Source organism: Azohydromonas sp. (assembly GCF_035325925.1).
In the GTDB taxonomy this organism is placed as follows: Bacteria; Pseudomonadota; Gammaproteobacteria; order Burkholderiales; family Burkholderiaceae_C; genus Calidifontimicrobium.
The window spans coordinates 55,954-101,502 of sequence record NZ_DAOKZA010000011.1 but is presented as its reverse complement, the minus strand read 5'-3'; the positions used below and the strand labels follow the sequence as shown (position 1 = coordinate 101,502).

Below are 45,549 nucleotides of genomic sequence, written 5' to 3'. Positions count from 1 at the left end.
TATCAAAGAAGTCCACGTTCGGCGAAGTATGGGGAGCACAACATAGTTCGCGGAGAGGGGGCTTCTATGACGACCCGACTTGACGATCACGCCGCGCGGATGCAGCGACTGCGCATCGCCCGCCTGGCCGGCCTTGTGGGTGACGCCTATGCTGCTGGCTATGAGCGGGGCCTGCGCCGCCTCGCGCATGGTGATCGGTTCGGCACTGAGGCTGAGCATGCGCTTTGGCTGAAGCTGGCCGACGACGCCGACGAGATGCGAGCCGAGCGAGGCCGCGGCTACCGCGATGCGATCGGGGGTCGAGAGGTGCCCGCCGGCGCGGAGGGAACAAGATGAACGGCGACCTCAATGGGCCGATCGACGACCCGGCGAGCTGGGCAGACCCGACACCGAGGCGGTGCGCGAGCTGGTGCGGGCGGCGGTGCGCACCCTGCAGACACCCGAATACGGCCGGCGCTTCGTGAACCCCGAAGAGATCGGCACGTACCTCGACCTCGCACGAACCGAGGCGGACCTTCGCCGCGCACTCGCGGCGCTTGGGCATCCAGCGGCGACGACGCCGATGCGTTCGCCAGTTGCGGGAGTCGGCCAGCCGAAGGGCTGAAGGAGATTCGCCGCGCCTAGCCCGAGGCTGATCCCCGAGGGTGAAGACCCGGACCCTTCCCGGGCTGGCGCGGCGACCCCAACGAAGGGCGCATCGGAAGGGGTGCGAGCGTGAACAACGATGAAGCCGAGGCGGCGGCGAAACTCTCGCGCATCCTCGGGCCCGAGTGCGCCGCCGAAGTCCTGGAACTCGTTCGCAGCGTTGAAGGCGATCGCGACATGCTGCAGCGACTCGACCTCACGCCGAGACACTTCGCACGCAATAAGCTGCAGCGCCTCGGCAATCTGGCGCGCGATCTTGGCGACGACCTACACCGGTGGCTTGATGACGGCGCCACCGGGTCACAATTCGCCTATCGTTTCGCGAAGTTCCGGAATGCGCACGCGCGCCCGGATGAACGGATCGCCCTTCGCGAACAGTGGCGCCTGTTGACCGACGCGGCGACGACGCTCGACTGGCTCGCGCAGTGGGCCGCGCGTGAGGTTGAGCGGCTTCCACCCGCGAAGCGCGGTCGCAAGCGAAACCCCGGCGCCGTGTTGATCCGGCAGCTCGCCGTGATCCTGGGCATGCACGGGCACCCACTGGCGTCGGGCTCCGGCGCGCGGCTTGTCCGTGTGGCGCGGCAGTGTTGGCGGCAACTCCGTTTGACTGGTGATCCGCACGACGTGTTGCGCACTGCCATTGAGCGCGGTGAGATCGACCTCGATCTGCTGCGGCAGCAGCTCGCGAACCTCGGTGCATTGAAGCGAGGATTGTCATCAACGACGCGCGGGCCGGGTCTTCCCGGGGGGGGGAATCGGAGCGACGAAGGCGAATTGACCTCCCTAGGCGGCGGCAGCAGCGCTCGGCAGCATCTGCGTACTGAGCCGCTATCAGCATCGCGAATACGGCGACTCAAATAACGGGGCCGCCGGCGATCGCGACGCGGGCGGCTCCATGTTCAGGAGCCGTCATGCAATCCACCCCCACCCCCAGCCCCGCGCACGCCGTCGACCGCGCGGGCTGGCACAGCCGCGCCTTCGTGTTGCCTCGCGAGACGCTGCAACGCGAGCCGGCCGAAGGCGAGCCCGAACCCGAGGCGATCGTGTTCCAGAGCGGCGGGGCCGTTGAATCGCCGTTCAAGGTGCGCGGCACCCTCGACGCCTGGCGATCGACGGTCGCGGCGAAGAGCGCCGGGAACTCGCGCCTGACCTTCGCCGTGAGCTGCGCCTTTGCCGGCCCGCTGCTGGCGGGGGCCACCGAGGCGAACCACGGTCACGCCGGCCGCGAGTGGCTGCGCTGGTGTGTCGATCACGCCGACGAACTGCGCGACGACGTGCGCGGCGGTATCGAGCGCCTGGCCGCGCAATGGGTCGCCGATGGCGCCTCGGGGCAGGTGCATCGCGTCGGCCGGCGCTTCGCCCTGGCGGCGGTGGCCGGCGAACTGGCGACCGACGCCGGGCTGACCGGGTGGCCGCAGGGCGAGGCGACCGCCGCAGCGCGGGCTTGCTTCGAGGCCTGGCTCGCGGCGCGGCCGGAGGGCGTGCAATGAGTGGCGATCACAAGACCGGCGAGGGCGCCGCGCCTGATCGCCTGTTGCGCTTGCCCGCGGTCATGGATGCGGTCGGCGCCGGCCGTACCTTCGTTCTCGACCGCGTGCGCAATGGCACCTTCCCCCGTCCGATCAAGATCGGCAGGGCGACCATGTGGAGTGAGCGAGCGGTTCAGCGCTGGATCGCCGAACAGATCGCAAGCCGCAGCGCTGCAGCCGATCGCGAGGCGGCACGATGAAGGCCGCGAAGGACAAGCGAACCACCGGCGCAGCGGGCGACGTTCACGCGGAGATCGCCGAGACGGCCGCCTACCTGCACACCGGCACGCCTGGCGAGGCGAGCGACGCGAGCGAATTCCCCGGGACTCAGGCGCTGTTGTTCGCCATCGCTGACAAGGTGGCCGAGGCGGTGCCGCGTTCCGTTGCCCTCAGCGGCCGGCGCTACTGGCTGCGCGTCGGCCTGGCGCTGGAAGTCGAGGTGTTCGCGACACCCGGCGAAGCGCTGCCGCTGCTTTCGGGTGTCACCTTCTCGACAGCTGAGGGCGACGACGCGCCCGGCGCTGCGATCGACGCGACGGCCGCACGCCTGCGTGGCGGCGCACCCGGCCACGCGATCGCCCCGGACAGAGCCGCGCTGATGAAGGCGCTGCGGGCAGACGTGAGCGCAGGCGTGCCGCGCTACGTCGAGTTCCACGGTCGCATGTACTGGCCGCGCGTGCACGTTCACATGCGAGTCGAGGTGTTCGCCGCGCCGGGCGGCACGCTGCCGTTGCTGTCCGGCCTGATGCTGTCGACGACGAACCACGGGCACGCGCCCGGGCATTGACAATGAGGCGAAGCCCGGTTCACGTCGCGCGCCACGCCGGCGGGCCGTACCGCAGCGCGGCGCTGCAGCGCTCTTGTGTCCTCGCCCGCTTGATGTGCGGCCCTGCCAGTAAGGCCGAGCTTGAACAGGGTTGCAGGGTGCCGAGCGTGACGAAGCGAATCAGCGAGCTGCGTGCGGGCGGCTTCCCGATCGTCGGCGGGTGGGCCATCGTCACGGGGCCGGACGGCACCGCGACCGCAACGATGGTCTATGCGCTGGCAGCGTGCGACCAGTCGCAAGGCGACCTGTTCGGCGCGAGTGGCGCAGCATGACGACGAAGCGCACACCCGCCCCGCTGTCTGCGGGCGACCTTCGATCGGCCCTGCTCGCGATCCCGGCCGACCTCGACCGCGAGACCTGGCTTCGCCTGGGCATGGCGCTTCACTCCGAGCTGCCGGGCGACGAAGGGCTCGCGATCTTCGATGAATGGTCGCGCGGCGGGCAGACCTACAACGCCCGCGACGTGCGCGACGTGTGGCGATCGTTCAAGCCCGGCCGGATCACGATCGCGACGCTGATCGCCGAGGCGAAGCGCCACGGCTGGCGACTTTCCAAACCCGCCACGCCCGAAGACCTGGCCGAACGCGAGCGCCGCAGGGCCGAAGCGGCAAAGCGCCGCGACGCCGACGAAGCCCGCTTCCGCGCCCGCGCCGACGACACGGCACGCATGGCTGCGGCCCTGTGGGCGAAGGCGAGCGAGACGGGGACGAGCGTCTACCTCGACCGCAAGGGCATCAAGGCGCACGGCGTGCGCTTCCTCGGGGATGGTTCGATCGCGGTCCCGATGGTCAACGCTTCGGGCCTGGTGAACTTGCAGACCATCGCCGCCGATGGATCGAAGCGGTTTCTTCGATGGGGGCGCAAGGCGGGCACCTGGCACATGATCCGCGGCGACGCCGAGGGCGCCGACGTGATCGTAATCGCCGAGGGCTTCGCGACCGCGGCGAGCATCTTCGAGGCGACGGGCCGGCCGGTGGCCGTGGGCTTCGATGCCGGCAACCTGCGCCACGTCGCGCAGGCCCTAGCCGAGCTGCATCCCTCGGCGCGGCTGCTGATCGCGGGCGACGACGATCGGGCGACGACCGGCAACCCGGGCCGCAAGGCGGCGACCGCCGCGGCCCGCGCGGTGGGTGGGCTCGCCGTGTTCCCCGAGCCGTTGCCCGAAGGCGGTTCGGACTTCAACGATGTGCACCAGTCGGCCGGGCTCGCCGCAGTGCGCGACGTGATCGAGCGGGCGTGCGCCGAGCTGCTGACGATGCCCGCGAAATCGACGCAGGAAGCGCCGAGCGGGGCCGAGGATGCCGAGGCATCGCCCGACGCCGTAAACGCCGCCAGCGGGCCGCCAGACGCCGCGACGGGGCTGCCCTTCGGCTTCGAGCTGCGCGACGGGTGGCTGTACTACCGCGACAGCGGCGAGGGCGGCGGTTCGCCGCGCATGGTCGCCGTGTGTTCCCGCCTAGCGGTGATCGCCCGCACGCACGATGCGGACGGCGACGGCTGGGGCTTCCTCTTGGAGTTCGACGACCCGCGGGGCAACGTGCGCACCTGGCCCATGCCGGCGCGGATGCTGGCCGGCGACGGCAACGAATACCGCGCCGCCTTGCTCGGCATGGGGCTTCGCATCGCCCCGGGCACGAAGGCGAAGGACCGGCTCGGGCTGTTCCTGCAACAGAGCACGCCGGCCGACTTCGTGCGTTGCGTCGATCGCGTGGGCTGGCACGGCCGCGCCTTCGTGTTGCCTCGCGACACGCTGCAACGCGAGCCGGCCGCAGGCGAGCCGGCGCCCGAGGCGATCGTGTTCCAGACGGGCGGCGCGGTCGAATCGCCGTTCAGGCTGCGCGGCACTCTCGACGCCTGGCGATCGACGGTCGCGGCGAAGTGCGTTGGGAACTCGCGGCTCGCCTTCGCCGTGAGCTGCGCCTTTGCCGGTCCACTGCTGCGCCCGAGCGGGATCGACTCGGGCGGGTTCCACCTGCGCGGGTCTTCGAGCTGCGGCAAGACGACTGCGCTGCGCGTGGCCGGCAGCGTCTACGGCGGGCCGAACTACCTGCAACGCTGGCGGGCCACCGACAACGCCCTAGAGACGGTGGCCGCGCAGCATTGCGACGCCCTGCTTATCCTCGACGAGCTGGCGCAGGTGGACCCGAAGACCGCGGGCGAGTGCGCCTACATGCTGGCAAACGAAACGAGCAAGGCCCGCAGTCAACGCACGGGCGAGCCGCGCCCGCGGCTGACCTGGCGCCTTCTCTTCCTGAGCGCGGGCGAGGTGGGGCTCGCGGCGCACATGGCCGAAGGCGGCAAGCGAGCCCGCGCGGGTCAAGAGCTGCGCATGTGCGACACCGCCGCCGAGGTGGCGCCGGGCACGATCTTCGAGACGACGCACGATCACGAGGGCGGCGCCGCCTTCGCGCAGTACCTGGCGGGGGCCACCGAGGCGAACCACGGTCACGCCGGCCGCGAGTGGCTGCGCTGGTGTGTCGATCACGCCGACGAACTGCGCGACGACGTGCGCGGCGGTATCGAGCGCCTGGCCGCGCAATGGGTCGCCGATGGCGCCTCGGGGCAGGTGCATCGCGTCGGCCGGCGCTTCGCCCTGGCGGCGGTGGCCGGCGAACTGGCGACCGACGCCGGGCTGACCGGGTGGCCGCAGGGCGAGGCGACTACCGCAGCGCGGGCTTGCTTCGAGGCCTGGCTCGCGGCGCGGGCCGGAGGGCAGGGCGACGCCGAGACGGCGCAGATGCTGGCGCAGGTGCGGCGCTGGCTGCAGCTCAACGGCGCCGGGCGCTTCACGTGGTGGCACCGCGCCCTTGACGACCGGGCACCCGACAAGGGGCTGCGGGCCGGGCTGCGGCGAATGGTCACGAAGGACGGCCGGCCGATCAAGAGCGACAGTGACCACATGCGCGAGTTCGGCGAGAAGGTGAGCGACGCCGACGCCGAAGAAACCACCGTCGATCACTACTGTTTCCCCGAGGTCTTCGAGCGCGAGGCGTGCGACGGCTTCGACGCCGGCGCGGTGTTGCGGCTGTTGCGTGACCGCGGGCACCTGGTGTCCGAAGGGCGCCACCTGGCGCGGCGTGAGCGCCTGCCCGGGCTCGGCAATGTGCGGGTGTACCGCATCCGAAGCTCGATCTTCGAGGGCGACGACTGAGCCCCGGCGGGGTGTCGGGCGAGCGCCAGTCGGGGGGGCGGGTCGGCCCGCGTGGCGGTTACAAATTCGCGCGGCGGGTCGGCGGCAACAGTGCGGCGCCGCCAGTGACGAACGAAGGCCCGCACGTCGGCGAACCTCGGCGTATCGAGTTGCCCCCACATGCGCCGCGTGTGGGGGCAGTGCGTGCGCAGATGTGGGGGCAGAAAAAGTGAGGCGTGACAACCACTTGCCGAGGTTGCCCCCACTGCCCCCACTGCCCCCACAAGAAAGCGGGTCACCGGGAATTCTTCCCGGTCTCGCAGAGCCCGAGATGTAACACGCCGCGCCGTCGACGAAGCTGCCGGCGCCGCGCCTGACACCCCCTATGGGTCCTTCCGGGGGCAGTCCCGGGCGGGTAATTCGGCCCCCCCGGCGGCGCCAGTGGGTGCGCCGGTGAACTTATCAATTGACGATGCGTGATCGACGCTGACGATAGATGTAGGCTATGAGCCGGGCCCGTCGTTTGGCCTCGGCGCTGGGGGCGTGTGGCGGGCCCTGCGGCGCTACCGGCTGGGGTGGCGGTTGCAGCCGCTGTCGTGCAACGCACCGGCGATGAACAGCACGGGCTACCCGACGACGGCGATCAACCCTGCGCCGATCGCCATCGTGCGCTCGGCGTCCAAGGCCAGACCCAACGGGACCAGCGCGGCGCCGACGCCGACGAACCAGATGCACCAGACCACGCCACGCACCGCAGGCCCTATCGCCGCTCGATCCGGCGGGCTGTCGGTTCGACCCCTTGGTGACGGTGACGGCGCGGCGCCTGGTGCGGCACGACCGCGCGGCGGTGGCCGTCGCCGATGGTCGAGCGTTCGGTGAGTTGCGTCGCGGTGACCTGGCCGGCCTGCAGCGTGACGCGCAGCCGACCATCCGGCAGGCGGTACACAAGTTCCTCGAACTGCCCGCCGGCGGCGTCGATCGCCATCGTACGCCGCGCCGGCTGCCCGCGCGATCGGATCACTTCATCGGCGGTCATGCCGGGCACGATGGCGCCGCGCTCGATCGCTGCACGCGCCCGGGCGCTGCGCAGCAGCGGGTCGGCGAAGTCGAAGCCCGCGACGACGTTCGGCGCCGCAAGGTCGATCGCACCGCCGGCGCCCTTGCATGGCGTGTCCTGAAACGAGATCGCGCCGTCGGCCGAGCTGCAGCGGTAGACGACGCCCTGCGCCGTGGCGGCGCACGTCGCCAGCGTGCACAGCAGCGCGGCGAGGGCGGGGCGACTGAGGGCGGGTGCTGGGGTCACGGCCGCAGCATAGGCCCGCCTGGCTGACGCGGCAACGATGCGCGACTGCCGCGAGCCGCGCCGGCGGGGCTGCACCCGTTGCCGAGACGCGGCCGCGCTGTTGACGATCTGGCGCCCCAGGGCGGGGGCACATAGCGTCCCGATTGCCCCGTCGAATGATCCTCTCCCGTTCCCCTGTGCCCCCGCTTTCGCCGATCGGTGCCCCCGCAGGTGCCCCCGCGATGCCGCGGAAGGTGGCACACTACAGCGACCGTGGGCGAACGGTTCCCCTAGGCGTTTCAGAGGGAAACGCGATCAAAGAGGACGTGAGCGGACGGCAGAGGATGCCGATTTGGTGCCCGGGGCCGGACTCGAACCGGCACGGATTGCTCCGGGGGATTTTGAGTCCCCTGCGTCTACCGATTTCGCCACCCGGGCCGGGGACTGCGGTGGCAGTTGCGCGGCGCGGATTATCACATGCACCCTGCGCGGGCCCGGGGCCGCGCTGCGACAATCGCCGCGTGAAGAGCCGAGCCGCGACCATGCCCGCCTACCCGACCCTCGAAGACGCCATCGGCCGCACGCCGCTGGTGCGCCTGCAGCGCGTGTCCGGCGTCGACAACGACCGCCGCGGCAACGTGATCCTCGGCAAGCTCGAGGGCAACAACCCCGCCGGCAGCGTGAAGGACCGCCCGGCGATCAGCATGATCCGCCGCGCCGAGGAGCGCGGGCAGATCAAGCCGGGCGACACGCTGATCGAGGCCACCAGCGGCAACACCGGCATCGCGCTGGCGATGGCCGCGGCGATCCGCGGCTACCGCATGGTGCTGATCATGCCCGAGGACCTGTCGATCGAGCGCGCGCAGACGATGAAGGCCTTCGGTGCAGAGCTGATCCTCACGCCCAAGAGCGGCGGCATGGAGTACGCGCGCGACCTCGCCGAGCAGATGCAGAAGGACGGCAAGGGGCTGGTGCTCGACCAGTTCGCCAACGCCGACAACCCGCGCATCCACTACGAGACCACCGGGCCCGAGATCTGGCGCGACACCGAGGGCCGCATCACGCACTTCGTCAGCGCGATGGGCACCACGGGCACGATCACCGGCGTGTCGCGCCACCTGAAGGAGATGAACCCGGCGGTGCGCATCGTCGGCGCTCAGCCCGCCGAGGGCTCGCGCATCCCGGGCATCCGCAAGTGGCCCGAGGCCTACCTGCCGAAGATCTACGACCCGCGGGCGGTCGACGAGCTGGTGCTGGTGACGCAGGCCGACGCCGAGGAGATGGCGCGCCGTCTCGCCCGCGAAGAGGGGCTGTTCGCCGGCATCTCGGCGGCCGGTGCCTGCTGGGTGGCGCTGCAGATCGCGCAGCAGGTCGAGAACGCGACGATCGTCTTCGTCGTGTGCGACCGCGGCGACCGCTACCTGTCCACCGGCGTGTTCCCCGCCTGAGCAGCCGTGAGCGAGTTCCGCTTCTGCCCGTGCTGCGCGACGCCGCTGGCGCCGATCGCGGTGGCCGAGGACGGCGGCGACAAGACGCGGCTGCGCTGTCCGGCCTGCGGCTTCACGCACTGGAACAACCCGACGCCGGTGCTCGCCGCGGTGATCGAGTGCACCGACCGCGACGGCCAGCTGCTGCTGGCGCGCAACGCGGCGTGGAGCGGGCGCATGTTCGGGTTGATCACCGGCTTCATGGAGGCCGGCGAGACGCCGCAGCAGGGCATCGCGCGCGAGGTCGAGGAGGAGACCGCGCTGCAGGTCGACACGCTCGAGCTGATCGGCGTGTACGACTTCCAGCGCATGAACCAGGTGATCATCGCGTACCACGCGCGCTCGCGCGGTGAGGTCCGCCTGTCGCCCGAGCTCGCCGAGTACCGCCTGTTCGCACCGGCGGAGGTGCGCTGCTGGCGCGCCGGCACCGGCTTCGCGCTGGCCGACTGGCTGCGCGCGCGCGGCATCGAGCCGCGGTTCCTCGAGCCGCCGCGCGGCTAGCGCCATCCGTCCATCGACCGGGATCGACCATGTCCGACCACCTCCAGGCGCACCGCGAACTCGACACTCGCGGCCTGAACTGCCCGCTGCCGATCCTCAAGGCGAAGAAGGCGCTGGCCGAGATGGCCAGCGGCGAGGTGCTCAAGGTGGTGGCCACCGACCCCGGTTCGATGCGCGACTTCAAGGCCTTCGCGCGCCAGACCGGCAACGAACTGCTCGAGCAGGTGCAGACCGCCGACGAGTTCGTGCACTACCTGCGACGGCGCTGAGCGCGCCGCCGCCCGTCACAGGTCCAGGCTGCGCAGGAAGTCACGGAAGCCCGGCCCCAGTTCCGGGTGCGCCAGCGCCAGCTCGACGTTGGCCTGCAGGAATCCCTCCTTGCTGCCGCAGTCGTAGCGCTTGCCCTGGTAGCGGTAGGCGAACACCTTCTCGCGGCGCAGCAGCGAGGCGATGCCGTCGGTGAGCTGGATCTCGCCGCCGACGCCGCGCGGCTGGGTCTCGATCTCGTGGAACACCCCGGGCGTCAGGATGTAGCGCCCGGCCACGCCCAGGCGCGACGGCGCCGCCTCCGGCGCCGGCTTCTCGACGATGCGCTCGACGTCGACCAGCCGGTCGTTGACCTCGCTGCCGGCGACGATGCCGTAGCGGCGCGTGTGCTCGGCCGGCACCTCCTGCACCGCCAGGATCGACGCGCGCCACTCACCGAACTGCTCGACCATCTGCGCCAGCACCGGCGGGCCGTCGCTCGGGCCGACCATCAGGTCGTCGGCCAGCAGCACCGCGAACGGCTCGTTGCCGACCAGCCGGCGGCCGCACAGCACCGCGTGCCCCAGGCCCAGGGCCTGCGGCTGGCGCACGTAGATGCACTCCATGTCGTCGGGCTTGACGCTGCGCACCACGTCGAGCAGCGCCTGCTTGCCCGCCTGTTCGAGGGCTACCTCGAGCTCGAAAGTCATGTCAAAGTGATCCTCGATCGGCCGCTTGTGGCGGCCGGTGACGAAGATCATCTCGCGCACGCCGGCGGCGTAGGCTTCCTCGACGGCATACTGGATCAGCGGCTTGTCGACCACCGGCAGCATCTCCTTCGGTTGCGCCTTGGTCGCGGGCAGGAAGCGGGTGCCGAGCCCGGCGACCGGGAAGATCGCCTTGTTGACTTTCATCGATGCGGGTGTGCCTGCAGGGGGAGAGGGGATTCTGTCACGCGACGCGCGCCGCGCTCGCTGACCGAAGGCCGCGAATCGCATGGACGTGCTGATCGTCGAACCGATCGACGCGCAGGTGATGCAGTGGCTGCAGCAGCGCCACGCGGTGCGCTACGCGCCCGAGCTGGTGCGCGACCCGCGCGCGTTCCGGCAGGCGCTGTTCAACGTGCGCGCGCTGGTCATGCCGCCGGCGGTCGCGCTCGACGCGACGATGCTGCACTACGCGCCGGTGCTGCGCGCCGTCGGCGTGGTCGGCAACGGCGTCGAGGCGATCGACACCGCCGCGTGCCAGCGCGCCGGCGTCGAGATCGTGCGCAGCGGCGCGGCGAGCGCGGCGGCCGAGGCCGAGTTCGTGATCGGCGCGCTGCTCGCGCTGCTGCGCCGCGTGCCGGTGGTCACCGAGGACGGCGCGCAGGTCGGGCGCGAGTTGGGCGGCGTCACCGTCGGCCTGGTCGGCCTGGTGCCGGCGACGCCGGCGCTGGTGCCGCTGCTGGCGGCCTTCGGCTCGCGCGTGGTCGGCTACGACCCGGCGGTGCACGCCAACGACGGCCTGTGGGCGCGCTGGGGCGTGATGCCGCTGCCGCTGCGCGAGCTCGTCGAGCGCAGCGACGCGCTGTGCGTGATGCTGCCGTACTTCAACCGCTACCGCGGCCTGCTCGGCGACCGCTTCCTGCCGTTCTGCAAGCCCGACCAGGTGCTGGTCAGCCTGTCGCGCTCGAGCCTGTTCGACGAGGCCGCGCTGGCCGACGTCCTCGGCAGCGGGCGCATGGCCGCGGCCTGGCTCGACAGCGTCGAGCCGGGGCTGCTCGACGCCGGGCGGCCGCTGTCGGACATCGACACGCTGCAGGTCACGCCGCACGTGGCCGGCATCACCCGCGAGTCGCGCCGGCGCGGCGCGTGGATGGTCGCGCGCCGCATCGACGAGCTGCTCGGCGAGCGCCCCGACGCGGCGCCCGAGTTCAGGCTGCCGGCAGACGAGCCGCCTGATCTCGCAGACGACGCAGCGTCTGCGTGAAGCCGGCCAGGCGCTGGCGCTCCTGCTCGACCACCGCCGCCGGCGCGCGCTCGACGAAGCTGGCGTTGCCCAGCTTGGCCTGCGCCTTCGCCACCTCGGCGTCGAGCCGCGCGATCTCGCGCTCGAGCCGCGCGCGTTCGGCCGCCATGTCGACCTCGACGTGCAGCGCCACGCGCAGGTCGCCGAGCACCGCCACCGGGGCCGCCTGCGTGGCCTGCGCGAAAGCGGACTCGGGTTCGATCAGCCGCACCTCGGCCAGCCGCGCCAGCGCGCGCAGCAGCGGCGCCGCCTCGGCGACGAAGCCGGCATCGTCACCGCTGCCATGGGCGAGCAGCGGCACGCGCTCGCCGGGGGCGAGCCCCATCTCGCTGCGCAGCGTGCGGCAGGTGCCCACCAGGGCCTTCAGCCGGGCGACCCAGGCGTCGGCGGCGGCGTCGACGCGTTCGAGCTGCGCCTGCGGGTAGGGCGCGACGACGATGCCGCCGTCGACCGCGCGGCCGGCCGCCGGCGCGACCTTCTCCCACAGCTCGGCGGTGACGAACGGCGTGATCGGGTGCAGCAGTCGCAGCACCGCCTCGAGCACGCGCAGCAGCGTGCGCCGCGTCGCGCGCTGCTGCGCCGCCGTGCCCTGGGCGAGCTGCGCCTTGGCGATCTCGAGGTACCAGTCGCAGTACTCGTCCCAGACGAAGGCGTAGATCGCGTTGGCGACGTTGTCGAGCCGGTAGTCGGCGAAGCCCTGCGCCACCGCGGCCTCGACGCGCTGCAGCTCGCTGACGATCCACTTGTCGGCGTGCGAGAAGTGCAGCGTGCCGTCGGGGCCGCAATCGTGCGCGCACTCGACGATGCCGCGCTCGACGTCGCCGAGCCCGTCGACCTGCATCAGCACGAAGCGCGTCGCGTTCCACAGCTTGTTGCAGAAGTTGCGGTAGCCCTCGCAGCGCTTGGTGTCGAAGTTGACGTTGCGCCCGAGGGTGGCGTAGCTGGCCATCGTGAAGCGCAGCGCGTCGGCGCCGAACGCCGGGATGCCGTCGGGGAACTCCTTCTTCGTCGCCTCGCGCACCTTCGGCGCGGTCTCGGGGCGGCGCAGCCCGGTGGTGCGTTTGTCCAGCAGCGGCTCGAGCGCGATGCCGTCGATCAGATCGACCGGGTCGAGCACGTTGCCCTCGCTCTTGCTCATCTTGTGGCCGTGCGAGTCGCGCACCAGGCCGTGGATGTAGACGTGGCGGAACGGCACCTTGCCGGTGAAGTGCGTCGTCATCATGATCATCCGGGCGACCCAGAAGAAGATGATGTCGAAGCCGGTGACGAGCACCGTCGACGGCAGGAACAGGTCCTGTTCGACCGTCTTCGCCGGCCAGCCCAGCGTCGAGAACGGCACCAGCGCCGACGAGTACCAGGTGTCGAGCACGTCGGGGTCGCGCTGCAGCGGGCCGGCGTAGCCGTCGGCGGTGGCCTTGGCGCGCGCCTCGGCCTCGTCGCGCGCGACGTAGACCTGGCCGTCGATGCCGTACCACGCCGGGATCTGGTGGCCCCACCACAGCTGGCGCGAGATGCACCAGTCCTGGATGTGGTGCATCCACTGGTTGTAGGTGTTGACCCACTGCTCGGGCACGAAGGTCACGGCGCCCGAGGCCACCGCGTCGATCGCCTGCTGCGCGATGCTCTTGCCGTCGGCGCCCGGCCTGGTGGTCGCGACGAACCACTGGTCGGTGAGCATCGGCTCGACCACCTGCCCGGTGCGCGCGCAGCGCGGCACCATCAGCTTGTGCTTCTTCGTCTCGACGAGCAGGCCCAGCGCGTCGAGGTCGGCCACCACCTGCTTGCGCGCGACGAAGCGGTCGAGCCCGCGGTACGGCACCGGCGCGTGGTCGTTGACCTTGGCGTCGAGCGAGAGGATGCCGATCAGCGGCAGGCCGTGGCGCTGGCCCACCGCGTAGTCGTTGGCATCGTGCGCCGGCGTGACCTTGACCACGCCGGTGCCGAACTCGCGGTCGACGTAGTCGTCGGCGATGACGGGGACCTCGCGGTCACACAGCGGCAGGCGCACCGTCTTGCCGACGAGGGCGGTGTAGCGCTCGTCGTCGGGGTGCACCATCACCGCGGTGTCGCCGAGCATCGTCTCGGGGCGCGTGGTGGCCACCACCAGCGAGTCGAGGCCCGTGGCCGCCTTCAGGCGGCCGTCCGGATCGACCAGCGGGTAGCGGATGTGCCACAGGAAGCCGTCCTCCTCCTCGCTCTCGACCTCGAGATCGGAGACGGCCGACATCAGCACCGGGTCCCAGTTGACGAGCCGCTTGCCGCGGTAGATCAGGCCTTCGTCGTACAGGCGCACGAAGGTCTCGGTGACGACGGTCGAGAGCTTCTCGTCCATCGTGAAGTACTCGCGCGACCAGTCGACGCTGTCGCCGAGGCGCTTCATCTGGTTCGTGATCGTCGAGCCGCTGCGCTGCTTCCAGTCCCACACGTGCTTCAGAAAGGCGTCGCGACCGACGTCGTGGCGGCTGATGCCGACTTCCTGCAACTGCCGCTCGACGACGATCTGCGTCGCGATGCCGGCGTGGTCGGTGCCCGGCAGCCACAGCGTGTTGAAGCCGCGCATGCGGTGGTAGCGGGTCAGCGCGTCCATGATCGTCTGGTTGAACGCGTGCCCCATGTGCAGCGTGCCGGTGACGTTCGGCGGCGGCAGCTGGATCGCGAACGACGGCTTCGTCGCGTCCAGCGTCGGCGCGTAGGCGCCGACGCGCTCCCACAGCGCCGACCAGCGTGGCTCGATGGACGCGGGATCGAAGGACTTCGCGAGTTCGCTCATGGATCGAAGGGGCAGGACGGGGCCGGGCGGGGCGTCGGCGCGACGCCTGCCGCGCCCGGGCAGCCAGGACGGACGGGGCGACGATTGTAGGTCGTGGCACCGCGCGGGGCGGGCATCGAACCCGTGCCGAGACGCGTACGGTCCTCGAGGCTTTCGCCGCCCGCGGCCCGCGCCACGCAGGGCACGCTTGGACGAGACGGCTGCGGCGCCCGGCAGGAGGACGCGATCAGGCGGTCTTGAAGCGGTTGCCGACGACGGTGGCGGCCACCACCAGCGCCGTCGAGATCGCGATCATCACGATGCCCAGCGCCGACAGCCGGCCCCACAGTCCGTCCTCGGCAAAGCGCAGGATCTGCACCGCGAGCACCTCGGTGCCCGGGCGCGACAGCACCACCGACAGCGTCAGCTCGCGAATGAACATCGACGCCATCAGGATCCACCCCGAGACGATGCCCGGGATCAGCAGCGGCACGATGATGCGGCGCATCGTCGTCATCGGGCTCGCCCCGCACACCAGCGACGACTCCTCGAGGTGGGCGTGGATCTGGATGAACGCGCTCGACATCGGCCGGATGCCGTACGGCAGGTAAGTCGCGATGTAACCCAGCAGCAGCGCCCAGATGGTCGCGTACAGCGGCGTCTGCACGAAGAACCACATGAAGCCCACGCCGATCACGATGCCGGGGAACGAGAACGACAGGTAGCTCAGCGACTCGAGGATGCCCGCGCCGCGCGTCTTCACCTTGACGATCACGTAGGCGACGAACACCGACAGCAGCACGCCCAGCGTCGCGCCGACGACCGCGAGGAACAGGCTGTTCTTCAGCGCCAGCAGCGAGATCGGGTCGGCGAACACGTCGCGCCAGTGCTTCAGGCTCATCGCCTCGAAGGCGCGCGCGCTCGGCAGCATCGAGTACGGCACCAGCGACGTGTAGGCGAGCACCGCCACCGGCAGCACGATGAGCACGAACGACAGCACGCCGACCAGCGCGAACAGCGGCAGCCGCGCGCGTCCGAGCTCGATCACCGTCGGGCGGAAGCCGCGGCTGGAGATGGTCACGAACTTCTCGCTCTCGGCGGTCAGCGCGCGGTACACGACGATCAGCGTCACCGAGGTCACCAGCACGCTCATGCCCACCGCGGCGGCCTTGCCGTAGTCGGTGGCGAAGCCGGTGGCGATCATCTCGTACAGGTGCGTGGCCAGCACCTGCACGCGCCCCGGCATGCCCAGCACCTGCGGCACCGCGAACGACGCCAGGCTGCGCACGATGCCGAGGATGAACGCGGCGAGGATCGCCGGGCGCAGCACCGGCAGCGTCACGCGCAGCAGCGTGCGCCAGGGGCTGGCGCCGAACACCCGCGACGACTCCTCGAGCGCGACGTCGAACGAGGCCATCGCCGGCGCGATGATCAGGTAGGCGATCGGCAGGTCGAGCAGCCCCTCGACGAGGATCATGCCCCACAGCGTGTAGATGTCGAACGGGGCGCCGTCGAGCCCGAACAGCTGCATCAGGCCGACGTTGATCAGCCCGTTCGACGGATTCAGCAGCAGCGCCCAGCTGACCGAGAACAGCAGGTGCGGGATCATCATCGGGATGATCGACAGCACGCCGAACAGGAACTTGAACGGGATGTCGGTGCGCGTGTTCAGGTACGCGAGGAAGATCGCCAGCACCGTCGACAGCGTCGACGAGCCGAGCACGAACACCGTGGTGTTGAACATCACGTCGAGGAACGCCGGGTCGCTGTACGCCTGGACGTACTTGTCGACGGTGAACTGGCCGAACGCGGTCAGCCCCTCGGAGAAGCTGCCCAGCAGCAGCATCAGCACCGGCGCCACGGTGAGCGCGCCGACGATGGCGATCAGCAGCCAGGTCAGGCGGGTGCGGCGCGGGTCCATCGCGCCGCGCTCAGGCCGCCACGAGCAGGCAGTGCGCCGGGTCGAGCGTGAAGCTGATCGCGTCACCCTCGCGCAGCCGCGCGTCGGGGTCGATCTTGGCCAGCAGCTGTTCTTCGCCGACGCGGATCTCGGCCTCGTAGGCCTCGCCGACAAAGGTCAGCGAGTCGACGCGGCCGTTGACGACGTTGTGCCCGACGGGCGCCTCGCCGGCGACGACGTGGATGAACTCGGGGCGGATGCACAGCGTCGCCTCGCTGCCGGCCGCGAAGTCGCGGCGCTGGCACGCCAGGCGGCCCAGCGGCGAGTCGACGACGGTGTGCCCGCCGTGCTCGCCGCGCACCGTGGCCTTGACCAGGTTGGCGCGGCCGATGAAGTCGGCGACGAAGCGGTGGTCGGCGTCGAAGTAGATCTTCTGCGGCGTGCCGGTCTCGACGATGCGCCCGGCGCGCATCACCGCGATCGCGTCCGACAGCGCCAGCGCCTCGACGCGGTCGTGCGTGACGTACACCGCGGTGATCTGCAGCTTGCCGAGGAAGGCGCGCAGCTCCTTGCGCGTCTCCTCGCGCAGCTTGGCGTCGAGGTTGGACAGCGGCTCGTCGAACAGGATCACCTTCGGCTCGGCCACCAGCGCGCGCGCCAGCGCGACGCGCTGCTGCTGCCCGCCCGAGAGCTTGGTCGCCGGGCGCTGCTCGTAGCCCTCGAGCTGCACGAAGCGCAGCGTCGCGGCGACGCGCTCGCGGATCGCACCCGCGGCCACGCCGCGCACCTGCAGCGGGTAGGCGACGTTGTCGAACACGTTCATGTGCGGCCAGATCGCGTAGGTCTGGAACACCATGCCCAGCCCGCGCTGCTCGGGCGGCACCGCGATGCCCTTGTCGCGCGACCAGACGACCTCGCCGCCGATGCGGATCTCGCCGGTGTCGGGCGTCTCGAGGCCGACGATGCAGCGCAGCAGCGTGGTCTTGCCGCAGCCGCTGGGGCCCAGCAGCGTGTAGATCTGGTTGCGCTCGATCGTGAGGCTCACGTCGTCGAGCGCCTTGATCGTCTTGCCCTCGGACTGGTAGTGCTTGCTGACGCCCTCGATGCGGATGTCCATGGGCGCGCTGCGGCTACTTGACGTCGAAGATCTTCTTGAACTCGTCGCCCCACTTCTGGATCTCGTCGTCCGACAACTCGCGGATCGGGATCACCTTCGCGTCCTGGATGCCGTCGATCGGCGGGTGCACGCCCGGCGCGAGCACGTACTCGCCGACGTCCCTGGCCAGCACCTGCATCGACTGCTGCGACAACCAGTAGTCGACAAAGGCGCGCGCCGCCGCCGGGTGCGGCGCCTTCGACGTCACCGCGATCGCGCGCGGCGTGCCCATCATCGGCTGCGACACGCGCGCCCAGTCCAGCGGCGCCGGTGCCTTGGTGACGATGTACTTGGGCATCGAGATCGCGATCAGCTTCTCGCCGCTCTCGACCGGCGCCGGGGTGGGGCCGAACGAGGCGACGAACATCGGCCGGTTCGCCGCCAGACCCTGCAGGAACGTGCGCCACTCGGCCTCGGTCTTGAACACGTTCTCCTTCAGGCCGACCAGCCAGGAGATCGTCGTCGGGTGGTTGGCCGGGTTGGCCATCACGATCTGGTTGCGCCACTTCGGCAGCGTCAGGTCCTCGTAGCGCGTCGGCACGTCCTCCTTCTTCACGCGCTCCTTGTTGTAGATCAGCGCGACGTACTCGATGCCGAACAGCTGGATGTGCGCGTCCTTGCGCGTCCACTCGGGGTAGCCCGCGGCCGCCGGCGAGCGGTAGGCTGCGAGCACGCCCTTTTCCTTCAGCAGTTCGAGCACCGGCAGCGGCGCCTGCACCACGTCGGCCATCAGCTTGCCGGCCTCGAACTCGGTGATCGCGGTGGCGACGAACTTCGACGTCGAGATGCGCGTGTACTCGGCCTTCACGCCGGTGTCGGCGGTGAACGCCTTCATGATCGGCTCGACCGCAGTGATGTTGGCGTAGAACGACGCCTTGCCCTCGGCACGGGCGCGTTCGACCAGGGCCTTGTCCTGGACCTGCGCCTGGGCGGCGATGCACACGAGCAGCGAGGCGGCGATCAGTCGTTTCATGCGGCGTCTCCGGCAGGGGTCGGGCCGCGGCGTCGGCGCCTGCGGCGAAGCGTGGAGCGTTGCCGAAGTGCCGGCCGGCCGAGTTGACGTGCGTCAATCGCCGCGTGCGCCGCCGACACCGAGTCGGCGCGCCGCACCAAGGCGAAAGCCCGGCGGGGCCGGGCTTTCGGGTGACGCCGGGCGCGGTGCCCGGGCGGGGGTTCTGGTGCCGGTGAAGAGAGTCGAACTCCCGACCTTCGCATTACGAATGCGCTGCTCTACCAGCTGAGCTACACCGGCGAAAGACCGCGATTATAGGCACGCCGGGGCGGCTCACGCGGCGTGGTACTCGGTGACGCGCCGCACCTCCTGGCTCGATCCCAGGATCACGCTGACGCGCTCGTGAAGCTTGGTCGGCTGCAGGTCGAGGATGCGGCGCTGCCCGTTGGTGGCCATGCCGCCGGCCTGCTCGACGAGGAAGGCCATCGGGTTGGCCTCGTACAGCAGGCGCAGCTTGCCGGGCTTGTCGGGCTCGCGCTGGTCCCAGGGGTACATGAAGATGCCGCCACGGCTGAGGATGCGGTGCACGTCGGCGACCATGCTGGCGACCCAGCGCATGTTGAAGTCCTTGCCGCGCGGGCCCTCCTTGCCGGCCAGGCACTCGTCGATGTAGCGGCGCATCGGCGGGGCCCAGTGGCGCAGGTTGCTCATGTTGATCGCGAACTCCTTCGTCTCCTCGGGAATGCGGATGTCTTCCTGGGTCAGCACCCACGAGCCCTGCTCGCGGTCGAGCGTGAACATCGCCACCCCGTTGCCCACCGTCAGCACCAGCGTGGTCTGCGGGCCGTAGACGCAGTAGCCGGCCGCCGCCTGCTGACGCCCGGGCTGCAGGAAGTCCTCCTCCGAGACACCGCGCGTGTGGCCGACCTTGCGCAGGACGCTGAAGATCGTGCCGATGCTGACGTTGACGTCGATGTTGCTCGAACCGTCGAGCGGATCGAACAGCAGCAGGTACTCGCCCTGCGGGTAGCGGTCGGGCACGACGTGGATGCTGTCCATCTCCTCGCTGGCCATCGCCGCGAGGTGGCCGCCCCAGACGTTGGCCTCGATCAGCACCTCGTTGGCGATCAGGTCGAGCTTCTTGACGATCTCGCCCTGCACGTTGCTCTGGTCGGTGCTGCCCAGCACGTCGCCGAGCTCGCCCTTGTTGACCGAGATCGCGATGCGCTTGCACGCGCGCGCGACGACCTCGATCAGCAGCCGCAGCGGCGGGGTCAGGTGGCCGTGTTCGCGCTGCTGCTCGACCAGGTACTGCGTCAGGCTGATGCGGCGTTTGGGCATCGTTCAGTCCTCCAGTGCGCGGGTGACGATCTCGCGCACGTCGTTGCTCAGTTCGGCCTTCGCGGCGATGCGCGCGACGGCCTCGCGCGCCGCGCCGCGGAACGGTTCGGCGAGGTGGCGCCAGCGGTCCATCGTGCGCACCAGCCGCGCGGCCAGCTGCGGGTTCGCGGCGTCGAGCTCGAGCACGCGGTCGGCCCAGAAGCGCACGCCGGCGGCGTCGGCGCGGTGCAGCGCGGCGGCGTTGTGCTGGCAGAACATGTGCACCAGGCTGCGCGCGCGGTTCGGATTGGCCAGCGTGAAGTCGGGGTGCTGCAGCAGCGCCTTGACGCGCCCGAACACCGCGCCGTCGCGCTCGGGCGCGCAGGCCTGCAGCGCGAACCACTTGTCGACGACCAGCGCGTCGCCGCGGAACATCGCGTGGAAGTGCTCGAGCGCCTTGTCGGCCAGCGGCGCGTGCGCGTGCACCAGCGCGCGCAGCGCGCCGAGCCGGTCGGTCATGTTGCCGGCGTCCTTGACGCGCTGGTACGCGCGCCCCGGCCACACCGGGTCGCCGACCTCGACGGCGTGCAGGCACAGCATCGCCAGCGCCAGGTTCGCCAGCGCGCGCCGGCCCGACTGCGCCATGTCCGGGCGGTAGCCGTCGCTCACCTGGTGCCGCTCCCAGGCCCAGGCCCAGTCGGCGTGCAGCCGCGTGGCCAGCTGCGCGCGCATCGCCTCGTGCACCGCGTGCACGCGCGGCGGATCGACCTCGTCGAGCGTCTCGGCGACCCAGGCTTCGCTGGGCAGCGTCAGCACCAGCTCCTTGAACGACGGCGCCAGCCGTTCGTCGCGCAGCACGCGGCGCATCGCGTCGACGAAGGCCTCGTCGAGGTGCGGCAGCGTGTGCGCGGCCAGCGCGCGCTGCAGGCGCGCCAGCGCCAGGCGCTGGCCGGCGTCCCAGCGGTTGAACGGGTCGGCGTCGTGCGCCAGCCGCAGCAGCAGCGTCTCGTCGTCGGCGCCGTCGTCGAGCAGCACCGGCGCCGAGAAGCCGCGCAGCAGCGAAGGCACCGGCGGCTCGTCGACGCCGTGGAAGGTCCAGCTCGCGCTCGGCGCGTCGAGCACCAGCAGCCGTTCGTCGGCGGCGTCGCCGTCGGCGGCCAGGCGCAACGGCAGCACCGCCCCGTCGCGGCCGAGCAGCCCGGTCGCCACCGGGATCACGAACGGCAGCTTGTGCGGCTGGCCCGGCGACGGCGGGCAGTGCTGCTCGAGCGTCAGCGTGTAGGTGCGCGACGCGGCGTCGTGCCGACCGCGCGCGGTCACGCGCGGCGTGCCCGCCTGCGCGTACCAGCGCTTGAAGGCGTCGAGCCGTGCGGCCAGCTCGCTGCCGGGGTTGGCGTCGGCTACGGCCTGCGCGAAATCGTCGCAGGTCACGGCCTGGCCGTCGTGGCGCTGCACGTACAGCGCCATGCCGCGCGCGAAGCCGTCGCGGCCGACCAGCGTGGCCATCATGCGCACGACCTCGGCGCCCTTCTCGTAGACGGTGGCGGTGTAGAAGTTGTTGATCTCGAGGTAGCTGTCGGGGCGCACCGGGTGCGCCATCGGCCCGGCGTCCTCGGCGAACTGCAGCTGGTGCAGCATGCGCACGTCGGCGATTCGCTTGACCGCGCGCGTGGCCGGCGAAGGCGCGCCGAACCAAGGCGCCGACGCGTCGCCGGCCATGTCGGCGCTGAACTCCTGGTCGCGGTAGACCGTCAGCCCCTCCTTCAGCGACAGCTGGAACCAGTCGCGGCAGGTGATGCGGTTGCCGGTCCAGTTGTGGAAGTACTCGTGGCCGACGACGCCCTCGATCGCGGCGAAGTCGTCGTCGGTGGCGGTGGCGGGGCTGGCCAGCACGTACTTGGTGTTGAAGACGTTCAGCCCCTTGTTCTCCATCGCCCCCATGTTGAAGTCGTCGACGGCGACGACCATGAAGCGATCGAGGTCCAGCGGCAGGCCGAAGCGCGCCTCGTCCCAGGCCACCGAGGCGACCAGCGAGCGCATCGCGTGCTCGGTCTTGCCGAGGTCGCCGCGCTTGACCCAGACCTGCAGCAGGTGTTCGCGGCCCGAGCGGCCGACGATCCTCTGCTCGCGCGCGACCAGGTCGGCGGCGACCAGCGCGAACAGGTAGCTGGGCTTGGGGTGCGGGTCGTGCCAGGTCGCGAAGTGGCGGCCGCCGTCGAGGTCGCCCTGCGCGACCAGGTTGCCGTTGGCCAGCAGCACCGGGTACCTCGCCTTGTCGGCGCGCAGCGTGACGGTGTAGACGGCCATCACGTCGGGGCGGTCGAGGAAGAACGTGATGCGGCGGAAGCCCTCGGCCTCGCACTGCGTGAACAGCCCGCTGCCCGACCTGTAAAGCCCCGACAGCTGGGTGTTCCTGTCGGGCGCGACCGAGTTGCGGATCTCCAGCGTGAAGCGCTCACCGGCCGGCGGGTGGTCGATCACCAGTTCGCCGCCGGCGTGGCGGAAGCTCACGCTGTCGCCGTCGGCGAGCACGCGCAGCAGGTTCAGCTGCTCGCCGTGCAGGCGCAGCGGCTGCGGCGCGGCGGCGGGGTCGCGCTCGATCGCGAGCCGGCTCGACACCAGGGTCTTGGCGGCGTCGAGGTCGAACGTCAGCTCGACCTCGCGGATGCGGTATGCGCTCGGCGCGTAGTCTTCGCGCCGCACGACGGTGGCAGGGCCTTCGCGCATGGGGGTTCTCTTCCGGGTGGACGGCAGGGCGGTGACGGCGCGGCGCCGTCACAGCCCCTGCTTGAGGCTGGCGGTGATGAAGGGGTCGAGGTCGCCGTCGAGCACCTTCTGCGTGTTGCTGATCTCGACGCCGGTGCGCAGGTCCTTGATGCGGCTCTGGTCGAGCACGTAGCTGCGGATCTGGTGACCCCAGCCGACGTCGGTCTTGCTGTCCTCGAGCTTCTGCTGCGCCTCCATCTGCTTGCGCATCTCGTGCTCGTACAGGCGGCTGCGCAGCACGCGCCACGCCTCGTCGCGGTTGCTGTGCTGGCTGCGGCTGTTCTGGCACTGCACGACGATGCCGGTGGGCAGGTGCGTCAGGCGCACCGCGGAGTCGGTCTTGTTGATGTGCTGGCCGCCGGCGCCGCTGGCGCGGAACGTGTCGGTGCGCACGTCGGCGGGGTTGATCTCGATCTCGATCGTGTCGTCGACCTCGGGGTAGACGAACAGGCTGGCGAAGCTGGTGTGGCGCCCGCCGGCGCTGTCGAACGGGCTCTTGCGCACCAGCCGGTGCACGCCGGTCTCGGTGCGCAGGTGGCCGTAGGCGTAGTCGCCCTCGACCTTGAGCGTCGCGCTGCGGATGCCGGCCACGTCGCCGGGGGTCTCCTCGAGCACCTCGCCCTTGAAACCCTTGCGCTCGCAGTACTTCAGGTACTGGCGCAGCAGCATCTGCGCCCAGTCCATCGCCTCGGTGCCGCCGGCGCCGGCCTGGATGTCGACGAAGCAGTTGCCGGGGTCCGCCGGGTTGGCGAACATGCGGCGGAACTCGAGCGCCTCGATCTGCTCGCGCAGCCGGTCGGCGTCGGACTCGATCGACGCCAGCGCGTCGACGTCGCCCTCGTCCTTGCTCATCTCGTACAGCTCGCGGCTGTCGGCGAGGTTGCGCGTCAGGTGGTCGATCGTCTCGACCACCGTCTCGAGCGACTTCTTCTCGCGGCCGAGCTCCTGCGCGCGCTTGGGCTCGTTCCAGATCGCCGGGTTCTCGAGTGCGGCGTTGACCTCGTTCAGCCGCAGTGCCTTGCGGTCGTAGTCAAAGATACCCCCGAAGCTGCTCGGTGCGTGCGCTCAGGTCGGCCAGCAGCGTGCCGATCGCGTTGATCTGTTCGTTGTCCATCGTCGGTGGGCGGGTGTGCGTGGGCGACGATTCTTGCATGCCCGCGGCGGCGCGCGGCGGCGCGAGGTGCGGGTAAGCCCGGAGGGGGGAAGCGAGCGCATCGGCCCGGTTTGTCAGAAAGCGGTAAGGCGTCGGCGAACACCATTCGCCTCCATGACGACCGGCGTCGTGCGCAGTCCCGTGCACGGCGTGTCGGCGTGCACGCCACGGATGCGTTCGACCCCTTTCGATGCTGCAGTTGCTGGAGTTCTTGCAGATGCTGCTGTACATCCCCCTGCTCGCGCTGATCGGGCAAGGCGTGCTGTACGTGCTGGCCGGCGCGAAGCGCGAGACGAATTTCTTCTACACCACGCTGCGGCTGATCTCGCGCCCGTTCACCTTCGTCGTGCGCAAGATCACGCCGGCGCAGGTGGCCGACGAGCACGTGCCGGTGGTGACCTTCTTCCTCGTGGTCATCGCCTACGCGGTGGTCACGTTCGAGCTGATCTCGCTGTGCGTCGAGATGGGCATGGAGCATTGCCGGCGATGAGCGGGTTCGACCTCGAGCAGCAGTTCCTGCGCTGGCGCGCCATCGGCTGGCTGCTGATCGGCCGGCGCGAGGCGGCGCGTGCGACCTTCGACGAGATGCTGCGCCGCCGCCCCGGCGACGCCTACGCGCTGGCCAGCCGCTCGCACCTGCTGGCCGAGCTCGGCCGCCGCGACGAGGCGATCGCCGACGCGCAGCGGCTCACCGCGCTGCACCCGGCGCGCAGCGCCGCCGACTGGTTCAACCTCGCGTTCCTGCTCGAGCAGGCCGGGCGCTACGACGAGGCCGAGGCGGCGTTCAGGCGCGCGCTCGCGCTCGACGCCAAGCTCGACCGCGCCTGGTACGGGCTGGGGCTGGTGCTGATCCGCCAGGGCCGGCTCGACGAGGCCGTCGACGCGCTCAAGCGCAACACCGAGCTGCAGCCGATGAGTCCGTACGGCTGGTACCACCTCGCGCGCGTGCAGGTCGACCGCCACGAGCCCGAGGAGGCGCGCAGGATCATCCGCCGGCTGAAGGACTTCGAGCCCAAGGTGGCGGCGCAGCTCGAGCGCGAGACGGGGCTGACGCCCTGAGGACGGCGATCACGGGTGTGAAAGGGGCTCCGGACCTTCCGGAGATGTGAGAAGCAGGAGGCATGCGATGCAGCAATTGACTGAGAAGCACCGCCAGTACTGGTCGAAGAATCTGCGCATCACGGCGATTCTGATGGCCATCTGGTTCGTGGTGACGTTCGTCATCGGGTACTTCGCCCGCGACCTGAACTTCACCTTCTTCGGGTGGCCGTTCAGCTTCTGGGTCGGCGCCCAGGGGGCGCTGGTGGTCTACGTGATCATCATCGGCACGTACGCGCGCTACATGAACAAGCTCGACCGCGAATACGGCGTGGCCGAGGCAGAGGAGGACTGACATGGCAGGCATGACCCCTGAGTCCGGAGGCGGCGGCATGTTCAGCGCCGGCTCCCAGAGAGCGTTCCAGAAGCAGCTGAACAAGGTCTACGGCTTCTACACCGGCGGCTTCCTGGCCTTCATCGTCGTGCTCGCGGTGCTCGAGCAGATGGGCCTGCCGCAGAGCTGGATCGGCCTGATCTTCCTGCTCGCGACGGTCGCGCTGTATGCCGGCATCGGCATCATGAGCCGCACGACCGACGCGGCCGAGTACTACGTCGCCGGGCGGCGCGTGCCGGCCGTCTACAACGGCATGGCGGTGGGCGCCGACTGGATGAGCGCGGCGTCGTTCATCGGCATGGCCGGCACGCTGTACCTGACCGGCTACGGCGGCCTGGCCTTCATCATGGGCTGGACCGGCGGCTACTGCCTGGTGGCGCTGTTCCTGGCGCCGTACCTGCGCAAGTTCGGCCAGTTCACGATTCCCGACTTCCTCGGCGCGCGCTACGAGGGCAACCTGCCTCGGCTGCTGGGCATCATCGCGGCGATCCTGTGCTCGTTCACCTACGTGGTGGCGCAGATCCTCGGCGTGGGCGTGATCACCGCGCGGCTGACCGGGCTGGCGTTCGAGATCGGGGTGTTCGTCGGCCTCGGCGGCATCCTGGTGTGCTCGTTCCTCGGCGGCATGCGCGCGGTCACCTGGACGCAGGTCGCCCAGTACATCATTCTCATCATCGCGTACCTGATCCCGGTGGTGTGGCTGAGCGTCAAGCAGACCGGCGTGCCGGTGCCGCAGGCGATCTACGGCTTCCAGCTGCAGAAGGTCACCGCGCTCGAGCAGAAGCTGCTCGACGACCCGAAGGAGAAGGAGGTCATCGCGATCTTCAAGCAGCGCGCCGACGCGCTCGGCGAGAAGCTGAAGGACCCGGCCGCCGCGCTGGCCGCCGACCGCACCGCGGCGCAGGCCAAGCTCGACGAGCTGCGCAACACCAACGCCCCCCAGGCGCAGATCCAGGCCGCCGAGCGTGCGCTGGCGTCGATCCCGGCCGACGAGGCGGCGGCGAAGGCGCAGTGGGCGAAGGACAAGGCGGCCAACGAGGCGCGCGCCAAGCCGCTGGCCGGCATGCCGCGTCACGCGCAGGTGTTCGCCGGCAACCCGAACGGCACCGAGGCCGAGCAGAAGGCGTTCGACGTCTCGCGGCGCAACTTCCTCGCGCTGATCTTCTGCCTGATGGTCGGCACGGCCGCGCTGCCGCACATCCTGATGCGCTACTACACCACGCCGTCGGTGCGCGAGGCCCGCAAGTCGGTGACGTGGAGCCTGTTCTTCATCTTCCTGCTGTACTTCACGGCGCCGTCACTGGCGGTGCTGGTGAAGTACGAGGTGCTCTCCGGTCTGGTGGGCACGCCGTTCGACCAGCTGCCAGGCTGGATCGCGGCCTGGACGGCGGTCGATCCGGCGCTGCTGTCGGTGTCCGACATCAACGGCGACGGCATCTTCCAGCTCGGCGAGATGAGGATCGGCGGCGACATCATCGTGCTGGCCACGCCGGCGATCGGCGGGCTGCCGTTCGTGATCTCGGGCATGGTCGCCGCGGGGGGTCTGGCGGCGGCGCTGTCGACCGCCGACGGCCTGCTGCTGACGATCGCCAACGCGCTCTCGCACGACCTGTACTACAAGATGCTCGACCCGAACGCGTCGACGGCACGCCGCGTCGCGGTGTCCAAGGCGCTGCTGCTGGTGGTGGCCCTGCTCGCGGCGTGGGTGACGGCGCAGAAGCCGGCGGACATCCTGTTCCTGGTCTCGGCGGCGTTCTCGTTCGCGGCCTCGGCGTTCTTCCCGGCGCTGGTGCTCGGCATCTTCTGGAAGCGCGCCAACAAGTGGGGCGCGACGCTGGGCATGATCGCCGGCCTGGGCATCACGTTCTACTACATGGCCACGACGCAGCCCTGGCTGCGCGGCGTGTTCGGCGTGACCAGCCCGGTGCAGCTGTGGTGGGACATCCAGCCGATCGCGGCCGGCCTGTTCGGCGTGCCGCTGGGCTTCGCGGTGATCATCATCGTCAGCCTGCTGACCCCCGCGCCGCGGCCGGACACGCAGACGCTCGTCGAGCACGTGCGTTATCCCGACCTGAAGGCGATCGGGCGCTGACCCCGCCGGGCGTTGCCCGGATCCGACAGGGCCCCTTCGGGGGCCCTTTTTGTTGTTTACGCTCGCGACATGGACGACACCGCCGCTTCACCGGCCCCCGGCGCGATCGTCGCGGCGCTGCGCCGGCACCCGCCGTTCGCGCGCATGACCGCCGACGACGTCACGCGTTTCGCCGCCGCGGCGCAGGCGGTGTCGTACCGTGCCGGGCAGACCGTCGTCGCACCCGCCGACGGGCCGGTGGCGCACCTGTGGTGGCTGCAGCGTGGCCACATCGCCGGTCGGCGGCGCGCCGACATGGTGCGCGCCGGCGACGCGGGGCAGTTCCAGATCGACGCCGGCGAGCTGTTCCCGGTCGGCGCGGCGCTGGGCGGGCGCGCGGTGACCTCGACGTACGTCGCCGAGGTCGACTGCGACTGCCTGCGCGTGCCGCTCGACGCGGTGCAGGCGCTGGCGGCCGCATCGACGCCGCTGGCCGAGTTCCTGCACGCCCGCGTGCTGCACTACCTCGACGTCTCGCGGCAGATGCTGCAGGCGACGCTGTCGTCGCAGACGCTGGCCGAGCAGTCGCTCGAGACGCCGCTCGGGCGCCTCGTGCGGCAGCCGCCGGTGCATGTCGCGCCGGGCAGCGCCGTCGTCGAGGCGCTGCGGGCGATGCACGAGCGGCGCATCGGCTCGGTGCTGGTGGCCGGCGACGACGGCGCGCCGCTGGGCATCCTGACGCGCCACGACGTGCTCGGCCGCATCACGCTGCCGCAGCGTCCGCTGACCACACCGATCGCCGAGGTGATGAGCGCGCCGGTGCACACGCTCGACGTGGCGCACACCGCGCAGGACGCGGCGCTGCTGATGTCGCGCCACGGCGTGCGCCACGTGCCGGTGACCGAGCGCGGGCGGCTGGTGGGCATCGTCTCCGAGCGCGACCTGTTCGCGATGCAGCGCCTGTCGGTCAAGCAACTCGGCAGCGCGATCCGCGGCGCCGCCGACGTCGACGCGATGCGCGCGGCCACGCGCGAGCTGCGCCAGTTCGCGCAGCGCCTGCTGGCGCAGGGCGTCGGCGCGCGCCAGATCACCGAGCTGATCAGCCACTTCAACGACCTGGTGACCGAGCGCCTGGTGCACCTGGCCGCCACGCGCCGCGGGCTGGACCTGCAGCGCGCGTGCTGGCTGGCCTTCGGCTCGGAGGGCCGCAGCGAGCAGACCATCGCCACCGACCAGGACAACGGGCTGATCTTCGCGAGCGACGACCCCGGGCGCGACCGGCCGGCCTGGCTGGCGTTCGCGCGCGAGGTCAACGAGGCGCTCGACGCCTGCGGCTACCCGCTGTGCAAGGGCGGCGTGATGGCGAGCAACCCGGCGTGCTGCCTGACCGCCGACGAGTGGGCCGCGCGCTTCGACCACTGGATCGGTCACGGCTCGCCGACCGACCTGCTCAACGCCAGCATCTACTTCGACTTCCGCGCGCTCGCCGGCCGCCTCGACCTGGCCGCGCCGCTGCGCGAGCGCGTCGTCGCCGACGCGGCGCGCACGCCGCGCTTCATGAAGCAGATGGCCGAGAACGCGCTGCGCAACAGCGTGCCGCTGAACTGGCTCGGCGCGATCCGCACCGAGGACCGCGACGGCCGCCAGTGGCTCGACCTGAAGCTGCACGGCACGATGCTGTTCGTCGACGCGGCGCGGCTGTTCGCGCTGGCGCGCGGCATCGCCGAGACCGGCACGCGCGCGCGCTTCGAGGCCGTCGGCCGCGCCCTGCAGGTCGCGCCGCAGGAGAGCGAGTCCTGGGCCGGCGCGTTCGAGGTCCTGCAGATGCTGCGGCTGCGCGTGCAGATCGAGCCCGGCGGCGATGCGGCCAACCCGAACCGCATCGACTTCGCGCGGCTCGGCGACATCGACCGCCGCGTGCTTAAGGAGGTCTACCGCATCGCGCGGCGGCTGCAGCAGCGCATGGAGCTGGACTACCACCGCTGAGCCGCGCGCCGCCCGGCGCGGTTTATGTCAGGAACTCGGCCAGGCACCGCGCCAGCGCCAGCGGCTGGTCGTGGTGCAGCATGTGCCCGCAAGGCGACAGGCGGTGGCGCCGGACGTTCGGCACCACCGCCAGCCGTGCGTCGAACTCGTCGCGCGGGTAGCGGTGGCCCCACCACTGCGTGGTGTCGGTGAGGTCGCCGTCGACCCACAGCAGCGGCGCGGCGATGCGCCGCCAGATCTCGAGCACCTCGTCGACGCGGTACAGCACCGGGTTGACGCGCTTGTGCGCCGCATCGGCACGCAGGTGCCAGCGCCCGTCGTCGCGCCGCTCGGCCCAGTGCGGCGCGAGCCAGACCGCCCTCTCGGGCGCGAGCCGCGGGTTGTTGTGCAGCAGCCGCGCGGCCACCGCGTCGAGGTCGGGGTACGAGCGCAGCTCGGCGGGCGTCTTCAGCGCGTCGAGCCACTGCGCGTAACGCGCCGGCGCCTGCGCCGCGCGCGTGGCCGGCATGCCGAACCCCTCGAGGTTGACGAGCCGGCGCACGCGCTGCGGCCGCACGCCGGCGTAGAGCATGACGACGTTGCCGCCCATGCTGTGGCCGACCAGGTCGACCTCGCGCCCGGGCGCCAGCGCGTCGAGCAGCGCGTCGAGGTCGCCGAGGTAGTCGGGGAACCAGTAGCTGTCGACCGGCGGCGAGACGCTGCCGCCGTAGCCGCGCCAGTCGGGCGCGACGACCCAGCGTTCGCGCGGCTCGACCTCGGCGAGCGCGTCGACGACGAACTGGAACGACGCGCCGACGTCCATCCAGCCGTGCAGCAGCACCAGCGGCGCCGTGTCGGGCTGCGGCTCGCCCCAGACGGTGAGGTGGTAGTCGATGCCGCGCAGCGCCAGGCGCAGCGACGCGCCGCGGCGGCGCTCGACGTAGGCGGGGGCAGGCGAGGGCATGGCCGCACTGTAGCGGCCGCAGCGCCGGGCTGCCGGCGCGCTGTGCCGGGCCCGGTGCGGGCTCAGCTGACCATCTGCGCCAGCATGTGGTGCTGCAGCCGCACCGGCATGTGCCGCGCCGGCAGCGCCGACTTGACCGCGTACGCCGGGAACGAGGTGTCGCGGCGCAGCGGCTCGGGGCAGGGCTCGCCCTTGGCGGTGGCCATCACCGCGACGATCGGGTTGTTCACGGCGTGGCCGCGGCGCACCACCATGCCGACCTCGCCCGAGGCGAGCATCACGAAGCAGCCGGGCGGGTACAGCCCGAACTCCTTGACCAGCGCCGCGGTCATCGGGTGGCCGGGGTCGCTCATGAACATCTCGCGCCCGGCGCGGTCGGCGCTGATCGCCTCGCGGCTGCTGCGCGGGCTGAGCTTCGCGGTGTAGACGTCGGCGCGGCGCACCAGCTGCGCGAGGTCGCCGATCTCGGTCAGACCCGCCGGGTAGCCCGATCCGTCGGGCAGCTCGTGGTGCTGCGCGACGGCGTCGAGCCAGTCTCGGTCGGTGACGCCCGAGGCCTCGAGCATGCGCACGCTGCGCTGCGGGTGCGACAGGATCGCGTCGCGCTGCTCGCGCGTCGGCGGCGTGCCCTGGAACGCCAGCACGCCCTGCAGCTCGAGCATCGACACGTTCATCGTCAGCGCGGCCTCGAACACGCGGTGCGTGCTGGCGGCGTCCCAGCCCAGGCGCATCGCGACCAGCCGGCAGACGATGGCCGTGTGCATCGAGTGGTTGACGCCGTACTGCACCAGCGGACTCTCGTCCTGGCGCATCAGCTGGAAGATCGCCAGGTCGGGGTCGCGCTCGATCAGCACCGCCACCGGGGCGCTGGCGTCCTCGAGTGCGTCCTTGAAGCGCTCGTGCCCGCAGCGGCGCAGCGCGACGTCGACTTGGTCGAAGCAGTCGTTCCACAGCTCGGGCAGCAGGTCGCGCGGCGCCGTGCGGGCGCGCTCAACCGGGCTCAGCAGCTCGGTCATGTCGACCAGCGAGCCGCGCTCGAACAGCGCCTCGAGCGCGCCGAGCGAGTCGATGCGCTGGTCGCGCGCCAGCAGCAGCGTGCCATCGGCGTCGCGCACGTTGAACGGCAGCGGCGCACCGACGGTGATGCGATCGCGCACGGCAGCGAGCGGGGCATAGGCCATGGTCTGTGTGGTCCCGACGAGTGGTTCTTTGCGGCGTGGTCGCGGCGCCAGGCGCTGCGTGAAGCGGGTTTCGGCAGAAGACGTATCAACTTGAACACCGCCCGGCGCGGCGGGCGGCCACAATGGCGCCATGCACCCGACCCCCGTCCCTGCCGCCGCGGCGCGGCTGCGTCCGGCCGAGCCCGCCGACCTGGGCGCGGTGGTCGCGCTGATCGGCGAACTGGCCGCCTTCGAGCGGCTGACCCACCTGCTGCAGGTCACGCCCGAAGCTCTGCATCCGCACCTGTTCGGCGAGCGGCCGGTGGCCGAGTGCCTGGTGGCCGAAGTCGACCGCGACGGCGGCGCGGCGGTCGTCGGATTCGCGCTGTTCTTCACGAACTTCTCGACGTTTCTCGGCAAGCCGGGGCTGTACCTCGAGGACCTGTACGTGCAGCCGGCGGTGCGCGGGCGCGGCATCGGCCGCGCGCTGCTCGAGCGGCTGGGCGCGCTGGCCGTGGCGCGCGGCTGCGGCCGCTTCGAGTGGAGCGTGCTCGACTGGAACGCCGACGCGATCCGCTTCTACGAGAAGATGGGCGCCGCCGTGCTGCCCGACTGGCGCATCTGCCGCGTCACCGGCGAAGCGCTGCTGCGCTTCGCCGGGCGATGAGGCGCGGCGCCGCCCTGCTCGCCGGTGCGCTGGCGTTGACCGCAGCGAAGGCGTTGGCTGCCGGCATCGACGTCTACGCGCTGTGGGACTACGGCCGCCCGGCCGAGTCGGAGGCGCGTTTTCGCGAGGCGCTGAAGACCGCGACCGGCGACGACGCGCTGGTGCTTCGCACGCAGATCGCGCGCACGTACTCGCTGCGCCGGCGCTTCGACGAGGCGCACGCCGAACTCGACGCGATTGCGCCGCAGGTGGCCGCGGCGGGCGACGAGGTGCGCGTGCACGCGCTGCTCGAGCGTGGGCGCACGCTGCGCTCGTCGGGCCGGCCGGCCGACGCGCGGCCGCTGTTCGGGCAGGCCGTCGACGCCGCGCGGCGCGCCGGCCTCGAGCGCCTGGCCGCCGACGCGATGCACATGGTCGCGCTGGTCGAACCCGACACCGACGCAGCGATCGACTGGCACCGGCGCACCATCGCCTACGCGCGCGCCGCGCAGGACCCGAAGGCGCGTGGCTGGGTCGCGCCGGCGCTGAACAACCTCGGCGACACGCTGCGCCGCTCGCGCCGGCTCGACGAGGCACTGGCCGCTTTCCGCGACGCCGAGCAGGCCTACGCGCAGCGCGACCCCGCCGGCGAGACGGTGCGCATGGCGCGCTGGCAGGTGGCCAACGTGCTGCGGCTGCTCGGCCGCCTGGACGAGGCGCTGGCGATGCAGCTCGACCTCGAGCGGCGCAACGCCGAGGCCGGCGCCCCCGACGGCTACGTGTTCGAGGAACTGGCGCTGCTGTACGAGGCGCTGGGCGACGCCGCGCGCGCCGCCGCATACCGCGAACGCCATCGCCGGGCGACGACGCCGCGCTGATCGCCGCGCCGCGTGCGCGCCGGCGATCGGTGAAGCCGCCGATGTCGCGCGCCGCGGCGCGGGCCTAAGCTCGCGGCCATGACACCGCCCGACGCCCGCACGCCCGACGCCTACCGTCACCTGCACCGCCACTTCCGCTGGCGCGTGCCGGCGCGGTTCAACATCGCCGAGGTCTGCGCTCGGCGCTGGGCGCGCGCGACACCCGCCGCGGCGGCGATCAGCTGGGAGCGCGACGACGGCCGCGGCGGCAGCGTCGCGTATGGCGAGCTGCAGCGCGACGCGAACCGGCTGTCGCACGCGCTGCGCCGGCTCGGCGTGGCGCGCGGCGACCGCGTCGCCATCGTCATGCCGCAGCGCGTCGAGACCGCGGTGGCGCACCTGGCCGTCTACCAGCTCGGCGCGGTGGCGATGCCGCTGTCGATGCTGTTCGGCCCCGAGGCGCTCGAGTTCCGGCTGCGTGACAGTGCCGCGCGCGTGGCGGTCGTCGACGAGAGCGCCGCGGCGAACCTGCTCGCGGTGCGCGCGAACTGCCCCGACCTGCGCCACGTCGTGGCCGTCGGCGGCGCGCTCGGCGCCTTCGACGCCGACTGGCCGGCGTGGCTGGCGCGCGAGCGCGACACGTTCGACCCGGTCGGCACGCGCGCCGACGACCCCGCGGTGCTGGTCTACACCAGCGGCACCACCGGGCCGCCGAAGGGTGCGCTGATCCCGCACCGCGCGCTGATCGGCAACCTGACGGGTTTCGTGTGCAGCCAGAACTGGTTCCCGCACACCGTCGACGGATCACCCGCGGTGTTCTGGTCGCCGGCCGACTGGGCCTGGACCGGCGGGCTGATGGACGCGTTGCTGCCGACGCTGTACTTCGGCCGCGAGATCGTCGCGTTCCAGGGCCGCTTCGCGCCCGAGCGCGCGTTCGAGCTGATGCAGCGCCACCGCGTGACGCACAGCTTCCTGTTTCCGACCGCGCTGAAGGCGATGATGAAGGCCGTGCCCGACCCGCGCCGCGACTACCCCGGGCTCGCGCTGCAGGCGGTGATGAGCGCCGGCGAGGCGGTCGGCGACGCCGTGTTCGCCTACGGCCGCGACGCGCTGGGCGTGGCCGTCAACGAGATGTTCGGCCAGACCGAGATCAACTACGTGGTCGGCAACTGCGCGCGCTGGCGCGACGTGCACGGGCGCTGGCACGCCGGGTGGCCGGCGGTGCCGGGCAGCATGGGGCGCGGCTACCCGGGGCACCGCGTCGCCGTGATCGACGACGAGGGCCGCGAGTGCGCGCCGGGCACGCCGGGCGACGTCGCGGTGCACCGGCGCGACGTGCACGGCGACCCCGACCCGGTGTTCTTCCTCGGCTACTGGGGCAACGAGCAGGCGACGCGCGCGAAGTTCACCGGCGATGCGCGCGACGCGTGGTGCCGCACCGGCGACACCGCGGTGATGGACGAGCGCGGATACCTTTGGTACCAGGGCCGCAGCGACGACATGTTCAAGGCCGCCGGCTACCGCATCGGCCCGAGCGAGGTCGAGAACTGTCTGGTCAAGCACCCGGCGGTGGCCAACGCCGCGGTGGTGCCCAAGCCCGACGCCGAGCGCGGCGCGGTGGTCAAGGCCTACGTGGTGCTCGCGCCGGGCTACCGCGGCGACGCGGCGCTGGTCGAGCAGCTGCAGCGGCACGTGCGCGGCCGGCTGGCGCCGTACGAGTACCCGAAGGAGATCGAGTTCATCGACGCGCTGCCGATGACCACCACCGGCAAGGTGCAGCGGCGCGTGCTGCGCCTGCGCGAGGAGCAGCGCGCGCCGTGAAACCGCTCGCCGGCGCGCGCGCCGCCGGCGGCTACCATCCGCCGGAGAACTGCAGGTCGCTGAGCAGGCGGGGGTCGGCGGGGTTCGTCGACAGCAGCGCGGGCGCCCGCGCGGCGCTGCGGTAGGCGGCGTAGGCCTTGTACTGGCTGCGGCCGCTGCGGTACGACTCGTCGCCGTTGGAGCCGCCGAACACGGCCCAGTCGGTCTCCTTGTCCTCGTTGAACCAGACGACCAAGCGCGCGCCGACGTGCGGCTGCGCGGCGAAGGCGGAGAGCTCGCCGATCCACTGCGACTTCGCGGCGACGTTCGGCCCGCCCGGCGTCGCGGTCGACGACGCCGTCTCGGTCAGCGCCAGCGGGCGCCGGCTGCCCAGCGCGCGCAGCCGCAGCACCATCGGCTCGAAGACCTGCTGCGGCGTGCGCCAAGACGACCAGCCCTGGCTCGCGCCCCAGTTGTAGCCGTCGACGCCGATCCAGTCGACGTGCTCGTCGCCGGGGTGGTAGTCCTCGGCGCGCCACGCGCCGACGTCGTCGTGGTTGACGGCCCAGATCCACTGCACCGTGCGCGCGTCCAGCCCCTGGCCGGCGAAGATCGAACGCACGCGCAGCCACATGCGCACGTAGTCGCCGGGGGTGTTGTTGCCCACCGCGGCGCTCCACGGGTACCAGTCGCCGTTCATCTCGTGCGCCAGGTGAAGGTAGACGCGGCGGTCGTCGGCACTGTCGAGCTGGCCGTCGGGGCCGGCGACGAAGCCGCGCAGCCGCGCGGCCCAGGTGCGCAGGTAGGCGTCGTAGTCGCCGCGCGCCGCACGCACCTCGACGTCGGCCGGTGCCGCTGCCGCCGAGCACAGGTACGGCTCCCAGGTGACCACCGGCACGTTGCCGTTGGCCCACACCTGGGGCAACTGCTGTTTGAACAGGTTGTCGACGGTCTTCGTGCGGGGCGCCAGTCGGTGAACAGCTCGACGACGGCGTGGCGCTTGCCCTGCCACGCTTCCATCGCGCGCACCTGGTCCATCTTCCAGCCCTGGTTGCCGTAGTACACGCCGAGCAGCGCTTGCGGCAGCGCGGGGGCGGCCAGCGCGAGCGCGCCGAGGCCGCACGACAGGTGCCGCACGGTGCGCGCGGCGCGGGGCAGGGGCATGGCGGATGCGCGAGGTGTGATGCTCGTCACGCGACGGGCCGATGCGCCGAGTCCAGGCGCCGCGACGCGTTGCCACCCCTCCCGCGAACCGGGGGTGGTCGGTCGCCGGGGTCAGGCGCGGCGCGAGGCGCCCGCGGGCGTGCCGCGTGCCGTGCGGGTCGGCGCGCCGCCGCTCAGCCGCCCGACGAGCACCAGTCCGGCGGCGATCGCGCCGACGCCGGCGGCCTGTCGCAGCGCGTCGAGCGTGTGCGCTTGCCAAAGGAACAGCGACGTCGCGCCGAGCAGCCCGACGAACAGCGCCACCGCTGCCGCGATCGCGGCGGGGCGCGCGGGCGGGTCGTAGCGCTGGCGCGCCAGGTCGAGCGGCGGGTGCGGGAAACGCGCCGCGACGTCGGACGGCCGCCAGCCGGGTGGGCCGAGCCACACGCGCAGCTTGTCGGCCCAGCGCGCGGTGTGCCAGCTGTCGCGCGCCAGCGCGGCGTACACCGCGACGTTGGCCCACAGCGGATTCCAGCTGCGCAGCGGCGTGCGCGTGCCGTAGACGCAGGGTTCGCGGTCGTCCTCCTCGGCGAAGCTGCCGAACAGCCGGTCCCAGACGATCCACACGCCGCCGTAGTTGCGGTCGAGGTAGCGGTCGTTGACCGCGTGGTGCACGCGGTGGTTGCTCGGCGAGCAGAACCAGCGGTCGAACCACCCGAGCTTGCCGACCTGCTGCGTGTGCACCCAGTACTGGTACAGCAGGTCGATCAGCGCGACGACGGCGAACACCTGCGGCGGGAAGCCGAGCACCGCCATCGGCAGGTAGAAGATCCAGCCGAGCAGGAAGCCGGTCGAGGTCTGGCGCAGCGCGGTCGACAGGTTGTAGTCCTCGCTCTGGTGGTGCACCGCGTGCGCGGCCCAGAACAGCGCGCAGGTGTGGCCCAGCCGGTGCTGCCAGTAGTAGCACAGGTCGTAGGCCACCAGCGCCGCCAGCCACACCCACGCGGCGTCGGACGGCAACCGCCACAGCGCGACGTGCTCGAACACCGCGGCGTAGATGCCGATGCGCAGCATGCGGCCGAACACCGCGGTGACCTGGCTGAGCATGCCCAGCCCGATCGAGTTCAGCGCGTCGTTCCAGCGGTAGGCGTTGCGCCCGCGCGCGACGCCGACCGCGAACTCGATCGCGATCAGCAGCAGGAACACGGGGGTGGCCAGGACGATGATCTGCGCGCCGGTCATGGACGGGATGATCGCAGAGGTGCAGCCGAAGCGGTCGGTCGTGGACGCGATGGTCCTTGCCGTCCCGGCGTCGGCGGTGATGCTTCGTGATCAGGGCATCGGCGACGTCCGCGAAGCTCTGGCCCCCCGGCGTGGCGCAATGCGCGGGCGAGTGAGTCGCGGCAGGTCGCACCCGCTGGGGGCTCACCCTGTGGCGGTCGGCGCCCGGCGCCGACCGCCGAGGTGAAGCGCCGCCGCCCGGGCGCACGCCGCTTTGCCGCGCAGACCGACGCACGCCGCCGTCAACGGCTGCGCAGCGGCGTCGGCGCCACCGATGACGAGAGTCAACCACCGGGGCAGCAGGTCTCGTACCGCTGGATGCCGTACTGCATCAGGCCGTGGCCGCGACGGGCAGCAACGCGCGCACCGCTTCGGCGATCGCGTCGGCGCTGGGCACGCCGGCCTGCTCGAGCACCCACGACGCCGGCGCGGGCGCGTCGGGACCGGTGAGGCGGCGCACCGGCGCGCGCAGTGCGGCGAACGCCTTCTCGCCGGCGATCGCCGCCACCTCGGCGCCGACGCCGCAGGGCGCCGCCGCCTCGTGCACGACGACCAGCCGGCCGGTGCGGCGCACCGAGCGCAGCAGGCTCGCTTCGTCGAGCGGCTTGAGCGTGCGCAGGTCGATCACCTCGGCCGAGACGCCCTGCGCCTCCAGCTGCTCGGCGGCCTGCAGGCACGCGCCGACGGTCTTCGCGTACGACACCAGCGTCACGTCGTCGCCGCGGCGCGCGACGGCGGCCTGGCCGAGCGGCACCAGGTGCTCGCCCGCCGGCACCTCGCCCGGGGTGAAGCCCAGCGCCAGGTCGGTGAAGAACATCACCGGGTTGGGGTCGCGGATCGCGGCCTTGAGCAGCCCCTTGTGGTCGGCCGCGCCGTGCGGCATCACCACCTTCAGCCCCGGGGCGTGGACGAACATCGCCTCGAGGTTGTGGTTGTGCTGCGCGCCCACGGCCCAGCCGGCGCCGGTGGTGGTCATCACGACCAGCGGGAACTCGAACTGCCCGCCCGACAGGTAGCGCAGCTTGCCGGCGCTGTTGACGATGGCGTCCATCGCCAGCGTCAGGAACGGCGCGAACAGCAGGTCGATCACCGGGCGCAGGCCCATCGCGGCGGCGCCGGCGGCGGTGCCGGCGATGATGCCCTCGGCCAGCGGCGTGTTGCGCACGCGATCGGGGCCGAACTCGGCGAGCAGGGCGCGGCGCTTGGTGGCCACGCCCTCGCCGAAGATCAGCACGCGCTCGTCGCGGCGCATCTCCTCGGCCAGCGCCTGTTCGATGGCGTCGTTGGCGGTCAGGGTGGAGGTCATGTCGTTGCTCCTCGAAACGGGGTCAGGCGTAGACGTCGCTGGTCAGCTCGCGCAGCTCGGGCCAGGGCGAGGCCTGGGCGAACGCCAGCGCGGCGTCGATCGTCGCGTCGACGCGCTGCTGCAGGTGCGCGAGCTCGCCGGCGCCGATCACGCGCTCGGCCTGCAGCCGCGCCGACAGCGTGTCGATCGGGTCGCGCCGCGCCCAGCTTGCGCGCTCGTCGGGGTCGACGTAGAACTGGTCGTCGGGCTCGAAGTGGCCGCGCGCGCGCCAGGTCTCGAGCTCGAGGAACGCCGGCCGCCCGGTGGCGCGGATGCGCTGCACCGCGGCCAGCGCCGCCGCGTGCACCGCCTCGACGTCGTTGCCGTCGACGGTGGCGGCGTCGACGCCGTGCGCGGCGGCCCAGGTCGGCGCGATGCGCTCCATCGGCATCGTCTCGCGGCGGTGCACGAAGGCCTGCCACTGGTTGTTCTCGCACACGTACAGCAGCGGCAGCTGCCAGGTCACGGCCAGGTTCAGCGACTCGTGGAAGATGCCCTCGCAGGCCGCGCCGTCGCCGAAGAACACCGCGGTGATGCCGCCGCGGCGCGTCAGCGGCGCGCGCATCTTCTGTGCCAGCGCGACGCCGGGGGCCAGCGACAGCTCGCCGCCGACGATGGTCGAGGTCAGCACCACGCCGAGCTCCTTCGCGGCGATGTGCAGCGAGCCGCTCTTGCCCTTGCAGTAGCCGTCGCGGCGGCCCATGACCTCGGCGAGCATGCGTGCCGGGTCGGCGCCGCGCGCGAGCAGGTGGCCGGCGCTGCGGTGGTTGGTCAGGATCAGGTCGTCGGCGAGCAGCGCGCGCACGACGCCGACCGCGGCGGCCTCCTGGCCGACGGCGGTGCAGGTGCCCGGCACGCCCTGCGGCTGCAGCGCGGCCAGCCGCTGCTCGTAGGTGCGGATCAGCAGCATCGCCTCGAGCATCGCGATGCGTTCGGTGGCATTCATCGGGGGTGTCCTTGATCGGTGGTGTCGATGCGCCGCACTGTAGGCAGCGCGGCCGCGGCGGTCATGATCCGAAGGAGCCATCGGCGCCGGCCGCGGCGGGCCATGGCCGGCGTGCCGGCGCGGCGTGCCGGCATCGGGCACACTGCCGCGCTCGAAAGGAGCCCGCGACGATGGAGCACATTTCCCTGGGCCGCAGCGACCTCGTGGTCAGCAAGGTCTGCCTCGGCACGATGACCTTCGGCGAGCGCCAGGTCGACGAACGCACGGCGTTCTCGATCCTCGACCGCGCGCTCGAGCGCGGCGTCGACTTAATCGACACCGCCGAGATGTACCCGGTGCCGCCGAGCGCCGAGCGGTTCGGCGACACCGAACGCATCGTCGGGCGCTGGTTCGCGCAGCGCCCCGGCGCCCGGCACAAGGTCGTGCTGGCGACCAAGGTCAGCGGCGCCGCGCGCGCCTACCACTGGATCCGCGGCGGCAAGGCCGACCTCGAAGCCGACGACATCGTCGCCGCGTGCGACGCCAGCCTGCAGCGCCTGGGCACCGACGTGATCGACCTCTACCAGATCCACTGGCCGGTGCGCCACGTGCCGATGTTCGGTGGCCTGTACTTCGACCCGGCGAAGGACCGCCCCGCGACCCCGATCGAGGCGCAGCTCGAGGCGATGCAGCGGCTGGTGCAGGCCGGCAAGGTGCGCGCCGTGGGCGTCAGCAACGAGACGCCGTGGGGCGTGGCCGAGTTCGTGCGCATCGCCGACGCGCAGGGCCTGCCGCGCATCGCCACGGTGCAGAACCCGTACGGCCTGGTCAACCGCGTGGTCGACAACGGCCTCGACGAGGTGCTGCACCACGCCGGCGTGTCGCTGCTGGCGTACTCGCCGCTGGGCTTCGGGCTGCTCAGCGGCAAGTACGACGAGCGCGGCCTCGACGACCCGGCGCGCCCGGGCCGGCTGGCGATCTTCGACAGCATGAAGCAGCAGCGCTGGGGCCGTGCCGAGTCGCTCGCCGCGGCGCGCCGCTACAACGCGCTGGCGCGCGAGCACGGCCTGACGCCGGTGCAGCTCGCGCTGGCGTTCTGCTACCGCAACTGGCGCGTGGCCAGCACGATCATCGGCGTGACCAGCGTCGCGCAGCTCGACGAGAACGTCGACGCATGGGGCGTGGCGCTGCCCGGCGAAGTGCTCGCCGAGATCGACCGCATCCGCTGGGAGATCCGCGACCCGGGGCAGTGAAGGCGGCTGCTACGATCGCGCCCGTCCTTCCGGAGCATGCGCATGAAGCGATGGGCTTTGACGATCGCGCTGGCGGTGGCCACAGGCGGCGCGGTGGCCGGGACGCTGACCTGCCCGCTGCCCGCTGCGGCGGTGCAGGTGGCCCCCTGCCCGAGCGACGACGAACTGCGACACACCTACACCGGCTACTGTTCCGACAACGCGCGCCTGTACGGGCGCGAAGCCGAGATCTGCTCGCGCTTCGAGAACTACCGCGCGCTGAAGAACACCGCGCTGTGGGAGGCGGGCGACGGCGCGTTCCAGGGCTACCTGTCGTGTGAGCTGCCGCGCGCGACGATCGCTGCGCTGCAGCCGCTGCGCGTGGCGGTGGGCCGCCAGGGTTCGGTCACGCGCGTGGCCTGCAGCTATGCACAAGGCGTGACGTTCACGCTGCGCACCAAGGCGCGCTGCGAGGTGCTGGGCACCGGCCAGTGCGAAGGCGACCCGGCGGGCTGCCGGGTGCGCTGCGACTGACGACGCGTCGGCGCGCCACCGGCCGGGCCGGCTCGGACCGGGCGCGTGCCGGTGCCGCGGCGTGGCAGCATCGCACGATGGCGAAGAAGGACAGGCACGTCAGCGCGACCCCGGCCACGCAGTGGCTCGACCGCGCCGGCGTGTCCTACACCGGGCATCCCTACGACTACGTCGAGCGCGGCGGCACCGCCGAGTCGGCGCGCCAGCTCGGCGTCGACGAGCACACCGTGGTGAAGACGCTGGTGATGCAGGACGAGCGTGGGCAGCCGCTGGTGGTGCTGATGCACGGCGACCGCGAGGTCAGCACGAAGAACCTCGCGCGCGACATCGGCGCCAAGGCCGTCGAGCCGTGCCGGCCCGAGGTCGCGCAGCGCCACAGCGGTTACCTGGTCGGCGGCACCTCGCCGTTCGGGCTGCGCAAGGCGATGCCGGTGTACGTGCAGGTCAGCGTGCTCGCGCTGCCGCGCATCTACATCAACGGCGGTCGGCGCGGGTACCTGGTGGGCCTCGCGCCGCAGGTGCTCGTCGACGTGCTCGGCGCGCGCGCGGTCGATTGCGCGCTCTGACCGGGCGCGGCGCCGCCGCCGCTTACACTGGCGGCTTCCCGTCGCCGCACGCCACGACCCCCGCCGCATGTCCTTCGCCTGGAGCCTGGCGGCCGTCGCTGTCGCCTACCTGATCGGTTCGCTGTCGTTCGCGGTCATCGTCAGCCGGTTCGCCGGGCTGGCCGACCCGCGCAGCTACGGCTCGCGCAACCCCGGCGCGACCAACGTGCTGCGCTCGGGCCACCGCGGCGCGGCGGCGGTCACGCTGGCGCTCGACGCGCTCAAGGGCTATCTGCCGGTGCTCGCGGTGCTGTGGTGGGGGCCGCGTTTCGGGCTGGGCACCGACACCGCCGCGTGGGTCGGGCTGGCGGCCTTCGTCGGCCACCTGTGGCCGGTGTTCTTCCGCTTCGCCGGCGGCAAGGGCGTGGCCACCGCGGCCGGCGTGCTGTTCGCGCTGAACCCGCTGCTCGGCCTGGCGACGCTGGCCACCTGGGCCATCGTCGCGGGGTTCTTCCGCTACTCGTCGCTGGCGTCGATCGTCAGCGCGCTGTTCGCGCCGTTCTACCAGTTGCTCATCTGGGGGCCGGACACGCTGGTGCTCGCGATCGCGCTCATGAGCCTGCTGCTGGTGTGGCGCCACGAGGCGAACATCCGCAAGCTGCTGGCCGGCACCGAGTCGCGGCTCGGCCAGAAGGCCGCCACCGGCACCGCGGCGCCGCGTCGCGCGGGCCATCACCACAAAGGAGCGAAGAGATGACGCTGCAACGCTACGACGTCGGCGCGCGCATGTCCGAGATGGCGGTGCACGACGGCACCGTCTACCTCGCCGGGCAGGTCGCCGCCGACGAGACGCAGGACATCTACGGCCAGACGCGGCAGGTGCTCGACGCCATCGACGCGCTGCTCGCGCGTGCCGGCAGCGACAAGTCGAAGATCCTGCGCGCGCAGATCTTCCTCGCCGACATGGCCGACTTCACGGCGATGAACAGCGTGTGGGACGAGTGGGTGGTGCGCGACCACACGCCGCCTCGCGCCACGGTGCAGGCGGCGCTGGCCAAACCGGCGTGGAAGATCGAGATCGTCGTCACCGCGGCGGTCTAGCGCGCGCTACGCGGCCAGCCCCAGCGACGCGGCGTCGCCGCGGCCCTCGCGCACCAGCACCGGCACGTCGCCGCTGAGGTCGATCACGGTGGTCGGCTGCATCGGGCAGGCGCCGGCGTCGACCACCGCCTGCAGCAGCTTCTGGAAGCGCTCGCGGATCTCGTGCGGGTCGTTCATCGGCTCGGTCTCGCCGGGCGCGATCAGCGTGGTGGCCAGCAGCGGCTGGCCGAACAGCGCCAGCAGTTCCTGCGTCACGCGGTGGTCGGGCACGCGCAGCCCGATGGTGCGCCGCGACGGGTGGCTCAGCCGCCGCGGCACCTCCTTCGTCGCCTCGAGGATGAAGGTGAAGGGCCCGGGCGTGGCCAGCTTGAGCAGCCGGTACTGGCGGTTGTCGACCCGTGCGAACCGCGCCAGCTCCGACAGGTCGCGGCACAGCAGCGTCAGGTGGTGCCGGTCGTCGACCTGGCGGATGCGCCGCAGTGCCTCGGCGGCCGCCTTGTCGTCGAGGTGGCACACCAGCGCGTAGCTCGAGTCGGTCGGGATGGCCGCGACGCCGCCGGCGTGCAGGATCTGCGCCGCCTGCCTGAGCAGCCGCGGCTGAGGGTTGTCGGGGTGGACCTCGAAGTACTGCGACATCGGCGCATTGTCCGCCAGCACCGCCGCGCTTCACGCCGGCTTCAGCCTGCACCGCTAAGCTCGCGCGATGGCGCAGGTGCGGCACCCCGAGGTGGCCGACGCGGCGACCGGCGTGGTCCGTGACCGCGCCGTGCGGCCGACGCGGCGCTGGTGGCTGCAGGTCGGCGCGCTGGCTTCGCTCGCGGCCGCGTCGCGATTCGCGCTGTTGGCCGCGGTGCTGGGCAGCGGCGACGTCACACTGCATGTCGACGAGGCGCAGTACTGGGACTGGTCGCGCGAGCCGGCCTGGGGCTACTACTCGAAGCCTCCGGTCATCGCGGCGCTGATCGGTGCTTCGACGGCGCTGTTCGGCGACGGCGTCGTGGGGGTCAAGGCGCTCGCGATGCTGTGCTGGCCGGCCGCCGCGCTGGTGCTGGCACGCCTGGCGTTCGCGATCGCGCGGCACGAAGGCCACGGCATCGCGGCGGCCGAACGCGCCGGCGTCTGGGCCGCCGTCGTGTTCCTCGTGTCGACGCCGGCCGGCGTGCTCGGCCTGGCGGCAACCACCGACGCGCCGCTGTTGCTGGGCTGGTCGCTGGCGGCGCTGGCGTTATGGCATGCGTCGTGGGTCGGCGGCCATCGAGCGTGGGCGATGTTCGGCGTGGCGGCGGCACTCGCGATGCTGTCGAAATACACGGCCGCCGCGCTGGCGGTGGCTGCCGTCGCGGTCGCCTTCGTCCCGGCGGGCGGTCCTCGCGGCCCGACAAGGCGGCGACAACGGGCGACGGGGCCGCTGCTGGCCGCAGCCGTCGTGCTGGCGGCGCTGGCGCCGCACCTCGCGTGGAACGCGGCACACGGGTGGCCGACGTTGCGGCACACGGTCGAGATCACCGCCGCGGCGACGCCGCTGGCGCCGGGGCGCGCCGCGGTGGCGTTCGTGTCGTGGCTGCTCGGGCAGGCCGTGCTGCTGGGGCCGGTGTGGGGGTGGTGGCTGTGGCGGCACGCGCGACGACCGGCGCGCCCGGCGTCGGCCGGCCTGAGGGTGTACCTGGCCGCGCTGGTGTGGCCGCTGCTCGGTCTCGGCGCAGTGCAGGCGTTGCACGCCGGTGCCGAGGTCAACTGGACCGCGCCGGTGCTGGTCGGGTTCACGCTGTGGCTGGCGCTTCGGCTCGCCGAGTCACCCGAGGCGTCGCCGGCGCTGGCCAGCGCACGCCGGCTGGCGTGGGCGCAGGCCCTGCTGGTGGCCGCGGCGATGTTGATCCCGGCGCTGGTGCTGCGGGCGATGCCGGACGCCGCAACGCTGCCCAAGGTGCTCGACGCGTGGTCGCGCATGCGCGGGTGGGGCACGGCGTACGGCGAGTTGCGCGCGCCGCTGCGGCAGGCGCTGGCCGAGATGCCCGGCGCGCCCGTCGTCACGACGAGCCGCGCGCTGGCGGCGCAGGGTCGCCATCGCTGGCGCGACCTGGCGCTGGACTGGCGCGCCTGGCGGCCGCTGGACGATGCCGGTCGGCCGCGGCCGGCGCGCGACCACTATCAGCTCACGCGGCCGTGGACGCCGCGGCCTGGACAGGCCGTGATCGTGCTCAGCGAGGGCGACCCGCCGCCCGCGCTGCGCAGTCAGCTCGTCGACTGGCGGCCTCTCGGCGCCGCCGACGCGGTGCAGGCCGGCGCGCACCGCGTGCCGCTGCGGCTGTGGCGGGCGTCGGTGCCGATGGAGGCCGCGCGGTGAGCCGCGCGTCGCGGCGGCGCCTCGTGACGGCGCTGCATTGGGTGCCGCTGGGGTTGCTCGGGCTGGCGTTCGTGGCCTGGCCGGGTCTCGACCTGGCGATCAGCGCGGCGCTGCACGACCCGCTTCGTGTCCCGGCCTTCTTCGCCGCCGAGCACCCCCTGGTGCGGGCGTCGTACGTCGCCGTGCCGTGGCTGGGGCGCGGCGCGTTGCTGGCTGCCGCGGCGGTCACGCTGTGGCCGCGCCCACGCGCCGGCCGATGGCGCCGGCGTGCCGCGCTGCTGCTGGGCGTGGCGGTGCTGGCCAACGGCGCAGTGGTGTCGTGGCTGCTGAAGGACCATGGGGGACGCCCGCGGCCGCTCGCGGTGCACGAGTTTGGCGGCGACCAGCCCTTCGTCGCCGCGCTGCGGCCCGGCGGGCCGTGCGACCGCAACTGCTCGTTCGTCAGCGGTCACGCGGCGACCGGGTACGCGCTGATGGCCGTGGGGCTGCTGTCGGCACCGGCAATCCGCCGCCGCTGGACCGCCGCCGGGTTGGCCGCTGGCACCGCGATCG

Annotated in this window: 43 protein-coding genes, 2 tRNA genes and 1 pseudogene (1 of these 46 only partly in view); 26 read left to right on the top strand and 20 right to left on the bottom strand. The window is 72.0% G+C overall.

Features of this window, described 5'->3' with window-relative positions:
- The coding region (locus PKC53_RS06370; protein WP_324427404.1) for a hypothetical protein at window positions 1-219 on the bottom strand (219 nt) is incomplete at its 3' end.
- A 178-nt stretch (window positions 220-397) separates the two neighbouring features.
- On the opposite strand from PKC53_RS06370, the gene PKC53_RS06365 reads away from it, so the two are divergent.
- From PKC53_RS06365 to PKC53_RS06335, 7 genes are all read left to right on the top strand, one after another.
- Window positions 398-604, top strand: a complete 207-nt coding sequence (locus PKC53_RS06365; RefSeq protein ID WP_324427403.1) for a hypothetical protein — start codon at window positions 398-400, stop codon at window positions 602-604.
- A gap of 110 nt (window positions 605-714) precedes the next feature.
- A complete protein-coding gene (locus PKC53_RS06360) occupies window positions 715-1,506 on the top strand; it encodes a hypothetical protein (RefSeq protein ID WP_324427402.1) in 792 nt (263 codons plus the stop codon).
- Window positions 1,507-1,556: 50 nt separating this feature from the next.
- Window positions 1,557-2,135 carry a DUF927 domain-containing protein gene (locus PKC53_RS06355; RefSeq protein WP_324427401.1) on the top strand — a complete coding sequence of 193 codons (579 nt, stop codon included), beginning with the start codon at window positions 1,557-1,559 and terminating at the stop codon, window positions 2,133-2,135.
- Window positions 2,132-2,374 (top strand): AlpA family phage regulatory protein, encoded by a 243-nt coding sequence (locus PKC53_RS06350; protein ID WP_324427400.1) that lies wholly within the window; start codon window positions 2,132-2,134, stop codon window positions 2,372-2,374. The genes PKC53_RS06355 and PKC53_RS06350 overlap by 4 nt, the downstream gene beginning before the upstream one ends.
- Complete coding sequence (locus tag PKC53_RS06345) at window positions 2,371-2,961, top strand: hypothetical protein (protein ID WP_324427399.1); 591 nt, start codon at window positions 2,371-2,373, stop codon at window positions 2,959-2,961. Before PKC53_RS06350 ends, PKC53_RS06345 begins: the two co-directional genes overlap by 4 nt.
- Window positions 2,962-3,107: 146 nt before the next feature.
- The gene (locus tag PKC53_RS06340; protein ID WP_324427398.1) at window positions 3,108-3,272 is read left to right on the top strand and encodes a hypothetical protein; all 165 of its coding nucleotides are present in this window, start codon (window positions 3,108-3,110) and stop codon (window positions 3,270-3,272) included.
- Window positions 3,269-6,151, top strand: coding sequence for a DUF927 domain-containing protein (locus tag PKC53_RS06335; protein WP_324427397.1), 2,883 nt, complete (start codon window positions 3,269-3,271; stop codon window positions 6,149-6,151). The genes PKC53_RS06340 and PKC53_RS06335 overlap by 4 nt, the downstream gene beginning before the upstream one ends.
- Window positions 6,152-6,756: 605 nt before the next feature.
- Here PKC53_RS06335 and PKC53_RS06330 read toward each other — a convergent pair.
- From PKC53_RS06330 to PKC53_RS06320, 3 genes are all read right to left on the bottom strand, one after another.
- A complete protein-coding gene (locus PKC53_RS06330; protein ID WP_324427396.1) occupies window positions 6,757-6,882 on the bottom strand; it encodes a hypothetical protein in 126 nt (41 codons plus the stop codon).
- 8 nt (window positions 6,883-6,890) lie between these two features.
- A complete protein-coding gene (locus PKC53_RS06325) occupies window positions 6,891-7,508 on the bottom strand; it encodes a hypothetical protein (RefSeq protein ID WP_324427395.1) in 618 nt (205 codons plus the stop codon).
- A 257-nt stretch (window positions 7,509-7,765) separates the two neighbouring features.
- Window positions 7,766-7,850 (bottom strand) — tRNA-Leu (locus tag PKC53_RS06320).
- A 104-nt stretch (window positions 7,851-7,954) separates the two neighbouring features.
- Here PKC53_RS06320 and cysM point away from each other — a divergent pair.
- Genes cysM through PKC53_RS06305 form a run of 3 tightly spaced genes read left to right on the top strand, consistent with a single transcriptional unit; the run spans window position 7,955 to window position 9,669 of the window.
- Window positions 7,955-8,860, top strand: a complete 906-nt coding sequence (gene cysM, locus PKC53_RS06315; RefSeq protein ID WP_324427394.1) for a cysteine synthase CysM — start codon at window positions 7,955-7,957, stop codon at window positions 8,858-8,860.
- A 6-nt stretch (window positions 8,861-8,866) separates the two neighbouring features.
- Entirely contained in the window at window positions 8,867-9,400 is a 534-nt protein-coding gene (locus tag PKC53_RS06310) for an NUDIX domain-containing protein (protein ID WP_324427393.1), read from the top strand.
- Window positions 9,401-9,429: 29 nt separating this feature from the next.
- The gene (locus PKC53_RS06305; protein ID WP_324427392.1) at window positions 9,430-9,669 is read left to right on the top strand and encodes a sulfurtransferase TusA family protein; all 240 of its coding nucleotides are present in this window, start codon (window positions 9,430-9,432) and stop codon (window positions 9,667-9,669) included.
- A 15-nt stretch (window positions 9,670-9,684) separates the two neighbouring features.
- Here PKC53_RS06305 and galU read toward each other — a convergent pair whose 3' ends face one another.
- Window positions 9,685-10,560, bottom strand: a complete 876-nt coding sequence (gene galU / locus PKC53_RS06300; protein ID WP_324427391.1) for a UTP--glucose-1-phosphate uridylyltransferase GalU — start codon at window positions 10,558-10,560, stop codon at window positions 9,685-9,687.
- An 82-nt stretch (window positions 10,561-10,642) separates the two neighbouring features.
- Between galU and PKC53_RS06295 the strand changes: the two genes are divergently transcribed.
- Window positions 10,643-11,617, top strand: coding sequence for an NAD(P)-dependent oxidoreductase (locus tag PKC53_RS06295; protein WP_324427390.1), 975 nt, complete (start codon window positions 10,643-10,645; stop codon window positions 11,615-11,617).
- On the opposite strand, the gene PKC53_RS06290 is transcribed toward PKC53_RS06295, so the two are convergent.
- From PKC53_RS06290 to prfB, 8 genes are all read right to left on the bottom strand, one after another.
- Complete coding sequence (locus tag PKC53_RS06290; protein ID WP_324427389.1) at window positions 11,562-14,426, bottom strand: valine--tRNA ligase; 2,865 nt, start codon at window positions 14,424-14,426, stop codon at window positions 11,562-11,564. The two genes, PKC53_RS06295 and PKC53_RS06290, sit on opposite strands and share 56 nt — an antisense overlap.
- Before the next feature lie 226 nt (window positions 14,427-14,652).
- Window positions 14,653-16,326, bottom strand: a complete 1,674-nt coding sequence (locus tag PKC53_RS06285; protein WP_324427388.1) for an iron ABC transporter permease — start codon at window positions 16,324-16,326, stop codon at window positions 14,653-14,655.
- A gap of 10 nt (window positions 16,327-16,336) precedes the next feature.
- Window positions 16,337-17,422, bottom strand: a complete 1,086-nt coding sequence (locus tag PKC53_RS06280; protein WP_324427387.1) for an ABC transporter ATP-binding protein — start codon at window positions 17,420-17,422, stop codon at window positions 16,337-16,339.
- Window positions 17,423-17,435: 13 nt separating this feature from the next.
- Window positions 17,436-18,434 carry an extracellular solute-binding protein gene (locus PKC53_RS06275; protein WP_324427386.1) on the bottom strand — a complete coding sequence of 333 codons (999 nt, stop codon included), beginning with the start codon at window positions 18,432-18,434 and terminating at the stop codon, window positions 17,436-17,438.
- Between the two features lie 203 nt (window positions 18,435-18,637).
- Window positions 18,638-18,713: transfer RNA gene (locus PKC53_RS06270), tRNA-Thr, on the bottom strand.
- A 33-nt stretch (window positions 18,714-18,746) separates the two neighbouring features.
- Window positions 18,747-19,754 carry a class 1 fructose-bisphosphatase gene (locus tag PKC53_RS06265; protein WP_324427385.1) on the bottom strand — a complete coding sequence of 336 codons (1,008 nt, stop codon included), beginning with the start codon at window positions 19,752-19,754 and terminating at the stop codon, window positions 18,747-18,749.
- Window positions 19,755-19,757: 3 nt separating this feature from the next.
- Window positions 19,758-22,460, bottom strand: a complete 2,703-nt coding sequence (gene pepN / locus PKC53_RS06260) for an aminopeptidase N (protein ID WP_324427384.1) — start codon at window positions 22,458-22,460, stop codon at window positions 19,758-19,760.
- Between the two features lie 48 nt (window positions 22,461-22,508).
- A protein-coding gene (gene prfB, locus PKC53_RS06255; RefSeq protein WP_324427383.1) for a peptide chain release factor 2 occupies window positions 22,509-23,613 on the bottom strand; the annotation gives its coding sequence in 2 pieces (ribosomal slippage) (window positions 22,509-23,531 and window positions 23,533-23,613; 1,104 coding nt in all).
- Window positions 23,614-23,842: 229 nt separating this feature from the next.
- Between prfB and PKC53_RS06250 the strand changes: the two genes are divergently transcribed.
- The 5 genes from PKC53_RS06250 to PKC53_RS06230 all read left to right on the top strand — a co-directional run bounded on the left by PKC53_RS06250 (window position 23,843) and on the right by PKC53_RS06230 (window position 29,141).
- A complete protein-coding gene (locus tag PKC53_RS06250) occupies window positions 23,843-24,142 on the top strand; it encodes a hypothetical protein (protein WP_324427382.1) in 300 nt (99 codons plus the stop codon).
- Window positions 24,139-24,711, top strand: a complete 573-nt coding sequence (locus tag PKC53_RS06245; RefSeq protein ID WP_324427381.1) for a tetratricopeptide repeat protein — start codon at window positions 24,139-24,141, stop codon at window positions 24,709-24,711. Before PKC53_RS06250 ends, PKC53_RS06245 begins: the two co-directional genes overlap by 4 nt.
- Before the next feature lie 67 nt (window positions 24,712-24,778).
- Window positions 24,779-25,045, top strand: coding sequence for a DUF4212 domain-containing protein (locus PKC53_RS06240; RefSeq protein ID WP_324427380.1), 267 nt, complete (start codon window positions 24,779-24,781; stop codon window positions 25,043-25,045).
- 1 nt (window position 25,046) lies between these two features.
- Window positions 25,047-27,176, top strand: a complete 2,130-nt coding sequence (locus tag PKC53_RS06235; protein ID WP_324427379.1) for a VC_2705 family sodium/solute symporter — start codon at window positions 25,047-25,049, stop codon at window positions 27,174-27,176.
- Between the two features lie 69 nt (window positions 27,177-27,245).
- On the top strand, window positions 27,246-29,141 hold the full coding sequence (locus PKC53_RS06230) for a DUF294 nucleotidyltransferase-like domain-containing protein (RefSeq protein ID WP_324427378.1): 1,896 nt from the start codon (window positions 27,246-27,248) through the stop codon (window positions 29,139-29,141).
- Window positions 29,142-29,163: 22 nt separating this feature from the next.
- Here PKC53_RS06230 and PKC53_RS06225 read toward each other — a convergent pair whose 3' ends face one another.
- Window positions 29,164-30,084, bottom strand: coding sequence for an alpha/beta hydrolase (locus tag PKC53_RS06225; protein WP_324427377.1), 921 nt, complete (start codon window positions 30,082-30,084; stop codon window positions 29,164-29,166).
- A 62-nt stretch (window positions 30,085-30,146) separates the two neighbouring features.
- Window positions 30,147-31,265, bottom strand: a complete 1,119-nt coding sequence (locus tag PKC53_RS06220) for an HD domain-containing phosphohydrolase (RefSeq protein WP_324427376.1) — start codon at window positions 31,263-31,265, stop codon at window positions 30,147-30,149.
- Window positions 31,266-31,395: 130 nt separating this feature from the next.
- Here PKC53_RS06220 and PKC53_RS06215 point away from each other — a divergent pair, with 130 nt between their 5' ends.
- The 3 genes from PKC53_RS06215 to PKC53_RS06205 all read left to right on the top strand — a co-directional run bounded on the left by PKC53_RS06215 (window position 31,396) and on the right by PKC53_RS06205 (window position 34,568).
- Window positions 31,396-31,911, top strand: a complete 516-nt coding sequence (locus PKC53_RS06215) for a GNAT family N-acetyltransferase (RefSeq protein ID WP_324427375.1) — start codon at window positions 31,396-31,398, stop codon at window positions 31,909-31,911.
- A complete protein-coding gene (locus PKC53_RS06210; RefSeq protein WP_324427374.1) occupies window positions 31,908-32,768 on the top strand; it encodes a tetratricopeptide repeat protein in 861 nt (286 codons plus the stop codon). Before PKC53_RS06215 ends, PKC53_RS06210 begins: the two co-directional genes overlap by 4 nt.
- 78 nt (window positions 32,769-32,846) lie before the next feature.
- Complete coding sequence (locus PKC53_RS06205; protein ID WP_324427373.1) at window positions 32,847-34,568, top strand: AMP-binding protein; 1,722 nt, start codon at window positions 32,847-32,849, stop codon at window positions 34,566-34,568.
- 31 nt (window positions 34,569-34,599) lie between these two features.
- Here the strand turns inward: PKC53_RS06205 and PKC53_RS06200 are convergent, their stop codons facing one another.
- From PKC53_RS06200 to PKC53_RS06185, 4 genes and pseudogenes are all read right to left on the bottom strand, one after another.
- Entirely contained in the window at window positions 34,600-35,463 is an 864-nt protein-coding gene (locus tag PKC53_RS06200; protein WP_324427408.1) for a glycosyl hydrolase, read from the bottom strand.
- Between the two features lie 497 nt (window positions 35,464-35,960).
- Window positions 35,961-36,932, bottom strand: a pseudogene (locus PKC53_RS06195) (sterol desaturase family protein); the annotation flags it as partial.
- Between the two features lie 370 nt (window positions 36,933-37,302).
- Window positions 37,303-38,277: a pyruvate dehydrogenase complex E1 component subunit beta gene (locus PKC53_RS06190; RefSeq protein WP_324427372.1), complete on the bottom strand. Its 975-nt coding sequence runs from the start codon at window positions 38,275-38,277 to the stop codon at window positions 37,303-37,305.
- 22 nt (window positions 38,278-38,299) lie between these two features.
- On the bottom strand, window positions 38,300-39,262 hold the full coding sequence (locus tag PKC53_RS06185) for a thiamine pyrophosphate-dependent dehydrogenase E1 component subunit alpha (protein ID WP_324427371.1): 963 nt from the start codon (window positions 39,260-39,262) through the stop codon (window positions 38,300-38,302).
- Between the two features lie 170 nt (window positions 39,263-39,432).
- Here PKC53_RS06185 and PKC53_RS06180 point away from each other — a divergent pair, with 170 nt between their 5' ends.
- The 5 genes from PKC53_RS06180 (at window position 39,433) to PKC53_RS06160 (ending at window position 42,653) form a co-directional block, all read left to right on the top strand.
- Window positions 39,433-40,494: an aldo/keto reductase gene (locus PKC53_RS06180; RefSeq protein WP_324427370.1), complete on the top strand. Its 1,062-nt coding sequence runs from the start codon at window positions 39,433-39,435 to the stop codon at window positions 40,492-40,494.
- A 42-nt stretch (window positions 40,495-40,536) separates the two neighbouring features.
- The gene (locus PKC53_RS06175; protein WP_324427368.1) at window positions 40,537-41,007 is read left to right on the top strand and encodes a hypothetical protein; all 471 of its coding nucleotides are present in this window, start codon (window positions 40,537-40,539) and stop codon (window positions 41,005-41,007) included.
- Between the two features lie 77 nt (window positions 41,008-41,084).
- Window positions 41,085-41,573 carry a Cys-tRNA(Pro) deacylase gene (ybaK, locus tag PKC53_RS06170; RefSeq protein ID WP_324427366.1) on the top strand — a complete coding sequence of 163 codons (489 nt, stop codon included), beginning with the start codon at window positions 41,085-41,087 and terminating at the stop codon, window positions 41,571-41,573.
- A 67-nt stretch (window positions 41,574-41,640) separates the two neighbouring features.
- Window positions 41,641-42,309 carry a glycerol-3-phosphate 1-O-acyltransferase PlsY gene (gene plsY / locus PKC53_RS06165; RefSeq protein WP_324427364.1) on the top strand — a complete coding sequence of 223 codons (669 nt, stop codon included), beginning with the start codon at window positions 41,641-41,643 and terminating at the stop codon, window positions 42,307-42,309.
- Window positions 42,306-42,653, top strand: a complete 348-nt coding sequence (locus tag PKC53_RS06160; protein WP_324427363.1) for a RidA family protein — start codon at window positions 42,306-42,308, stop codon at window positions 42,651-42,653. The genes plsY and PKC53_RS06160 overlap by 4 nt, the downstream gene beginning before the upstream one ends.
- 6 nt (window positions 42,654-42,659) lie before the next feature.
- On the opposite strand, the gene PKC53_RS06155 is transcribed toward PKC53_RS06160, so the two are convergent.
- Entirely contained in the window at window positions 42,660-43,289 is a 630-nt protein-coding gene (locus PKC53_RS06155; protein WP_324427362.1) for an L-threonylcarbamoyladenylate synthase, read from the bottom strand.
- Window positions 43,290-43,356: 67 nt separating this feature from the next.
- Between PKC53_RS06155 and PKC53_RS06150 the strand changes: the two genes are divergently transcribed.
- A complete protein-coding gene (locus PKC53_RS06150; RefSeq protein ID WP_324427360.1) occupies window positions 43,357-44,997 on the top strand; it encodes a glycosyltransferase family 39 protein in 1,641 nt (546 codons plus the stop codon).
- Window positions 44,994-45,549: the 5' portion of a phosphatase PAP2 family protein gene (locus PKC53_RS06145; protein WP_324427359.1), read on the top strand. Its footprint extends 155 nt past the window's final position; only the first 556 of its 711 coding nucleotides appear in the window; the start codon lies at window positions 44,994-44,996; its stop codon lies beyond the right edge, outside the window. Before PKC53_RS06150 ends, PKC53_RS06145 begins: the two co-directional genes overlap by 4 nt.

Excerpts from the sequence above, each read along its gene's own strand:
- PKC53_RS06225 (WP_324427377.1), bottom strand. The coding sequence starts at position 30,084 with ATGCCCTCGCCTGCCCCCGCCTACGTCGAGCGCCGCCGCGGCGCGTCG.
- PKC53_RS06355 (WP_324427401.1), top strand. The coding sequence starts at position 1,557 with ATGCAATCCACCCCCACCCCCAGCCCCGCGCACGCCGTCGACCGCGCG.
- PKC53_RS06230 (WP_324427378.1), top strand. The coding sequence starts at position 27,246 with ATGGACGACACCGCCGCTTCACCGGCCCCCGGCGCGATCGTCGCGGCG.
- PKC53_RS06155 (WP_324427362.1), bottom strand. The coding sequence starts at position 43,289 with ATGTCGCAGTACTTCGAGGTCCACCCCGACAACCCTCAGCCGCGGCTG.
- PKC53_RS06210 (WP_324427374.1), top strand. The coding sequence starts at position 31,908 with ATGAGGCGCGGCGCCGCCCTGCTCGCCGGTGCGCTGGCGTTGACCGCA.
- PKC53_RS06290 (WP_324427389.1), bottom strand. The coding sequence starts at position 14,426 with ATGAGCGAACTCGCGAAGTCCTTCGATCCCGCGTCCATCGAGCCACGC.
- PKC53_RS06295 (WP_324427390.1), top strand. The coding sequence starts at position 10,643 with ATGGACGTGCTGATCGTCGAACCGATCGACGCGCAGGTGATGCAGTGG.
- PKC53_RS06245 (WP_324427381.1), top strand. The coding sequence starts at position 24,139 with ATGAGCGGGTTCGACCTCGAGCAGCAGTTCCTGCGCTGGCGCGCCATC.
- PKC53_RS06335 (WP_324427397.1), top strand. The coding sequence starts at position 3,269 with ATGACGACGAAGCGCACACCCGCCCCGCTGTCTGCGGGCGACCTTCGA.
- PKC53_RS06345 (WP_324427399.1), top strand. The coding sequence starts at position 2,371 with ATGAAGGCCGCGAAGGACAAGCGAACCACCGGCGCAGCGGGCGACGTT.
- galU (WP_324427391.1), bottom strand. The coding sequence starts at position 10,560 with ATGAAAGTCAACAAGGCGATCTTCCCGGTCGCCGGGCTCGGCACCCGC.
- PKC53_RS06220 (WP_324427376.1), bottom strand. The coding sequence starts at position 31,265 with ATGGCCTATGCCCCGCTCGCTGCCGTGCGCGATCGCATCACCGTCGGT.
- cysM (WP_324427394.1), top strand. The coding sequence starts at position 7,955 with ATGCCCGCCTACCCGACCCTCGAAGACGCCATCGGCCGCACGCCGCTG.
- PKC53_RS06205 (WP_324427373.1), top strand. The coding sequence starts at position 32,847 with ATGACACCGCCCGACGCCCGCACGCCCGACGCCTACCGTCACCTGCAC.
- PKC53_RS06190 (WP_324427372.1), bottom strand. The coding sequence starts at position 38,277 with ATGACCTCCACCCTGACCGCCAACGACGCCATCGAACAGGCGCTGGCC.
- PKC53_RS06180 (WP_324427370.1), top strand. The coding sequence starts at position 39,433 with ATGGAGCACATTTCCCTGGGCCGCAGCGACCTCGTGGTCAGCAAGGTC.
- pepN (WP_324427384.1), bottom strand. The coding sequence starts at position 22,460 with ATGCGCGAAGGCCCTGCCACCGTCGTGCGGCGCGAAGACTACGCGCCG.
- PKC53_RS06215 (WP_324427375.1), top strand. The coding sequence starts at position 31,396 with ATGCACCCGACCCCCGTCCCTGCCGCCGCGGCGCGGCTGCGTCCGGCC.
- PKC53_RS06265 (WP_324427385.1), bottom strand. The coding sequence starts at position 19,754 with ATGCCCAAACGCCGCATCAGCCTGACGCAGTACCTGGTCGAGCAGCAG.
- PKC53_RS06175 (WP_324427368.1), top strand. The coding sequence starts at position 40,537 with ATGAAGCGATGGGCTTTGACGATCGCGCTGGCGGTGGCCACAGGCGGC.
- PKC53_RS06350 (WP_324427400.1), top strand. The coding sequence starts at position 2,132 with ATGAGTGGCGATCACAAGACCGGCGAGGGCGCCGCGCCTGATCGCCTG.
- PKC53_RS06250 (WP_324427382.1), top strand. The coding sequence starts at position 23,843 with ATGCTGCAGTTGCTGGAGTTCTTGCAGATGCTGCTGTACATCCCCCTG.
- PKC53_RS06185 (WP_324427371.1), bottom strand. The coding sequence starts at position 39,262 with ATGAATGCCACCGAACGCATCGCGATGCTCGAGGCGATGCTGCTGATC.
- PKC53_RS06235 (WP_324427379.1), top strand. The coding sequence starts at position 25,047 with ATGGCAGGCATGACCCCTGAGTCCGGAGGCGGCGGCATGTTCAGCGCC.
- PKC53_RS06280 (WP_324427387.1), bottom strand. The coding sequence starts at position 17,422 with ATGGACATCCGCATCGAGGGCGTCAGCAAGCACTACCAGTCCGAGGGC.
- plsY (WP_324427364.1), top strand. The coding sequence starts at position 41,641 with ATGTCCTTCGCCTGGAGCCTGGCGGCCGTCGCTGTCGCCTACCTGATC.
- PKC53_RS06150 (WP_324427360.1), top strand. The coding sequence starts at position 43,357 with ATGGCGCAGGTGCGGCACCCCGAGGTGGCCGACGCGGCGACCGGCGTG.
- PKC53_RS06285 (WP_324427388.1), bottom strand. The coding sequence starts at position 16,326 with ATGGACCCGCGCCGCACCCGCCTGACCTGGCTGCTGATCGCCATCGTC.
- PKC53_RS06240 (WP_324427380.1), top strand. The coding sequence starts at position 24,779 with ATGCAGCAATTGACTGAGAAGCACCGCCAGTACTGGTCGAAGAATCTG.
- PKC53_RS06275 (WP_324427386.1), bottom strand. The coding sequence starts at position 18,434 with ATGAAACGACTGATCGCCGCCTCGCTGCTCGTGTGCATCGCCGCCCAG.
- PKC53_RS06305 (WP_324427392.1), top strand. The coding sequence starts at position 9,430 with ATGTCCGACCACCTCCAGGCGCACCGCGAACTCGACACTCGCGGCCTG.
- PKC53_RS06160 (WP_324427363.1), top strand. The coding sequence starts at position 42,306 with ATGACGCTGCAACGCTACGACGTCGGCGCGCGCATGTCCGAGATGGCG.
- ybaK (WP_324427366.1), top strand. The coding sequence starts at position 41,085 with ATGGCGAAGAAGGACAGGCACGTCAGCGCGACCCCGGCCACGCAGTGG.